General features: G+C 51.9%; 43 protein-coding genes, 1 pseudogene and 1 riboswitch (1 of these 45 running past the window's edge). Of the genes and pseudogenes, 35 read left to right on the plus strand and 9 right to left on the minus strand.

What is annotated here, in order from left to right:
• Positions 1-331, minus strand: a pseudogene (locus QW71_RS14550) (glycosyltransferase); the annotation flags it as partial.
• An 89-nt stretch (positions 332-420) separates the two neighbouring features.
• Positions 421-1,239: a hypothetical protein gene (locus QW71_RS14555; protein ID WP_047013782.1), complete on the minus strand. Its 819-nt coding sequence runs from the start codon at positions 1,237-1,239 to the stop codon at positions 421-423.
• Between the two features lie 303 nt (positions 1,240-1,542).
• Here QW71_RS14555 and QW71_RS14560 point away from each other — a divergent pair, with 303 nt between their 5' ends.
• The 3 genes from QW71_RS14560 to pulA all read left to right on the plus strand — a co-directional run bounded on the left by QW71_RS14560 (position 1,543) and on the right by pulA (position 7,875).
• On the plus strand, positions 1,543-5,097 hold the full coding sequence (locus QW71_RS14560; RefSeq protein WP_039299353.1) for a PAS domain-containing hybrid sensor histidine kinase/response regulator: 3,555 nt from the start codon (positions 1,543-1,545) through the stop codon (positions 5,095-5,097).
• Entirely contained in the window at positions 5,094-5,720 is a 627-nt protein-coding gene (locus QW71_RS14565) for a C39 family peptidase (RefSeq protein ID WP_052770037.1), read from the plus strand. The genes QW71_RS14560 and QW71_RS14565 overlap by 4 nt, the downstream gene beginning before the upstream one ends.
• A gap of 199 nt (positions 5,721-5,919) precedes the next feature.
• Positions 5,920-7,875 (plus strand): type I pullulanase, encoded by a 1,956-nt coding sequence (gene pulA, locus QW71_RS14570; protein ID WP_039299355.1) that lies wholly within the window; start codon positions 5,920-5,922, stop codon positions 7,873-7,875.
• A 106-nt stretch (positions 7,876-7,981) separates the two neighbouring features.
• Here pulA and QW71_RS14575 read toward each other — a convergent pair whose 3' ends face one another.
• Together QW71_RS14575 and QW71_RS14580 are read right to left on the minus strand one after the other, a co-directional pair.
• Entirely contained in the window at positions 7,982-8,206 is a 225-nt protein-coding gene (locus QW71_RS14575) for a helix-turn-helix domain-containing protein (RefSeq protein ID WP_235441466.1), read from the minus strand.
• Positions 8,207-8,235: 29 nt separating this feature from the next.
• Positions 8,236-8,838 (minus strand): sigma-70 family RNA polymerase sigma factor, encoded by a 603-nt coding sequence (locus QW71_RS14580; RefSeq protein WP_039299360.1) that lies wholly within the window; start codon positions 8,836-8,838, stop codon positions 8,236-8,238.
• Positions 8,839-9,188: 350 nt separating this feature from the next.
• Between QW71_RS14580 and QW71_RS14585 the strand changes: the two genes are divergently transcribed.
• The 28 genes from QW71_RS14585 to QW71_RS14720 all read left to right on the plus strand — a co-directional run bounded on the left by QW71_RS14585 (position 9,189) and on the right by QW71_RS14720 (position 44,721).
• On the plus strand, positions 9,189-9,941 hold the full coding sequence (locus QW71_RS14585; RefSeq protein ID WP_052770038.1) for a peptidoglycan-binding protein: 753 nt from the start codon (positions 9,189-9,191) through the stop codon (positions 9,939-9,941).
• 110 nt (positions 9,942-10,051) lie between these two features.
• Positions 10,052-10,735 (plus strand): hypothetical protein, encoded by a 684-nt coding sequence (locus QW71_RS14590; RefSeq protein ID WP_039299363.1) that lies wholly within the window; start codon positions 10,052-10,054, stop codon positions 10,733-10,735.
• A 175-nt stretch (positions 10,736-10,910) separates the two neighbouring features.
• Positions 10,911-11,237: a PadR family transcriptional regulator gene (locus tag QW71_RS14595; protein ID WP_039299366.1), complete on the plus strand. Its 327-nt coding sequence runs from the start codon at positions 10,911-10,913 to the stop codon at positions 11,235-11,237.
• Between the two features lie 5 nt (positions 11,238-11,242).
• Positions 11,243-12,217, plus strand: coding sequence for a permease prefix domain 1-containing protein (locus QW71_RS14600; protein ID WP_039299603.1), 975 nt, complete (start codon positions 11,243-11,245; stop codon positions 12,215-12,217).
• Between the two features lie 282 nt (positions 12,218-12,499).
• Positions 12,500-13,984 carry a glutamate synthase subunit beta gene (locus QW71_RS14605; RefSeq protein ID WP_039299369.1) on the plus strand — a complete coding sequence of 495 codons (1,485 nt, stop codon included), beginning with the start codon at positions 12,500-12,502 and terminating at the stop codon, positions 13,982-13,984.
• Positions 13,985-14,605: 621 nt separating this feature from the next.
• Positions 14,606-15,148: a phosphodiesterase gene (gene yfcE, locus QW71_RS14610; protein ID WP_039299370.1), complete on the plus strand. Its 543-nt coding sequence runs from the start codon at positions 14,606-14,608 to the stop codon at positions 15,146-15,148.
• A gap of 147 nt (positions 15,149-15,295) precedes the next feature.
• Entirely contained in the window at positions 15,296-16,330 is a 1,035-nt protein-coding gene (locus QW71_RS14615) for an agmatine/peptidylarginine deiminase (RefSeq protein ID WP_039299372.1), read from the plus strand.
• A gap of 22 nt (positions 16,331-16,352) precedes the next feature.
• Positions 16,353-17,228, plus strand: coding sequence for an N-carbamoylputrescine amidase (gene aguB, locus QW71_RS14620; RefSeq protein ID WP_039299374.1), 876 nt, complete (start codon positions 16,353-16,355; stop codon positions 17,226-17,228).
• A gap of 260 nt (positions 17,229-17,488) precedes the next feature.
• Entirely contained in the window at positions 17,489-18,304 is an 816-nt protein-coding gene (locus QW71_RS14625) for a transporter substrate-binding domain-containing protein (RefSeq protein WP_039299376.1), read from the plus strand.
• Positions 18,305-18,414: 110 nt separating this feature from the next.
• On the plus strand, positions 18,415-19,062 hold the full coding sequence (locus tag QW71_RS14630; protein ID WP_039299378.1) for an amino acid ABC transporter permease: 648 nt from the start codon (positions 18,415-18,417) through the stop codon (positions 19,060-19,062).
• A gap of 15 nt (positions 19,063-19,077) precedes the next feature.
• Positions 19,078-19,800, plus strand: a complete 723-nt coding sequence (locus tag QW71_RS14635; protein WP_039299605.1) for an amino acid ABC transporter ATP-binding protein — start codon at positions 19,078-19,080, stop codon at positions 19,798-19,800.
• Between the two features lie 256 nt (positions 19,801-20,056).
• A complete protein-coding gene (locus QW71_RS14640; RefSeq protein ID WP_039299380.1) occupies positions 20,057-20,503 on the plus strand; it encodes a tellurite resistance TerB family protein in 447 nt (148 codons plus the stop codon).
• Positions 20,504-20,626: 123 nt separating this feature from the next.
• The gene (locus QW71_RS14645) at positions 20,627-21,223 is read left to right on the plus strand and encodes a TerD family protein (protein ID WP_039299381.1); all 597 of its coding nucleotides are present in this window, start codon (positions 20,627-20,629) and stop codon (positions 21,221-21,223) included.
• A 38-nt stretch (positions 21,224-21,261) separates the two neighbouring features.
• Positions 21,262-21,837 carry a TerD family protein gene (locus QW71_RS14650; protein WP_039299383.1) on the plus strand — a complete coding sequence of 192 codons (576 nt, stop codon included), beginning with the start codon at positions 21,262-21,264 and terminating at the stop codon, positions 21,835-21,837.
• A gap of 52 nt (positions 21,838-21,889) precedes the next feature.
• A complete protein-coding gene (locus tag QW71_RS14655) occupies positions 21,890-22,471 on the plus strand; it encodes a TerD family protein (RefSeq protein ID WP_039299385.1) in 582 nt (193 codons plus the stop codon).
• A gap of 93 nt (positions 22,472-22,564) precedes the next feature.
• The gene (locus QW71_RS14660) at positions 22,565-23,887 is read left to right on the plus strand and encodes a TerD family protein (protein WP_039299388.1); all 1,323 of its coding nucleotides are present in this window, start codon (positions 22,565-22,567) and stop codon (positions 23,885-23,887) included.
• 27 nt (positions 23,888-23,914) lie between these two features.
• Positions 23,915-24,658 carry a TerC family protein gene (locus tag QW71_RS14665; protein ID WP_039299391.1) on the plus strand — a complete coding sequence of 248 codons (744 nt, stop codon included), beginning with the start codon at positions 23,915-23,917 and terminating at the stop codon, positions 24,656-24,658.
• A 238-nt stretch (positions 24,659-24,896) separates the two neighbouring features.
• Positions 24,897-26,105, plus strand: coding sequence for an HpcH/HpaI aldolase/citrate lyase family protein (locus QW71_RS14670; protein ID WP_047013783.1), 1,209 nt, complete (start codon positions 24,897-24,899; stop codon positions 26,103-26,105).
• Between the two features lie 76 nt (positions 26,106-26,181).
• Entirely contained in the window at positions 26,182-27,474 is a 1,293-nt protein-coding gene (locus tag QW71_RS14675) for a phosphoribosyltransferase family protein (protein WP_039299611.1), read from the plus strand.
• Positions 27,471-28,625, plus strand: coding sequence for a cysteine protease StiP family protein (locus QW71_RS14680; RefSeq protein ID WP_039299393.1), 1,155 nt, complete (start codon positions 27,471-27,473; stop codon positions 28,623-28,625). Before QW71_RS14675 ends, QW71_RS14680 begins: the two co-directional genes overlap by 4 nt.
• On the plus strand, positions 28,622-29,455 hold the full coding sequence (locus QW71_RS14685) for an HAD family hydrolase (protein WP_039299396.1): 834 nt from the start codon (positions 28,622-28,624) through the stop codon (positions 29,453-29,455). Before QW71_RS14680 ends, QW71_RS14685 begins: the two co-directional genes overlap by 4 nt.
• A complete protein-coding gene (locus tag QW71_RS14690) occupies positions 29,452-30,507 on the plus strand; it encodes an ATP-grasp domain-containing protein (protein WP_039299399.1) in 1,056 nt (351 codons plus the stop codon). The genes QW71_RS14685 and QW71_RS14690 overlap by 4 nt, the downstream gene beginning before the upstream one ends.
• A gap of 36 nt (positions 30,508-30,543) precedes the next feature.
• Entirely contained in the window at positions 30,544-31,269 is a 726-nt protein-coding gene (locus QW71_RS14695) for a hypothetical protein (RefSeq protein WP_039299401.1), read from the plus strand.
• 13 nt (positions 31,270-31,282) lie between these two features.
• Positions 31,283-32,377, plus strand: coding sequence for a toxic anion resistance protein (locus QW71_RS14700; RefSeq protein WP_039299403.1), 1,095 nt, complete (start codon positions 31,283-31,285; stop codon positions 32,375-32,377).
• A 407-nt stretch (positions 32,378-32,784) separates the two neighbouring features.
• Positions 32,785-33,573 carry a formate/nitrite transporter family protein gene (locus tag QW71_RS14705; RefSeq protein WP_039299406.1) on the plus strand — a complete coding sequence of 263 codons (789 nt, stop codon included), beginning with the start codon at positions 32,785-32,787 and terminating at the stop codon, positions 33,571-33,573.
• Between the two features lie 408 nt (positions 33,574-33,981).
• Entirely contained in the window at positions 33,982-37,626 is a 3,645-nt protein-coding gene (locus QW71_RS38025; RefSeq protein ID WP_235441464.1) for a PA14 domain-containing protein, read from the plus strand.
• A gap of 23 nt (positions 37,627-37,649) precedes the next feature.
• Positions 37,650-39,356 carry an S-layer homology domain-containing protein gene (locus tag QW71_RS14715; RefSeq protein ID WP_039299412.1) on the plus strand — a complete coding sequence of 569 codons (1,707 nt, stop codon included), beginning with the start codon at positions 37,650-37,652 and terminating at the stop codon, positions 39,354-39,356.
• A 25-nt stretch (positions 39,357-39,381) separates the two neighbouring features.
• Positions 39,382-44,721, plus strand: coding sequence for a glycoside hydrolase domain-containing protein (locus tag QW71_RS14720; RefSeq protein WP_039299418.1), 5,340 nt, complete (start codon positions 39,382-39,384; stop codon positions 44,719-44,721).
• A 134-nt stretch (positions 44,722-44,855) separates the two neighbouring features.
• Here QW71_RS14720 and QW71_RS14725 read toward each other — a convergent pair whose 3' ends face one another.
• Positions 44,856-45,308, minus strand: coding sequence for a rhodanese-like domain-containing protein (locus QW71_RS14725; RefSeq protein WP_039299421.1), 453 nt, complete (start codon positions 45,306-45,308; stop codon positions 44,856-44,858).
• A 118-nt stretch (positions 45,309-45,426) separates the two neighbouring features.
• On the opposite strand from QW71_RS14725, the gene QW71_RS14730 reads away from it, so the two are divergent.
• Positions 45,427-46,308: a LysR family transcriptional regulator gene (locus tag QW71_RS14730; RefSeq protein ID WP_039299426.1), complete on the plus strand. Its 882-nt coding sequence runs from the start codon at positions 45,427-45,429 to the stop codon at positions 46,306-46,308.
• A 131-nt stretch (positions 46,309-46,439) separates the two neighbouring features.
• Here QW71_RS14730 and QW71_RS14735 read toward each other — a convergent pair whose 3' ends face one another.
• Positions 46,440-48,752 (minus strand): TPM domain-containing protein, encoded by a 2,313-nt coding sequence (locus QW71_RS14735; RefSeq protein ID WP_039299428.1) that lies wholly within the window; start codon positions 48,750-48,752, stop codon positions 46,440-46,442.
• A 228-nt stretch (positions 48,753-48,980) separates the two neighbouring features.
• Entirely contained in the window at positions 48,981-49,124 is a 144-nt protein-coding gene (locus tag QW71_RS40940; RefSeq protein ID WP_171720322.1) for a hypothetical protein, read from the minus strand.
• A gap of 294 nt (positions 49,125-49,418) precedes the next feature.
• Between QW71_RS40940 and QW71_RS38030 the strand changes: the two genes are divergently transcribed.
• Positions 49,419-52,559, plus strand: coding sequence for an EAL domain-containing protein (locus tag QW71_RS38030; RefSeq protein ID WP_052770040.1), 3,141 nt, complete (start codon positions 49,419-49,421; stop codon positions 52,557-52,559).
• Between the two features lie 127 nt (positions 52,560-52,686).
• Here QW71_RS38030 and QW71_RS14745 read toward each other — a convergent pair whose 3' ends face one another.
• Entirely contained in the window at positions 52,687-53,781 is a 1,095-nt protein-coding gene (locus QW71_RS14745; protein WP_039299430.1) for a GGDEF domain-containing protein, read from the minus strand.
• A gap of 215 nt (positions 53,782-53,996) precedes the next feature.
• Positions 53,997-54,096, plus strand: a riboswitch (purine riboswitch).
• 123 nt (positions 54,097-54,219) lie between these two features.
• On the opposite strand from QW71_RS14745, the gene QW71_RS14750 reads away from it, so the two are divergent.
• Positions 54,220-55,683: an NAD(P)/FAD-dependent oxidoreductase gene (locus tag QW71_RS14750; protein WP_039299432.1), complete on the plus strand. Its 1,464-nt coding sequence runs from the start codon at positions 54,220-54,222 to the stop codon at positions 55,681-55,683.
• A gap of 512 nt (positions 55,684-56,195) precedes the next feature.
• Here the strand turns inward: QW71_RS14750 and QW71_RS14755 are convergent.
• Positions 56,196-56,774 (minus strand): nucleotidyltransferase family protein, encoded by a 579-nt coding sequence (locus tag QW71_RS14755; protein ID WP_039299434.1) that lies wholly within the window; start codon positions 56,772-56,774, stop codon positions 56,196-56,198.
• A 206-nt stretch (positions 56,775-56,980) separates the two neighbouring features.
• Between QW71_RS14755 and QW71_RS14760 the strand changes: the two genes are divergently transcribed.
• On the plus strand, positions 56,981-57,671 hold the 5' end (the start) of the coding sequence (locus QW71_RS14760; RefSeq protein WP_200905925.1) for a sensor histidine kinase. The gene runs 914 nt beyond the window's last position; only the first 691 of its 1,605 coding nucleotides appear in the window; the start codon lies at positions 56,981-56,983; the stop codon falls past the right edge of the window.

Consider the following 57,671-nt stretch of genomic DNA (forward strand, 5'->3'; position numbering starts at 1 on the left):
GCAGGAACAGCAACACCGGAGTGCCGGGGTGCCGCCGTTTGACGGCGGCCAGCAGCAGCGGCCGGTTATCAATCTGAATCAGTTCAAAGGGTTCTGCCGCCTCCAGATATCCGAGAACCGCGCTGCGGTACCGGGCAGGGGTGCCGGAAGGAAGGCGGATGAACCTGACCTGCTCTATTTCGTCAGTGTCCGGGAGTCCCGGCGATCTCCGGCTCACTATAGTTACCTTGTGCCTTCGGGCAAGCCGCCGTGCAATATTCCAGATGCAGATCTCTACAGAGCCATCCCCTGGAACCGGGAACTGTTCGGGTGCAATGATGCAGATACGCATAGTGAATGCCTCCTCCCGCCGCATGATGATGGTCTTCTTTAACTACCATATGCGCCCGTACGGGTGGAAGATACAGGACAGGCAGGAGTTCAAGTGCCGATTTGCTTATGGGTAGCGGTAATAATCGCTGCAATCTTCTGCTCCAGCTCAATAATCTTCAGCTTGCTGGCTGCAATTTGCCGGTAGCCGGAGACCATTGAGGATAGGGATTGGCCGGCCAGGACGGAGTTCTGCTTCCGGACCGCAGATTTGAAATCGCTCCAGTCTGCGGTAAGCCGTTTGTTTAATGCGGAGGCTGCACTTTTTTGGGTTTTCATTGAAATTTGCGCATAGTCCATTCCGGCCAGAATCTTGCGGGCGGCGGCAACCCGCTTGGTGCGTGTATCCTTGGCAGCCTTGAGCAGGGCCTCCTTGTCGCGTATCTCCTGGCGGGCCAGCTGTACAAGGAGCTTCATTGCCTCGGACTGGGCCTTCAGTACGGAATTCAGCGTCTTGTCCTTCAGCCCTTTGAGCAGGGAAATCCGTTTGTTGAGTGTGCTGTATTGATCGAACAGCGGCTGGTAGCGTTCCTTGGCGCTGCTGACAGCTGCGGTAAGACGGGCTACGGAAGCCTGGTCTATATTCTTGATGGCCTCCCGGACAACAATCAGCGCCTCTGCATTCTGATCATGAAGCGCTCTAATCTGTACCTCCCGGCTGTCATATTGGGCTGACAGGAGGGATAACTCGCTGTACTGGCTCTTCAGCCGGACGCGGACAGTACTATCTGCCGCTGCCGCTGTAAGATCAAAAGACGCCTGAACCGATGCGGTTATTACCGTCGGAGATGCAGAAGCAGACCCGGCCAGAGTGGCCAGGGCAATCAGCAGGGAGAGCAGCGTTAAGGCGTTCCTGCACAGATTCCTCATTAATATTCCTCCTCTTGTTTCCGTGTCCCGATAATGCACGCAAAAAAGCACCCGCAGTAAAGGCCAATAGGCCTCTATTACGGGTGCTTCCAGCGTAATGAGTCACGGTTATATAATTACCTTTTAATATAGGGCGCACTTCTGGAATAGTCAATATTTACAATTTGAATTTTCCTGATCCAATGGGGGCTTCACGTTTCATTCCCTGCTACTCTTATCGTATACTGTGAAATATAGAAGGACAAGCGAAGACAACAGAGAGTCTGCAGAAGCGCCGGCTCGAGATGAAGGAGGCCTTGTTTAATGGATAACTTGGCAGAGAATAGAACCATTCTGGATCAAGCGTTCCTGATGTCTCCAGTGGGGATGGCCGTGCTGTCTTCTGAAGGAGGCCGCTGGGTCATGGTTAACCCTGCTTTTTGCACGATGCTTGGCTGCAGTGAACCGGAGTTTCTCGCGGGCGCTTTATCGGGGACAGGCCGGGTCCGGCCGGAAGAGCAGCGGGGATTCTCTTTACCCGAAATCATGAAGGAGCTATCGCAGACAAACGGGCAGCCCCTTGTGAAAGAGCTGCGTTTCCCGGGCAGCGGCGGGCGGCCGTTCTGGCTCTCCCTTACGTTTGTTCCGGCAGAAGCAGGACGGATAGACCGGAATATTATTGTATATGCACAGGATGTTACGGACCGCAAGATTGCTGACCAGCTGACAGTAGACAGCCGCGATCTGTACAACTTATTTATAAAAGATGATCAGAGCATGATTTCCTTCTCGCTGCCGGACGGGACGTTAAGCTTTATTTCCCCCTCCTCCTTCCCGCAGATCGGGTATCTGCCGGAGGAGATGATCGGAAGAAACCGGACAGAATTCTATCATCCGGATGATATTGACGGGATCAGCAGCTCCAACGGCCTGTTGAAGAATGATACTTACAGCCGCCGGTTACGTCACAAGGACGGGCATTATTTGTGGTTTGAGATGTCTTTTCATGAAATCCGGGGTGAGAACGGCGAAATTACACGAATTATGGGAATCGGGCGTAATGTGACCCGGCGTAAGCAGAGCGAGGAAGCGCTCGCCATCGCCCAGAGGGTAGCCAGAATTGGTTCGTGGGGCTGGGATTTGACCAAGGGGAAGCTGTCATTCTCGGAAGAGGTGCGGCGTATTCTGCAGAATGCTGTCGGGAATGAGAATGTGGATTATGAAGCTTTCATGGCTCTGGTTCATCCGGAGGATTTCTCTCTCCTGCAAGCTGCTGTAGAGCGTGCTGTAATCAAGGGGGAGTCCGGTGACACGTCTTACCGGCTGATTCTGCCGAATGGAGATATCCTGGCTGTACACATCCAGTGGGATGTAACCTTCGGACCGGGCGGCCAGCCGGTTCAGCTGATCGGCATGATGCAGGATATTACCGAGCGGATGCAGATGGAGCGGCTGCTGCGGGAGAGCGAACGCAATTTCCGCCTGATGTCGGAGAATTCGCTCGATCTGATTTCCCGCCACGCCATCAAGGACAGCATCTTCCTGTACTGCTCACCGGCCATTCGATCGCTGCTCGGTTATGAGCCTGAAGAGATGATCGGTACCAGCGCCTATCATTATTTGCATCCGGATGATCTGGAGATGATGAGAGCGATTATGGCTGAAAGCGAGATCTCCGGGTTTATCCGGCCGGTCTCCTACCGCTATCGCCATAAGAACGGCAGCTACATCTGGTTTGAGACGAACAGCCGTTATATTTTTGATGAGCAGGGTCAAGCGGTGGAGATTATTGCTGTCGGCCGGAATATTACAGAACGCAAAGAGTTCGACTCGAAGCTGCAGGAGAGCGAGCAGCGCTACAAATCGTTGTTCGAGTATAATCCTTCCGCGGTATATTCCATGAATCTGCAGGGTGAATATCTCACGGCCAATCCCTATTTGGAGGAGCTTAGCGGGTACTCGCTGGACGAATTGCTGGGTAATTACTTCGGACCGTTCGTGGCGGATAAGGATATCGGGAAGACGATGCATCATTTCACTCTGGCTACCCAAGGCATTCCCCAGAGCTATGACCTTACGCTGATTCATAAGGATGGCCATCTGGTGGAGATTAACACGACCAATATTCCTATTATTGTGGACAAACAGGTTGTAGGTGTATATGGAATATCCCGCGACATTACGGACCGTATCCGTTACACCGAGCAGATTGAGAAGCTGGGCAATGACTACACTTTGATCCTGAATGCGGTCTCCGAAGGGATATTCGGTCTGGATACCGAGGGGAAAGTAACCTTTATTAATCCCGCCGGGGCACAGATGCTGGGCTTTGAATATGGAGAGATCACAGGCCATCCTTACCTGGACCACCTTCAACAGACGGCGCTGGACGGCATTCATTACCGGCCGGAGGAATCGCCGCTGATGCGGGCGGTGCGGGCAGGGGAATCTCATCAGAGCAAAGATGCGGTGTTGTGGCGCAAGGACGGCTCCAGCTTTCTGGCCGAATATCAGGTTACCCCTCTGTTTGACAAGGGCGAGCGCAAGGGAGCGGTAGTTGTCTTCCGTGACATTACCGATGAGAAGGAGATTATTAGAGCGAAGGAGCTGGCAGAGAAAGCAGACCAGGCCAAATCGGAATTCCTCGCCATCATGAGCCATGAACTGCGGACGCCGATGAACGGAATTATGGGGATGACAGATCTGCTCACAGAGACGGAGCTTAATGAGGAGCAGCGGGGATATGCTGAGATCATTAGCGACAGCAGCGCGTCCCTGTTATATATTCTTAATGAAATTCTGGATTTCAGCAAAATAGAAGCCGGTAAAATGACGCTTACTTATGAGCCGGTCAGCCTGGAAGGACTGCTTGAAAGCGTAACGGAGCTGTTCACGCCCAAAGCCCGGGAGAAGGGCATTGAACTCTCCTGCCATAGGGCTCATGATGTGCCGGAGCTGATTATGGGCGATGCCGCCCGCCTGCGCCAGGTGCTGGTGAACCTCGTCAGCAATGCGGTCAAATTCACGGAGAAGGGCCAAGTCTCTATCCATCTCGGTACGGAATACTGCCGGGACCGCAGGAAGCTGATATTGAAATTCAGTGTGCTGGATACAGGAATCGGAATTTCGCCGGAGAAACAGCCGCTGTTGTTCCAGTCCTTCTCCCAGCTTCATCCGTCCATCAACCGCAAATATGGGGGAACCGGACTGGGCCTCGCGATCTGCAAACGGCTGGTTGAGCTGATGGGCGGAGCGATCACAGTGGAGAGCGTTGAAGGAGAAGGCTCGGATTTCTATTTCACACTGCCTATAGATATTGACATCGATCCTGATGGAGGGGGGGCGGAATCAAACGATTCTGCTGACTCCGATCAGCATGTATCTGTACCGGTTACCCCGGCAGATCAAGGGGGATCAGCCGGAAGCAGCCTTGAGCCTGAGGCTGCCGGCAAGGAACTGCTGCTTCCTGCGCAAGGGGGGCTGCCTGCTGCCAAATTCGGACCTGTGCGCATTCTGATCGCGGAGGATCATCCGGTTAATCAGAAGCTGCTGCTGACCATGCTCCGTACAAGAGGATATACTGCTGACCTCGTAGACAACGGCAGCGGGGCGCTGCAGGCTGTGCTCCGCAAGCCGTATGATCTTGTATTTATGGATGTGCAAATGCCGGTGATGAGCGGCCTGACGGCTACGGCCAGAATCCGCCAGCAGGCTCCTCCGGATCATCAGCCTTATATCACGGCAGTGACAGCCTATGCCAGGGATGAGGACAGGGAACGCTGTTACGCGGTCGGTATGGATGACTTTGTCAGCAAGCCGTTCCTGACCACGGATATTGAACGTGTATTGCAGCAATGCCGGAATAGGGTATCCCTATGAGCGGACAGCCGTCCAGGCGGCAGTTGAAGGCGGAACCGTATACGCAGTGGGAAGCGGGAGTAGCCTCCCCCGCCTCAGCCTGCGGTCCGGCAACTATGGCCGCGCTTATGGAATATTGGCACACGCGTATGGGCAGGCTGTTTATTCCGGGGGCCGGTCATTTTGATTCCAAAGCAGCACATATCAATTACATATACACTCATCATGGCGGAACACCTTGGGGGATGAGTGTGCGCAGCTTCGCCAAAGGTCTCCGGGCCTACATCAGCCATGCTGCTCCGCGCGGGAAAGATAGCTCCAGACTGCTTACGGTATCCGTATTTAATGATATTGCAAAATACAAAGCCGAGATCGATGCCTCGCGGCCTGTAGCGCTTAAATTTGATAAATGGTTCAGCCTCCGCTGGCGGGGAAGTTATGTCTATGATTATCATTGGGTGCTTGGAATCGGTTATGAGGATAACGCTGATGGCACATGTACGCTGGTTGTCCATGACAATGGGGTACGGCATCCGGGCCGCGGGCATATTCCCGGCCGGGAGCGGCGCATTTCATATACAGCGAATCAGGCAATCCTTACAATGGTGGCGCTTAACATAGCGGAATCCTCAGAGGCACCTTAACCGCATAAGGAAGGGCTAACCTGCCGGCTGGGGTGCATGACGGGACAGCTGAGAGGTCTGACCTTCCGGTACTGCATAATACAAACGTTTGCACAAAACGTAAGACTAGGATAAAATTCCATTTATGAAGAATGGATTTAGTGTAACTCCCAGTATAAGCAGACGTATATTTTAATAAAGGGTAAAGGAGGCGGGGGCCTTGTCCGTACAAAAGGAAATGAAGGAACCAATCTATTATGGCGATCCGGCGGCTACCAGCGGTATATCCGTGTTTGACCGGGAATTTGATGAACTGTTCAGCTACGACGGGAGCGATCTTGGCTTGAGCTATTCAGTGACCGGCTCGGCGTTCTGTTTATGGGCGCCTACCGCCCAGGAAGCAGAGCTTGTGCTCTATGAAACATGGCAGGAGGCAGCCGGACAGCATATTCCTATGATCCGGGATGTCCGGGGAACCTGGAGAATCACCGTTCCCGGTGATCTGAACGGGAAATTCTACACCTACCGTGTGCGGCTGGGCGATTTGTGGAATGAAGCAGCAGATCCCTACGCCCGTGCTGTCGGCGTGAATGGTGACAGAGGTGCGGTTCTTGATATGCGCAAGACAGATCCTGAGCATTGGACGCAGGATCAGCCGCCGCTGGATGATCCTGTTGATGCGGTGATCTATGAGCTTCATCTGCGAGACCTGTCAATGCATCCCGCCAGCGGGATTACGCATAAAGGACAATATTTAGGCCTGGCAGAAGCCGGGACGCGCGGCCCTGAAGGGATTCCGACCGGCCTTGACCATATTGCCGCCCTTGGGGTGACTCATGTGCAGCTGCTCCCTGTCTACGATTATGCTACGGAGAGCGTAGATGAGACCCGGCTGGATCAGCCGCATTATAACTGGGGATATGATCCCAAGAACTATAATGTGCCTGAAGGCTCCTATGCTACAGACCCGTATCTGCCGGGCCTGCGCATCAAGGAGCTGAAGACTATGATACAGGCGCTGCATGACCGCGGCCTTCGTGTCATAATGGATGTTGTTTACAATCATGTCTATGACGGGTTCCGCGTGAATTTTACCAAGCTGGTTCCCGGCTATTATCTGCGCTATAAAGCGGACGGCCGGCTGTCCAACGGCTCCGGCTGCGGTAACGACACCGCTTCTGAACGGAAGATGATGTCACGTTTCATCGTGGAGTCGGTAGTCTACTGGGCTGAAGAATATCATATCGACGGCTTCCGCTTCGATCTGATGGGCTTGCTTGATATTAGCACCATGACAGAAATCCGCCGCCGGCTCGATGAGCTTGATCCTTCCCTGATGACTATAGGGGAGGGCTGGGTGATGGATACGGAGCTGGCAGAGGATCTCCGCGCCAACCAGCGCCATGCCAATGAGCTGCCGGGCATCGGACATTTCAACGACGGTTACCGCGATGCGGTCAAAGGTAATATTTTTCTGCATGACCAGAAAGGCTTCATTAGCGGCGGTAGCGGCTTTGAACGGAATGTGAAGGCCGGGATTGCCGGAGGGATCTACTACGGGCCGGGCCTCGGGCAATACGCCCAGGAGCCGCAGCAAAGTGTTAACTATGTGGAGTGCCATGACAACCACACGTTATGGGATAAGCTTCTGCTGTCTACCGGAGGGATAACGGATGAACAGCGCCGCGCCATGCACCGCTTGGCCTCAGCGATGATCCTGACCAGCCAGGGGATTCCCTTCATCCATGCCGGGCAGGAGTTCTTGCGGACCAAGGACGAGATCGAGAACAGCTATAAATCGCCAGTGGAGTACAACTGGCTGGACTGGGAACGCTGCGCCGCTCATGCGGAATCTGTAGATTACATGAAGCGGCTGATTGCGCTGCGCGCGGCACGTCCGGCCTTCCGGCTGCGGACCGCCGATGAAATCCGTGACCATCTGGTCTTCGAGGAGTCTCCGGCGCATTCGGTTGCCTTCTCGCTAAGAGATCATGCCGGGGGAGATTCCGCACAGCATCTCTACGTCCTGTACAATGCCAATCCGGATGGAGCCGTTCTTGAGCTGCCCATGCTGGGGGAATGGACGGTTCTGTTCGGCGAGGAGCATGCGGGGCAGCTGGACAACGGAATTTTAGCGGCTAGAGGCATTGGAATGGTTGTACTGGCTGTGCTGTAAGTGAATTGTTCTACAAATAAACCGGATAAGGCGCAGGCGCTTCCCTTGGGATGCCCTGGCCTTATTTGAGTTTAACTTTATAGAAATGAATGACAATAATACTAAGTTAGTTCGCAGCCTCATATAACCTATTGCAGAAAGAGGAATAATCTGGAGCGGAATTTAGCGGGTAATTCATAATTTTTTTAATTAACATTTCAGTGAGGTCCTGCTCTAAATCATCTTGTTCATTAATAGAAGCCGTAAGGCTAACCTTCTGAATAACCGGTTTGAATCGGATAATAATCTGATGCAGTGCCTCCAGATCTCCTGCTTGTGCCTGTGCAACCATGTTCAACAGCGGGTCTTCTCTGTTTGATTTCATTGGACTTGTAAACCGAGCCGGAGAGTATTCAATGCCTTATTGCGGGTGCTGCCGACAGCTTGGGGGCTGATTCCAAGAATTTTAGCGATCTCGTTGTCCTGATAACCCATAACATAACGAAGTGTTGTTATACTTTGCTGATTACTAGTGAGCATTGAATATAACTCTGCTAATTTCTCGTTGTTAATGGAATCTTGGAAGCCTAATGACTTATTTATGGAGTGTTCTGAGGGAAGGGTATGCTGTTTGCTCATTAACAAATCCCCCAAAGTTTGTTCTCCTTCATCAGAAACTACTTGGTCAAAGATTAACAGATTGCGTCTCCTATATTTTTGATTCCTGCGCATCTGGTCTATAGCATGGAATTTTATAATAGAGTTCATAAATTTAGCAAAGCGGAATTCGAAATAATGTCCTCTGAAAGCTGCCTCGAGCTGTTTCCCGGACCGTTCGTTACCTTTGAGTTGTCTCACAAGTAGAATTCGGTGGAATTCTGACTCAAAAAAAGACTGAATGACCTTGTCCTTAAATAAAATGGGATTTTTTTGTCTATATTCTTGAAAAAATAGTAGTATGTCTTCCCTTTCAATTGGATTCATGGCTGTCCCTCCTAAAATATTGGTTTTATTACATAAGCTAAACTGAAGAGTGGTAGATTGTGGAATGAATTGCAAAGCTTTTGAGTTCAGCTCATAGGTTATAGAATGTGAAACATTAATATAGTGACAACTTTATACGCCCAGTTCCCAGATTTTTTGGGTAGAATCCTCCGTGAAACTAGTGAACCCTGGTTTTCGGGCGGGAGCCATGTGATTATGAAAAAATTCACAAGTGGTTGTTTTTTGAGCTTTTCCTTTCACTTTGTATGATGTAACGATAATTAAGACATGGGATCCGGGAACCCATGATCTTAATCCCGGCGTTAACAATGAGGAAGGAATGATCCGATATGGCGGCAGGACACAATAATGTTGCAGCTGTAGGCACGGCAAACTCAAATTCGATATATGGAACTAATTTTTTAGGGGTGTACAGTCAGGGAAGTACGCATGCTCAGGTAGCTGTTCTCAAAGCAAACCTGAGGCAGTACCGGAGCATTACCCCATCTTATTTATGGACAAGTACCCCCTCTCTTGAAGGAAATACCAGCAATACATTCGATGCAGCGACAACTGCAAATCTTAAGGTATTCCAGAGTAACTCTGGCTTGACGGCAGATGGGAGCTACGGTGCAGGTTCCCGCAATGCGATGCATGCATCTATCGGAGTTTCACCAAGGGGGTGGGTCCGGATTTTTAAGTCAACGTCTGGCTATATAAACTATAATGACACGGTAGTTGGATTGGCCAATGATGCAACGTATAAGCTGGACCACGCATGGTGCACGAGCAGCTGCCGGGATACCTTATACAGTATCGGCTATGCCTTTTATTCCACTTATAGTAAATTAATAGAAGTGAATGACGGAAGTCTGATGGACGGAGCGGATACACCTGAGCACAGTACCCATCAAACCGGGCGGGAAGTTGATATAAGAAATGCAGGTTTGACTGCTGCCGAGGCTAAAAAGTTTTTGGAAATTTGCGTAGCTAATGCTAATGTCAGCAGAGTTATTTACTATACCAACCATGGTTTGACCTCTAGTAAAATCTATATCCGTGCTGATCATGCTGATCATTTCCATGTAGACACGGTTAATTAATTCAGACAAGACCCAGGTTGTTATGCCTGGGTTTTTCTTGTAAATTGTTTACAATAAAAGGCAAAGTGATGGTATTATTGAACTAGATAAAGGCCAAAGGAGGTAACTCTATGCGTATACTCTTCAGAATATGCAGCATGCTGTCACTCGCCGCCCTGATCAGTTGTTCCAGCTCCGGACAGCCCGCCCGGAGCGAAACATTAGCTTCTTCCGCACCTATTGCTACCACTGAACAAACCCCTCCGGCAGAAGTCTCTGAGGCAACCGGGCAGCAGGTGGGAATCGTACAGCCCCTGGTAACAACGATTCCCAAGACCAAGCTGATTAAGAACTTAACCTATACCGGTGGTGAGAAGAAACTTACTATTCAGGGACAAGAATATCCGTCGGCATTTGTGGAAATTGACTTGCATCCTTACGGATTCTATATACCGGATACTATGCAGGAATTCGTTTATGAAGATGGCTCTGAGATTGGACTTAACAAGTCGGAGTTCATTGCCATGAGTGAGGTGGATCGTCTGGTACACCCTGACAATCCACATGAATCGCTTAAATTTGGCGGGGAGATCCTTTTTCAAGACAAGGACCTAATGCAGTATGAGGAATACATTGGCAGCGCAGGTGATGGCGGAGGAGGTACGCGGGTAGACGGTTTTGTATTAAAGCATGACAATACACCAGACATGCTGCTGTACTTTCTGTATTTCAATAGAAATAAGGAGAAGGTGCTTCCGGTTTTTCTGGAAGTGGCAAGAAACATTAAATACATTGAACAGAAGCCGGGATCTTAACTTCGTATTCATGTTAAGCGAATCTTTCGGGAGCAAAGGAACATGCTGTAAGGAAGCGTGTTCCTTTGCTTTTTAATTTAAAATTTTCTCGGGATAAAAACTACTTCATCTGTCGTAGTAATTATGCTACAATGAACATAATTACTACGACAGATGAAGTATGGGAGGCAGGCAATTGATCAGCAGTGACGTTATCCGGGGATACAACGATACTATGATCCTCTACATGCTTCTGGACGGGGAGTCTTATGGCTATGAGATTTCCAAGAATATACGGAGGCTTTCGGAAGAGAAATACATTATGAAGGAAACCACGCTCTATTCCGCATTCACCCGGCTGGAGAAGAACGGATATATCGATTCATTTTATCTGGATGAGACTTTTGGGAAAAGACGTACTTATTACCGTATCACCCCGCAGGGCCTGGCCTATTACCGCGCCAAATGCGAGGAATGGCAAGTCACGCAAGAAGTCATCAACAAATTCATAAAGGAGCTGTGATGAACTTGGATACAATCATAGGTTATCTGAACAATATGTTCGCTTCTCTGCCCAGAACGGAACAGATGCATAAGCTGAAGCAGGAGCTGCTTGGCAACATGGAGGAGAAATATCACGAGCTGAAGGATGACGGGAAGTCGGAGAATGAGGCGGTGGGCATCGTCATTTCCGAATTCGGGAACATTGATGAGCTGGTCAGCGAGCTGGGGATCGGGGAGCACCCTAAGGAAGAGCTGCTTCCAATGCTTACTGAAATGGAGACGGAGGAATTCATCGCTGCCAAAAGGAGATCAGGGCTGCTTATAGGGCTGGGCACAGGGCTGATTATGGTGGGCGCCGGCCTGCTCATTCTGATTGCGAGTCTTGGGGAGAACGGGTTTATGAGATCTGTCTTTTCGGAGGATGCGATGAGCATGATCGGGGTAGGCTTTCTGTTAGTTCTGCTGGTTCCGGCTATTGCGATGTTTATTTACAGCGGCATGCGAATGGAAAAGTATAAATATTTGGAGTCCGGATTCAGTTTGCCTTACCATCTGCAGGCTGAGGTTGAGCGGAAACAGTCCGGTTTTGCTGCAACCTATATGCTGTCGCTCATCATGGGAGTCAGCTTGTGCGTATTATCGCCAATTGCTATTTTTGTAGCTTCAGCCTTTGGGGATGATGCCTCCTCGTATGGGGTTGTGGTGCTGCTGGCCGTTGTGGCTGTAGCTGTATTCCTCTTTGTCTATTACGGAAATATCCGGGGAGCGTATCAGATGCTGCTGAAGACCGGGGATTTCAGTAAAGAAAAGAAGGAAGAGGACCGGGTCATCGGTGCAGTAGCCTCCATCGTCTGGCCGCTGGTTACCTGCGTCTTTCTGGTCAGCGGGTTTGTGTACGATCAGTGGCACATCAACTGGATCGTGTTTCCTGTAACAGGGATTCTGTTCGGGGTATTCAGCTCTGCTTACAATATTCTCAAGGGAAAAGATACAGCCTGAGTTCCGGGTCTGTGCCGTTTGCTGTAAAAGGTGACATTGCTCATGTTCCCGCCTGGCGGATAGATGATAATATGAAGGCATTTATTCCCCGTATTACAACCGTGCAAGAGCCTGTACCGGGGTGATTCCATACCCCTGTGCAGCCTCATGCTTCGCTGCTTTACAGTGACAGAATAACGGCCGGCGACAGAAGAGTAGGTTTCTTTTTGGAGCCGAATGTGGGCATGAATGCCGCTTTTTATAGTTTCGGCGGCCAATCAGAGAGACTCGGAGGAGACAGGAATGGGTAAAGCAACCGGATTTTTAGAATATCAGCGGCGTACGCCTGCTGAGTGCGAGCCTTTGGAACGGATTAAGAATTGGAATGAGTTTTCGGTGCCGCTGGAGGAAGATCAGCTGCGGGAGCAAGGTGCCCGCTGCATGGATTGCGGAACACCATTCTGTCATGTAGGACGTCTGCTGAGCGGAATGGCCAGCGGCTGCCCGCTGCATAACCTGATTCCGGAATGGAATGACATGGTATACCGCGGCAACTGGCAGGTTGCGCTGAAACGGCTGCATAAGACTAATAATTTCCCTGAATTTACAGGACGCGTCTGCCCTTCGCCTTGTGAAGGTGCTTGTACTGTCGGGAAGAACGGCGATCCGGTAACGATTAAATCCATTGAGAAGTCGATTGTAGATAGAGGTTTTGCCGAAGGCTGGATTGTACCTGAGCCGCCGCTTACCCGTACGGGTAAAAAGGTTGCGGTCGTCGGCTCCGGACCTGCGGGGCTTGCCTGTGCAGCGCAGCTTAACAAGGCGGGACACACGGTGACGGTATATGAGCGGGCGGACCGGATTGGCGGTCTGTTGACCTACGGCATTCCGAACATGAAGCTGGATAAGAAGAAGGTTCAGCGCCGGGTGGATCTGCTGACAGCGGAGGGAATTACCTTCATAACCCGGACCGAGATCGGCAGGGATATCCCCGCAGCTCAGCTGCAGGAGGAGCATGATGCCGTAGTTCTCTGCGGCGGATCTACCAAGGCGCGGGAGCTTCCGCTGGAAGGCCGGGAGCTACGGGGCATCCATCAGGCGATGGAGTTCCTCACCCTGAACACGAAGAGCCTGCTGGATTCCGGGCTGGCTGACGGTGAATATCTGTCGGCGGCGGGCAAGGATGTTGTTGTTATCGGCGGAGGCGATACAGGTACGGACTGTGTAGCTACCTCTATCCGCCATGGTTGTCGAAGCGTTATCCAGCTCGAGATTATGCCACAGTCACCGCTAACCCGCCAGCCGGGCAATCCTTGGCCGGAGTGGCCGAAGGTGCTGAAGGTGGACTACGGGCAGCAGGAGGCCGCTTCCCTATATGAAGAAGATCCGCGCCGCTATCTTGTGAACACCAAGCGCTTTGCCGGCGACGAGAATGGACATGTGCAGGAGCTGCACACCGTGCGCATTGAATGGAAGCGTACTGAGGACGGCCGGATGATACCGGTTGAAGTACCGGGCAGTGAAGAGGTTATCCAGGCGCAGCTGGTGCTGCTGGCGCTGGGCTTCACCGGACCGGAGGAAACGGTACTTGGACAGCTTGGTGTAGAGCGCGATGAGCGTTCCAATGTTAAGGCTGAATTTGGCGCGCAGGCCACGAGTGTGGCGGGTGTCTTCACGGCCGGCGACATGCGGCGCGGCCAGAGCCTAGTGGTCTGGGCAATTAACGAGGGGCGGCAGGCTGCCCGTGAAGTGGACCGCTTCCTGACGGGCTCGTCCAACCTGCCATGAGAAGCTTTTAGATATACGGAGTAAGCGGAGTTAACAGCAGGGCGCCCGCCGGGGCGTCTTGCTTTGCGTTAACAGGACGGTGGCGTTTACAATGGATGCATGGAATTACCCCACCCCTCCTGTTTGATTCGTTGCTGGCAGAACCAGAACCGGAGAACTTTAAGTTCACATTGCACAGGCGTAATTGTTGTACGTATTGCAACTTTGATTGGGCGATACCGGGGTGTTTGGGAGGATTGTTGTATGAAATACAGCAATTATCCCGCAAAGCCGCCTGGAGAAGGAGAGTTGCTGTATTTCGTACAACAATTATGGATTAGAGCCGGGAATATGAGGAGAATGTTGTATTTCGTGCAGGATTATATAAAGCTATAGTAAAAAGAAAGAATCGTAGGAACTGTAACAGCGGTAACGTATGCCTGAAGGCTCGTTATGTACAGTATAAATAGTTACCGAATCCACCACCAACAGTGGGTAGTCCAAAAATTCCTGTGGCAGCAGAGGCTGGGATTTCAAAAAATTCACCATATCACCATAGAAGAGACTGAAGCTCAGAGTGGAACTGAGGATGTACCCGGAAATTATTAAGCTCAAGCTATATAACGGAGAGGAAGAACAAAGATGAAACTGATGTTTATTTCCGATATTCACGGGTCGCTGTACTGGCTGGAGCAGGCATTGGCCAAGGCGGAGGAGGAGCAGCCGCACACGCTGGTTATTCTGGGAGACTTCCTGTATCACGGGCCGAGAAATCCGCTGCCGGAGGGTTATAATCCACAGGGGGTCGCCGACAAGCTGAATGCTTACCGTAAATCGCTGGTTGCCGTGAGAGGTAACTGTGATGCTGAAGTAGACCAGATGCTGCTGCAGTTCCCGATGATGGGCGACTACGTAATGATTCTCCATGAGGGCCGGAAGATTTATGCTACGCACGGGCATGGATTCAGCATTGATAACTTGCCGGCGCTGTCCCCGCAGGATGTGTTCATCCAGGGACATACGCATCTGCCGGTGGCGGATGTGAAGGAGGGTATTGTTGTGCTTAACCCCGGATCGATCTCCCTGCCCAAAGAGAACAATCCCAATTCTTACGGAATCCTGGACAATGGTGAATTCAGCATCAAGGATTTCGCCGGCAATGTCATTAAGCATATTACACTGTAAAATAGCAGCATAACGCTGATCCCTCTGGATATTTCCAGGGGGATTATTGCGGTCCGGCAATTGAGCACACAGGCATATTATTGTATGATGGGTGAGGAGCTTGCGGCTAACAGGGCAGCTTCAAATATAAACGGCAGAGGTAACTAAATGACGTATCCCAAAGATTTAAACTATACAATGCCGGCGGAATGGGCCAAGCATGAACGGACCTTCATCTCCTGGCCGGTGCAGGACTCTATGGTATATCCGGACAACCATGCGGCGGTAAGCGCTGGTTATGCTGAGATTATTAAGGCGATTGCCGAATTCGAGCCGGTGACCGTGGTGGTCAATCCGGGTGATATGGAGACTGTAGAACAGCTCGCACTGGGAGCTAATGTGACGCTGCTGCCTATCCGGCATAACGATGCCTGGCTGCGCGATAACGGGCCGACCTTTGTGGTGAATGCTGAAGGCGGGCTTGCCGGCGTGAACTGGAAGTTCAATGCCTGGGGCGGCAAATATTCGCCATGGGATCTTGACGATAAGGTAGCTCCGCAAATTCTGGAGCAGCTGGAGATCAGCAGCTTCGATGCACCGCTTGTAATGGAGGGCGGTTCGATTCATACCGACGGAGAAGGCACACTGCTGACTACCGAAGAATGCCTGCTGAACACGAACCGCAATCCTGAGCTGGAGCGGGAAGAGATTGCCGGCTTAGTGAAGCAATATACGGGAACTGAGTCGATCATCTGGCTGAAGCGCGGCCTCAGCGGGGACGAGACGGACGGTCATGTTGATAATATCGCTTGCTTCGCTGCGCCGGGCAAGGTGATCATCCAGGTCTGCGGGGACCCGCAGGATGAGAACTATGCCATTTCGGAGGAGAACCTGCGTATTCTGGAGCAGGCTACCGATGCCAAGGGACGGAAGCTGGAGATCATCCGCATTCAGCAGCCGCCCCGTGTAGATTATGAAGGCAGCCGGTTGACCCTGAGCTATCTGAATTTCTATTTCGTGAACGGCGGGATTATCCTGCCGGTATTCGGCGGTACGGCGGCAGAGACAGACAGGCTTGCCGAAGAGACGCTTGCCGGGCTGTTCCCGGACCGCAGAATCCGCACAGTGAACGGAATGGCTGTAATCGGTGAAGGCGGGAACGTGCACTGTACCACCCAGCAGATGCCTGCTGTGAAATCGTAGCTTCAAATAAGGAGGAACAACCGTGAGAAAAGTAAAAGTAGCCGCAACACAAATGAGCTGTTCCGGCGACATTGATGAGAATATCCGCAAGGCCGAGACGCTGGTCAGAGAAGCGGCAGCACAGGGCGCGCAGATTATTCTGCTGCAGGAGCTGTTTGAGACACCGTATTTCTGCCAGAAGGAGAAATCCGATTATTACGCCTATGCCACCGAGCTTGAGCACAACAAGGCTGTGAACCATTTCAAGGCGATAGCCAAAGAACTCGAAGTGGTGCTGCCGATCAGCTTTTATGAGAAAAAGAACTACGCGCGTTATAACTCGCTGGCCGTGATTGATGCCGACGGAACGGTGATGGGCAAGTACCGCAAGAGTCATATTCCTGACGGCCCCGGCTATGAAGAGAAGTTCTACTTCAACCCGGGCGATACCGGCTTCAAGGTATGGAATACCCGCTATGCCAAAATCGGCGTAGGCGTCTGCTGGGATCAATGGTATCCGGAAGCAGCACGGGTAATGAGTCTGATGGGTGCGGAGATTCTGTTCTACCCTACCGCTATCGGCTCGGAGCCGCAAGACGGCTCGATCGACTCCAAGGATCACTGGCAGACCTGCATGCTGGGCCATGCAGCCGCTAACCTGATTCCTGTCGTGGCCTCCAACCGGATCGGTGAGGAGGTTGACGAGGATTCGAGCATTAACTTCTACGGCTCTTCGTTCATTGCCGGCCCTCAGGGCAATAAGATTGCCGAAGCCGGGCGCGATGAGCAGGGTGTACTGGTCAGTGAATTTGATCTTGACGCGCTTGAGGTAGGCCGGATCGAATGGGGAATCTTCCGCGACCGCCGTCCGGAGCTGTACCGGCTGATTGCTTCATATGACGGGGATCTGACGTTCTAATTGGAAATGAATGAATTGAATAACAGATTATAATAGTAAGCAGCCAGGAAGCTGCCGGGGATATCACTCTCCGGACAGCCTCCTGGCTGCTTTTATATGAAGATAGACCTGAATTCTAAGATTAGGCGGCTGTAAATGTTACAATACATCGATATTATGTCATGTTATATAACATATGGAGGAAAAGTTAATTGTCATCATCGCTTTAATCTGATAAAATCTCTTTAAGTTATTTTATAAATATGTAGGGGGATTGGAGCATGGGAATCAGAAAAAAATGGGCAATGTCAGGTATGGTGGCATTCCTGGTCCTGGCAATGGCCGGCTGTGGTTCGGATAATAACGCAGGCAGCGGCAATGCGGCCGGAGAGAGCATCAAGTTCGCCAGCGATGCCAGTTATGCACCTATGGAGTATATGGATACAGACACTATCAAGGGCTTTGACATTGATTTCATTAAGGCGGTTATGGAGGAAGCGGGTATTGATTACACCGTGACCAACACAGGCTGGGATACGATGCTGACCAGTGTTCAGCAAGGCACTGAATATCAGGCGGGCCTATCTTCGGTATCCATTACAGATGAGCGCAAGGAAACCTATGACTACTCCATTCCTTATTTCGAATCCACGAACATGATCATGGTCAAGGAAGGCAGCGATATCAAGTCTGCTCTTGATTTGAAGGACAAGAAAGTTGCCGTACAGGCAGCAACTACCGCGGATGATCTGATGAGCGGCATCATGGGGATCGATAACGGCAATCTGAAGCGTTATGACAGCAATGCGGTAGCCCTGATGGAGCTGAACGGCGGCGGAGCGGATGCGGTGGTTGCGGATATCGCCATCGTGAACGAATACATCAAGAACAATCCGAATGAGAAGCTGACCGGTATCATCGACAAGGAGAACTTCGGTTCCGAATATTACGGTATCCTCTATCCTAAGGGCAGTGAATGGAAAGCCAAGCTGGACCCGGCGATCAAGACGATCATCGAGAACGGCAAATATGCGGAAATCTACAAAGAATGGTTCGGCGATGAGCCGGATACGGCCACACTTTTGAGCGCAGAGTAAGCGGAGTAACAATTAAGCATGCGTAATGATTGCTATTGCGCATGCTTCTTTTTTTGAAACACAAGAGAAACATAGAGAAAGCTATAAGCAGAAGAGAAGGGAAGAGTTCTATGGATTTCAGATTTGACATCATCGTTCATTATTTACCGGTTTTACTTAAGGGGACCCTGTTCACCATAGGTGTATCGCTGGTTTCGATCCTGTGCGGGTCCATTCTGGGACTGGTTATCGGGTTCGGCAAAATGGCGCCCAGATGGTATTTCCGCTGGCCGTTTCATGCGTATATCAACATCTTCCGGGGAACACCGCTGTACGTCCAGATTCTGATCGTCCATTTCGGACTCATTCCGTTGTTCTATGGTAAAACCTATGCGCTGATGAGCGCATTTGTGGCGCTCTCGCTCAATTCCGCCGCGTATTCCGCCGAAATTTTCCGTGCCGGCATCCAGTCGATTGACCCCGGACAACGGGAAGCCGCCCTGTCACTCGGGATGACCAAACTACAGGCGATGCGCTTCATTATACTGCCTCAGGCCATCAAACGGATGGTTCCGGCGTTCGGGAATGAATTCATCGTCCTCGTCAAGGATTCCTCGCTGCTGGCGCTGATTGCCGCACCGGAGATTATGTACTGGAGCAACACCATGAAAGGCCAATATCTGCGGATCTGGGAGCCTTATCTGACCGCTGCACTGATCTATTTCATTCTGACCTACTCCCTCAGCAAGCTGCTTAATTATATCGAACGGAAGGTGTAACCCTATATGGAGCCTATTATCTCAGTTAAGCATCTGCATAAATCCTTCGGTGCCCATAAGGTACTGACCGATATCAGCGTCGACATTCACAGCCGGGAGGTTGTGGTGGTGATCGGACCCTCGGGTTCGGGCAAATCGACCTTTCTGCGCTGCCTCAATCTGCTGGAGCAGCCGCAGGAAGGCGATATTATGATTGAAGGTACTTCCTTGATGGCCAAAAGCACAAGGATTAACGATATCCGTACAGAAGTAGGCATGGTCTTTCAGCAGTTCAATCTGTTCCCGCACAAAAAAGTGATCGAGAACATCATGCTGGCCCCGATGCAGGTCCGCAAATGGCCAGAGGACAAAGCCCGTCAAAAAGCGGTGGAGCTGCTGAAAAAGGTGGGGCTGAGCGAGAAGGCGGAGATGTATCCTTCCTCGCTCTCGGGCGGTCAAGCCCAGCGTGTGGCGATTGCGCGCGCACTGGCGATGGAGCCGAAGATCATGCTTTTTGATGAACCGACTTCTGCACTGGACCCCGAAATGGTAGGCGAGGTGCTGGCGGTAATGAAGGATTTGGCCCGCGAAGGAATGACTATGGTCGTAGTAACGCATGAGATGGGCTTTGCCCGTGAAGTGGGAGACCGTGTCCTATTTATGGAGCAGGGAATTGTAGTGGAGCAGGGGGTACCCGAGCAGTTGTTCGGAAATCCGTCACATGAGCGCACCAAGGAATTCCTGTCCAAGGTACTGTGAGAATCTGTCAAAGTAGAATATTGTTATTTAATCGGTTATATTAGAAGAGTAAGAATTAGGCAATGGGACCATCGGTTGAATATCTGCCCGGAATGGCGGGGAGGAGGCTCGGGGATATCTTTTTTTAAAGTATAAGGATTTATGGGCTACGCATAATAATTTATCCTTATATTTCCGGCAGAAGCGGATATGGTGCTTATAGTACGGCACAGCCCGTTCTACTGGTCATAATTCAGAATGATAGAAGGAGAATACGATGAGCACATTTAAAAATTGGCTGAATACGACAAAAAGCGGACTGACAGAACAAGTTAAGAAGTTTAAAAATAAAGACTTTATGAACGCGGTAGTTGCAGGCTGCGCACTGGTTGCTGCGGCTGACGGCAAGATTGAGGAATCCGAGAAGAACAAAATGGCCGGATATATGAACCTCAGCAATGAATTGAAGGTATTTGACATGAGAGATGTCATCAACCAGTTCAACTTCTATGTGAGCAACTTCGAGTTCTCGCCGGAAATCGGCAAGCAGGAAGCGCTCAAATCAATCGCGAAATTCAGCGGCAAACCGGAGATCGGACGTGTCATTGTGGGCGTATGCTCCGCGATCGGTGCGGCTGACGGCGACTTCGATGAGCATGAGAAAGCGGTTGTCCGGAATATCTGCAGTGTGCTTGGACTTAGCCCAAGCGAATTCAGCCTGTAATACAGGCCGGAAGGTATCCGCAATTGGATGAAACTTAGGCGTTTCTCCATCGTATCACTGATATAACACCCGCAAGAAGGACTTACAGGCAGTGATTACTACTGGAAACGGAGGTACGTAAAGTTGGCTGGAATCAATCTGGTAAAAGGTCAGAAGATCGATTTAACTAAAGGGAATGCCGGACTGTCTAACGTTATCGTAGGACTGGGCTGGGACCCTGCCGAACCGGCAAGAGGCTTCTTTGGTGTCAAGAAACAGGCGAATGTGGACTGCGATGCTTCCGCTCTGCTGCTGAATGAGAATGGCAAGCTGACCAATAAGCTGAACCTCGTCTGCTTTCACAACAAACAGAATACGAACAGCTCTGTAGTTCACTCGGGAGATAACCTGACGGGTGAAGGAGACGGGGACGACGAGCAGATCATGGTGAATCTGAAGTCGATTCCTGCCGATGTCCATAAGGTTCTGGTTGTGGTCAACATCTACGATGCGGTGAACCGCAAGCAGGATTTCGGGATGATCAAATCGGCGTATATCCGGATTATCAACGCGGCCGGGAACGGCGAGCTGATCAAGTTTAATCTGACGGACAATTACACAGGCTTCACGGCACTGATCTGCGGGGAGCTATACCGCCATGGCGAAGAGTGGAAATTCGCAGCCATCGGTGAAGGCGCCCACGCGGCACATATCAATCAGCTAGCTGAACAGTACATCTAAGGCCAATAATTCCAATTTGAGAAAAGAGGGTTCTATTCATGGCTATTAACTTATCCAAGGGACAAAAAATCGATTTGACCAAAACTAATCCGGGCTTGTCCAAAATTACAGTCGGCCTCGGATGGGATACGAATAAATACGATGGCGGTAAGGACTTCGACCTCGACGTGTCTGTGTTCCTGACCAATGCTAACGGCAAAGTGGATAAAGAAACGAACTTCATCTTCTTCAACAACAAGCAGAACGAGAACGCTTCCGTTGTTCACACTGGCGATAACCGCACAGGTGAAGGGGATGGAGACGATGAGCAGATTCAAGTAGATTTGCTCAATGTCCCTGCGGATGTTGACAAAATTGCGTTCACCATTACCATCTATGAAGCAGAATCCAGAAGCCAGAACTTCGGACAGGTCTCCCGTTCCTATGTGCGTATCCTCAATGATGCGAACAGTGAAGAACTGATCCGCTTTGACCTGGGTGAAGATTTCTCCGTTGAAACCGGCGTTGTTGTCGGCGAATTGTACCGTAATGGCGCAGAATGGAAATTCAATGCTATCGGCAGCGGCTACAAAGACGGCCTCTCCGGACTGACCCGTGATTACGGTCTGCAATAAGACCCGGGTGACTCCGGGGAATTAAATCTTTGAGGAAAGAAGGTTTTTGCCAGTGACGATTAGTCTTTCCAAAGGACAGCGGATTGATCTTACCAAGACCAATCCGGGCCTGACGAAGGTAGTTGTAGGACTTGGCTGGGATACGAACAAGTATAGCGGCGGCAAGGATTTTGACCTGGATGCTTCAGCATTTCTGCTGCATGAGGACGGCAAAGCCAAAGGCGAAGACGACTTTGTATTCTATAACAACCCTAGCGGCGGGACAGGCTCTGTAACCCATACAGGCGATAACCGTACCGGGGAGGGTGACGGAGACGACGAGCAGATTCTCGTAGATTTTAGCCTGATACCTGCGAATATTCAGCGCATTGGGATTACAGTGACGATCTATGATTATGAGACTCGGGTGCAGAACTTCGGACAGGTATCGAACGCATTTGTTCGTGTTGTAGATGCTTCCAGCGACCGCGAGATTCTGCGGTTTGACCTGGGTGAGGATTTCTCCACCGAGACAGCCGTTGTCTTCTGTGAATTCTACCGCCATGGGGCGGATTGGAAGTTCCAGGCGATCGGCAGCGGGTTTGCCGGCGGACTCAGCGCTCTATGCAAGAATTATGGATTGGATGCACAATAAAGCTTCAAAGGCGGGATCATCATCGATCCTGCCCTTTTTATAGACAAAAGTGTATAAGTTGCACTCTTATCCATTTATAAAGGTGGCGTAAGAATGAGTACTGAAGTAGTTAAAGGGCAGAAAGCAGACCTGACCAAAGGAAACCCGGGAATCCGCAATATCATTGTAGAGATCGGGTGGAAAGCTCCATCTTCCATGGATATTGATGCCTCTGCGTTCCTGCTCGGGGCGCAAGGCAAAGTGAATAGTGACGACGATCTGATCTTTTATAATAACCCTTCTACGCCTTATATCAGATATAAGGATGTGCCGGGTGCAGCTTCGGGAGGACTTAAGCAGTTCGAGGTGGGACTGGACAAGATTCCTGCAGGTATCGCGAAGATAGCCTTTACCCTTACCCTGTATGATGGCGAGAACCGCAAGCAAATGTTCGGACAGATGAGCGAGGCCCAGTGCCGGATCCTGGATCAGGCGACAGGGGCGGAAATTCTGCGGTGTAACCTGGGAAATCATTTCTCTGTGGAAACAGCTGTTGTGGTAGGAGAATTATATAGATACGGCGAAGAATGGAAATTCAGTGCGATCGTTGCAGGCTTCTCCGGCGGACTCAAAGCGCTGTGCGGCAACTATGGCATAGAAGTGGAGGATGAGCCTGCTCCGGCGGCTGCACCGCAGCCTGTGAAGACGGAGGCACCGCCGGAGCGCACGAAGCTTCCGGTGCCGCCGCCTCGGGTAGAGCAAGCCAGACCTGCTATAGTAATTCCTCCTCCGCCTGCGCCGAAGCAGACGGAAGCTCCTGCTCCGCCGCTGAACCTCAATCTGAAGAAGATTGAGCTGAAGAAGAAGGGCGATTCCATCAACCTGAAGAAATCAGCCTCCGGTCTCGGTGAGCTCGTAATCAACCTGAACTGGAATCAGAAGCAGGGTGGTGGACTGTTCAGCCGTAACAAGGGTGGCGTGGATCTCGATCTTGCCTGCCTGTATGAACTCAAGAACGGCAGCAAGGGAGTTGTGCAGGCACTGGGCAATGCGTTCGGCAACCTGCAGCAGCCGCCTTACATCATGCTGGATGGGGATGACCGGACCGGCTCCGTAACATCCGGCGAGAATCTGCGTATAAACGGGAGTAAGGTTGCACAAATCGAAAGAATTTTAGTTTTTTCTTTTATTTACAAGGGAGTTACCAATTGGTCTGAGGCGGATGGGGTGGTTACCCTGAAGCAGGATGGAGGACCGGATATTGTCGTTAATCTGGACGAGCATAACAACCGTAAGGGCATGTGCGCCATCGCGCTGATCCGGAATGTAGGCAACGAGACCTTCAGTATTGAACGGCTTGTGCAATATTTCAGCGGTCATAAGGAGATGGATGAGGCCTATGGCTGGGGGCTTCGCTGGGTAGCGGGCAGCAAATAATTTTATTTTACCGGAGGCGCAAGTGGAATGGACTGGTTCAGTGATTTTTTTAGGAGTATCAGTGAGAATTATGGGCATTTCTTCTCCTGGAGTGATGTTGTAGCGACGCTCTCCGATCCTGTCAGCTGGGGGATTATCGGGAGTCTGGTTCTGCTGGAGGGCCTGCTCTCCGCAGATAACGCGCTCGTGCTGGCGGTAATGGTTAAGCATTTACCGAAAGAGCAGCAGCGTAAGGCACTGTTTTACGGGATACTTGGCGCTTATTTATTCAGATTCCTGGCGATTGGTCTGGGTACCTTCCTGATTGGATTCTGGGAGGTTAAGGCTCTTGGTGCTCTGTACCTCTTCTACATTGCCTATAAAGGTCTGTTTAAGGGTGGCGGAGAAGAAGGGGAGACGAAGAACAAAGGCACCTCTTTCTGGAGGACGGTGCTCCTGGTTGAATTAATGGATATTGCCTTCAGTATTGACAGTGTAGTTGCTGCATTCGGTCTTAGTAATCAAGTCTGGGTGCTATTCCTGGGGGGTATCCTCGGCGTGCTCATGATGCGCGGAGTGGCACAGGTATTCCTTAAGCTGATTGCCAGATTTCCTGAACTGGAACAGTCAGCCTTCCTGCTCATTGCACTTATTGCCGGTAAAATGCTTGCTGGTGCGTTCGGGTATGAGATGCCGCATGTGATCTTCTTCACGGTTCTGATTGCAGTGTTTGTGGGCACAATCCTGTATAGCTCCGCTAAACGCAAAAAAGAAGAAAATCGTAAAGCCTGATTTACCTGATTTATATGTTCATCTCTTCATAGCTGTACAGGAAGCCGGAGAGTTCACGGGAAGGGTGGACTCCGGCGTGCTTCCGGGTAATCGTTATATGTTATAGCATGGCCTTTGCTTGTATTTGAGAAAGCCGGATGCCGTCCCCGAGAGGACGGCATAGCCGGTTCTGCTGCTCTCTATCTATAAGGAGAGGCTATTCGTTTTGTGCTTGGCACAACATTAAGGGGGAAAGGCCTTGAGATATTTCGATTACCTTACGCCAGAACAGGAAACTTCATTATTTCATGTTCCGCCGGTTTCATTTGATCATACTACCAGCAAGGATTTACTGGCTTATGCCGTCGGAGCTGCTCTTTATATGCCTGCTACCCGTTCCAGCGTTGCCGAAGATATTATTAAGCTGAGAGCTTCGGGGCTCGTTACGGTAATTATAGATCTGGAGGATGCCATAGGGGATGGTGAGGTTGATTATGCCGAAGAATCTGTGGTGCGGCATCTCGCCTTCCTGTCCGCTTACGCCGAGAATGATCCCGAGCGGGGTGGCATTCTGCCGCTGCTGTTCATCCGTGTACGCAATCCGGAGCAGCTGCGGGATCTGATTTTCCGGCTGGGATCTTTAATAACGATGCTGACCGGTTTTGTGTTTCCCAAGTTTTCTGTCCTGAACGGTGTGGAATTTTTTGAGGCCATTGCCGACTACAATAATACGCGCGCTTATTCAGCCCCTGTGCTGTACGGAATGCCGATTCTGGAGAATGCTCCAATTATCTACCGGGAGAGCCGGCTGGACAGCCTGCTGGCCATCCGTGATCTGCTGGGGCAATACCGCGAATATGTGCTTAATGTCAGAATTGGAGCAACGGATTTCTCCAGCCTGTTCGGACTGCGGCGCAGTCCCGATATCAGCATCTATGATCTGACGCCGATCCGCGACTGCATGTCGGATATTATTAATATATTTGGCCGTGTGGAAGAAGGGTATGTCATCTCGGGACCCGTGTGGGAATACTTCGCCAACAAAGGACACCGGGTTCTGCGTCCGCAGCTTCGCGAGACTCCTTTTGAAGATACCTATGGCAAACATGGCCGTGAGATGCGGAATAAATACATTTCCAGCTCGATGGATGGCCTGATTCGTGAAGTGATTTTGGACAAGGAAAACGGGATTGTGGGCAAAACGATCATTCATCCTTCCCATCTCAGACCCGTGCAGGCGATGTATACAGTAATGCATGAAGAATATGTGGACGCCTTAAGTATTGTGAACAGCAATGATGGCAGCCGCGGAGTGTTCAAGAGCGAATATTACAACAAGATGAATGAAATTAAGCCGCATTTGAACTGGGCTAGACGTATTTTACTACGATCTCAAATATACGGGGTGTTACATGAACAACAGCATTTTGTCGGATTACTACCCGAGAACGAATATACACACGTTTAATATCGTCGAGAATCTGCAGGTTACGGTAACGGAAACCTCCAACCCCTTTCATATGCCCGTGGAATCCTTATTCTCCATGGCCGCGCGTATCAACAAGAAACGCTCTTTTCTATTCGTCAGCAAAGTGCTTGGCAAACATATTCCTGTAGGTCCCTATACACCTCTGCTGAGCGGAGCGGCACTTGCTCTCCTCCTGTACTTAGAGATGAGTGCGGATAGCGCTGAACGGGAGATCATGGACAAGCTGATGAGCCAGGCGGTTCATGGCCTGATTTATCCTGAATTCGCGGAAGAGGCCTATCATGATCTGCTTGCTGCACGTCTGGTTCTGCCTCAGCCTGCCTTATTTATCGGCTTTGCCGAGACCGCTACCGCCTTGGGCCACAGCATGTACAACATGTTTGCCGGCGGGGCCTCATATATTCATACGACCCGTGAGAATATTCCTGAACTGGAATCCGTAGTCACCTTCGAAGAGGAGCATTCCCATGCTGTAGATCATCTCTGTTATTCCTTGAATCCTAAGCTGTTATCGGGAACAGAGCCGATTGTGCTGGTAGATGATGAGATTACGACCGGCAATACGGCGATCAATACCATTCGTGATATCCAGTCCAAATTCCCGCGCCGGGAGTATGTAGTGGCTTCGCTTCTGGATTGGCGGAGCACCGCGAATATTCAGACTTACCGTGATCTGGAGCAGGAGCTGGGAATTAGGATTACCGCCTTATCTTTGCTTCAGGGCAGCATTGAGGTGACTGGAACCCCTCTGCTGAAGCCGCAAGCCGGAAGCGGAGAACCACCCGCAGCAGTTGCAGAGCTAGTGACCACGTATATACAGGACGGGTTAGAGCGGCTGCAGGTGTCCTCTGCGGATGCGCAAGGTATTGTGAATCTCTCCCCCTATTTGAAATACAGCGGCCGTTTTGGTCTGGATTCTGCAGATAACCGGCAGATTGACGAAGGCGTCAGCCGGGTGGCCGGGAAGCTCCGTGACTTACGGGAAGGCTCCCGGACCCTGGTGATGGGCGTAGGCGAGTTCATGTATCTGCCGATGCGGATTGCCGCGGAGATGGGTGAGGGCGTGTCCTATCAATCCTCTACCCGCAGTCCGATCCATCCGCAGCGCCGTGCGGATTACGGTGTGCACAGTGCAGCAGCGTATCCGTCCGCAGGCGACACAGAGATCACCAATTTCATCTATAATGTGGATCCCGGCCAGTATGACGATATCTTTGTGCTGCTTGAACGCGATGTGCCGCGGCAGCGGATTGAACCGATGACGGATATTTTGCAGAGGCTGGCAGGCAATAAGGTGCATCTTATTATACTGGCCTCTGAACCTGAAACTGGAGGCTCGCGGATATGAAGGGAATCGAAATGGAAGAGATAATGAACAGAAGAATATCCCCTCCGGTTCCGCTGGGCAGCTACCCTGCCTCCGATGTTACGTTTCTGCTCAAGGACCTCAGCGATGTATCCCTGGAGCGGGGAACAGCCGAACGGGAGGAAGCAATCCAGTCCGGCGTGCATTACTCAGAGATGCTCCCTGTAGAATACCAGCCGACGGAGCAGTATATCGAATTGTTCCATGAGACATTGCAGCATACCGCGAGGAAGGTGGCGCTTGCTGTAGCTGTTGTATCTGAGATGATTGTGGCTCAGCGGGGAACGGCGAATACGGTACTGGTCTCACTGGCCAGAGCAGGTACCCCGATAGGCGTGCTGATCAAACGGTATATTCTGGAGCGGTATACAGCGGATCTGCCGCATTACAGCATTTCGATTATCCGGGGCAAAGGTATCGATGAGAATGCTGTGCTATATATGCTGCAGCAGCATGGAAGTGATGCGGAGCTGCAGTTCATTGACGGCTGGACCGGCAAAGGGGCTATCCGCCAGGTGCTGATCGAGGCCTGCGAGAGCATGTACAGCAAATATGGGATTACCCTGAATGATGATCTGGCTGTGCTCGCCGATCCCGGATACTGTTCGGGAACCTTCGGCACCAGAGAAGATTATCTGATCCCAAGCGCCTGTCTGAACTCTACGGTATCCGGATTGATGAGCCGTACGGTGCTCCGCGACGACCTGATCGGACCGGAGGAGTTCCACGGGGCCAAGTTCTACAAGGAATGGCTGGATAGTGATCTGTCGGGTGTATTCGTGGAAGCTGTGACTCCTTATTTCCGTGAGGTGGCTGCGGAGGGGCTGAAGCTTGCTGAAGAGATGCAGGCGGATCCTCCGGAGATTACCTGGCAGGGGCTGGCTGATATCCGCAGTATTCAGGAGACCTTCGGCATTGATAATATCAATCTGGTGAAGCCGGGAGTTGGCGAGACCACCCGTGTGCTGCTGCGCAGAGTGCCCTGGAAAATCCTCGTTGATCGGCTGGACAATCCCAACCTGCGGCATATTCTGCTGCTGGCCGGAGACCGCGGTGTACCTGTAGAGGTATTCCCCGGACTGACGTATTCCTGCTGCGGGATTATTAAGCCGCTGAAAGGGGAGAGTGAATGATCTACGCCAGTGATCTGGACCGTACGCTGATCTACTCTCTGAATGCCATCGGAGTTCCCGGGGATGCCCCCGGTCTGGTGCCGGCCGAAGTGATTGACGGCAGAACGGTCTCGTATATTTCGCAGCAGGCTCTGGATATGCTGAAAGAGCTTGCGGCGAAGATTGTCTTCATGCCGGTGACTACGCGCACCATCGCACAGTACCGGCGGATCAACCTGTTCCAGGAGACCGTTATTCCGGATTATGCCGTTACCAGTAATGGAGGCAACATTCTCGTGAACGGGGTAGTGGACCAGGAATGGCGGGCGGCCGTCGGGCGGCTGGTGGAACGCGGGTCCGTGCCGGCTGAGGAAGCCGGCAGGATTGTCCGCTCTGTAGTGCGGGCAGAATGGATTACCAGCGAGCGGTATTGTGACGAGCTGTTCTACACCTTCGTAGTGCACCGTGATTCTCTGCCGCTGGATGAGATTACCCGCATGGCTGAGCGGCTGGATGGACTGGGCTGGAAGGTATCGCTGCAGGGGCGCAAGCTCTACATTGTGCCGGAGGCCGTGAACAAAAGTGACGCGATCCTTCATGTCCGCCGTACCGTCCGGTCGGAGCCGATGGTCGCTTCAGGCGATTCCTTGCTGGACAAGAGCCTGCTGGCGGCTGCGGACTATGCCATTGCCCCCTGTCACGGAGAAATATTTGCCGAGCAGCAGGCGGGTCTAGTAAACTTACAGTATCCTTTCACGAAGCAATCGGGTGTATTTGCCGGGGATGAGATTATGCAGTATGTTCAAACGATTTATAATAATTTGACAGCATTGGGAGTTGGGCCACAATGAAAAAGGTAAATATTTATTTCAATCGCTGGTTTTCCGTGGCTTTTCATTACATGAATCTCATCCGGAACAATGAAGACGGCATCCCGGTTCAAATATTCGCCACCCACCCGGATATCCGCCATATGTCGCTGCAGGGCGCTGATGTTGCGGGGGCCGAGCCTGAGCTTACGGGAATCGAATACGTGCAGTTCTGCGTTGATTTCTGCCGCCGCAATGAGATTGATATTTTCATTCCGCGGCTGCATATGCTGGATATCGCCCGGCATGTGTCCTTGTTCGATGCCATCGGGACGAAGGTGCTGGTCTGCCGCGATCAGGACCTGCTGGAAATGATTATGGATAAAGGCAAGTTCTATGAGAGTGTGAAGTCTAACGGAATCATGACGATTCCAGATTATCATGTCGTAAGTAATGCAGAGCAGTTCAAGGAAGCCTATGAAGAACTCGTATCCAAGGGACATAAGGTCTGCTTCAAGCCGACCGAAACAGAGGGCGGTCTCGGATTCCGGATTATAGATAATAACCGCAGCCCGCTGGAAGAGCTGTTTGGACATGTAACGCCGTTGATTTCCTTCGAGGATGCTTATCGTATTCTTTCCGGAGCGGAGAGTTTTCCTAATCTGATGGTTATGGAGCTGCTGGAGGGATATGAATACAGTATTGATTGTCTGGCAGATGCGCATGGCAATCTGCTTGCCGCTGTCCCGCGCCGTAAGGCGGGCGGACGGCTGCGGCTGATGGAGCATATTCCGGAGCTGGAAGAGGTTGCCCGCAGGGTGGCCGAGACCTACCGGATTCCTTATAATTTCAATGTCCAGATGAAATACAGCGGCGATGTACCCAAGCTGCTTGAGATTAATCCGCGGATGTCCGGGGGCCTGCATATCTCGTGTCTGTCCGGGATTAACTTCCCTTATCTGGCGGTCAAAAGTGCTCTGGGCGGCGAAGTTCAGCCTGTAGAATTCGCGCACAATGTCTTGGCAAGCCATGTTGAACAGCCGCTGATCATGAAAATAAACGGAGAATCCGTGGTTACGGATTCCGTGAATTGAGTGTGGAGCATTCACGCTCATAAGAGGTGAGAAGGAATGCAAGCTAAATTCAAAGTACTGGTATACGCCGGAGCCGGCTATGTTGTGGCTGTATTGACCAGCGGGTTCCTGCCCGAGCTGATCTCGCTGCTGCTTCCGGTTGCCGGGGCCGCCCTTGCGGTGCCGGGCTTCAGGCGCACAAGAGTGAATCTCCCGGTGGAGGTTATTCCCGCCGGGCAAGAGCCGGCAGCGGCCCCTGCAGCTTCAGCAGGGGCGCTTCAGTCCTCGGCTGGCAGCGCCGCAGCCGCAGGCCAACTCCCGGCGCCGGGACAGGCTCCTGCGGTCAAAGCGGGGGCTGAGACCAGAGTGGAGATTACCATCGGAGCAGAATTCGCTCCGGTTGTGGAGTATCTTAGCATTCTGGAGGATATGATTATATCTGAAGGGCAGAAGGATACGCTGGACAATGAGATCGTCGAGAAGTCACTGGCGCTGTTCGCCAGACTGCAGCGTGTGATTCCTCTGCTGCAGGAACTCGGCAACGGCGAGATCAACCACACCGTCCGCAGACTGGTGCTGAAGGATCTCAACGGTGTGATCAACCCGTTCCTGAGGCTGGGCGGCGAAGCCAAGACGAGAAACCGGAGAATGCTGCTGAACGGTCTGCGTGATGTTGATACCAAAATATCCGATATTGCGTCTACGATCGAACATAAAGACCTGATGGAACTTCAGACCAAGGCGGAACTGATTCATCAGCGTTACAGCAGTTCCGAACTATAGGAGGAGGAAAACCATGTCCACGCAGTTGATCGAGCTGAGAAAAGAAGATGAACAGAAGGTAGTGGAGGAAGCTTCCCAGTTAATTGAGAAGGTGTCCAAGACCGATACTGTAGCCCTGGATTCCCTGATGGATGATATCGGCAAGCTTGGCGTGAAAACGCAGGAAAAAGCGGGACAAACCCTTAAGCTGCTGGATCGTCCTGTCAATGACCTGATGAGCGGCAAGCGGGTGGAAGTGCCGAATATGATTATGAAGCTGCGTAATGAGTGCGAGACGCTGCAGCAGAGCAAGAATGTCAGCTTTTTCGGCAAAATGCTGCGCAAGAGTCCGCTCAAAAATTATGTCTATAAATATCAGTCCGTCCGCACCAATATTGATGCTATCATTACCGGTCTGCGCGACGGCCGCGATACGCTGGAAGAGAGCATCGTCAACATGCGCCAGCTGAAGCGCACCTCGATGGAGGAGATTTATAACCTGCAGACCAAAATTGCCTTCGGCAACAAGCTGAAGGAGCTGTTCGAGGTAGAAATCGCCAAGCCGGAGAATGAATTCCGCAAGGCGTATCTGGAACGGGGACTGCGCAAGGTAATGGTACGGATTCAGTCCATGACCGAAATGATTCTGCTCTACAATCAGGCGATTGCGGCAACGGATATCATCAATGACAACAATGATAAGCTGATTGATTCCGTAAACAACGCGATTGATAAGACTTCTAACCTGATCACCGTGTCGGCGATGATTGCCATGTCCCTGGCTGATCAGGAGAATGTCATTAACGCTGTGGAAGCCACCAACAAGACGATCGAGGATCAGTTCAAGGAGAACGCACGGTTGCTGCGTACAACTACCGAGAAGACAACGGAGCTGCTCTCCAAGCCGTCCATGTCACTCGAAGCTGTGAATCAGGCAATAGGCGATCTGCTCAGTGCCCTGGATACCTCGGAGCAGTCTAACCGGCGGATTATCGAGAGCTGCCAGGATTATACGTCCAAAATGACGACCATCAACACCCAGCTGAACAACCGGCTCGGGCTTAATGAGGGCTCGCAGCCGCAGGCATTGAAGCAGGCGGAGAATGGGCTGAGCAGCTTTTTGAACTGATGATTTGATCTGCGGCCTGTAAGCACATCGATGCGAAGGAATGCAATAAGCCTGCTGATAGGGATCAGCGGGCTTTTTTGTCATGATAATCAGCATTCATAATGCTCCGCACTCCCACATAAGTTGTCACTAAGGCGACCTGTGGAGAAAGAGGGGATAAGCGGATGATTCTGGGATGTTTGATAGTTGTGCTTATCGTCGTAGCCAGCAGTGAGAAAGCGGAAGCTATTGCCAGGCTGAATGACCCGAATGATGGAGGCCTGTAAAGCAGGTCCGGATGGTGTGCAGGCTCCATAAATATTGACGCTCTGTGGTTCAAGCAATTTCCAGCGGTTTATTGGGTATAATAACCCGGAGGCTAGCAGCCTCTACAATCACTGAAAATACGAAGCTAATACGGAGGTCAAATGGAGAACGAGGCACTGCTGCAGGTTGAGAAGCTGGCACTGAAGAAACAGAAGATCTTCCGGCAAAGCATATTGCGGTATATTGCCAGAGCCATGCTCGCCAGCATGTTTATCGGATTCGGCGTTATCGTAGCATTTAAGACCGGCAACTTCTTCTATATGGAACAATCGCCGATGACCTATCCGATGGCTGCGATTACGTTCGGCGCAGCCATCATCCTCATTTCCTACGGTGGGGGAGATTTATTTACCGGAGATACCTTCTATTACACCTACGCGGCCTTGAGACGCAAGATGGCATGGACTGAGGTAGTGCGGATGTGGGTAGTGAGCTACATCGGTAATATCCTTGGGGCTACGGCGTTCGCCCTGCTGATTTTTTTGACCGGATTATTCTATGATTCCTCTGTGAACGGGTTTCTGCTGAATGTGGTGGCTCACAAGATGGAAGCCCCGGCGCTGCAGCTGTTCTTCCGGGCTATTCTCTGTAACTGGCTCGTCTGTCTGGCCTTCTTCGTCCCGATGTCGATGAAAAGCGACGGAGCCAAAATGTTCGCCATGGTTCTATTCGTGTTCTGTTTCTTCATCTCCGGGTATGAGCACAGTATTGCCAACATGTGTACCTTCGCGATTGCGCTCGTCCTGGATCACCCCGGCACCATATCATGGGGAGGCGTTGTGCATAATCTCGTACCGGTCACGCTGGGGAATCTCATCGGCGGCGGGGTGCTGATGGGCGTGATGTATTACTATGTGAATAAGCCGTTCCTGGATGAGGAGTCTCATTAAAACGGCTGCCAAATAAACCGAACAGCGTTTCTCCGGTTATGGAGGAACGCTTTTCTGCTTTTTGTTGAGATAAATATACATAAAAGCTGTTTGTTCCTGCTGGAATTCATAGTAAATTTCATAGCTGTTTTAACCTCCCGATTACATTTCCTTTTAGAATGCCGGAATTACAACTGACCCTGCTTCGTCGGCTACTTATAAGGGACACAGATTATTTTGTAGTAGCGGGTAAGGGAGATGATTTGGAAGACAATGAATAATTATAGATCGTAATGAATTAATTACCAGATATATTTCTTAAAATTTTACATAAAATTCATCCCGGTTTTACCAAGCATGCATTGAACAGTTCGCCCGGTAAACGTATCATTTCCAAATGATCATAACTTTCATTTGGGGGGAAAAGAAGTGAAGAAGAGGTTTAAGCTGCTAAGCCGAATGCTTGCAGCTGCATTGCTGACGGCTTCATTGTTCACCGCTGGTTATTTGCCGTTACTTCCGGCCAGTGCAGAGCCTGCAGACACAGGTGCTAATCCTGCTGAGGGAATGGATAACTCAGGATCCGCGTCGGCTGCAGAGCCTGCCGCCAGCGGTGCTGACGGAGAAACATCTCCTGTTGCCGGTGAGGATGCTCCCATGTCAGCAGCTGCTGCAGAGGGACCATTGGTCGCCAAGGACAGTGCATGGGTGTATCTGGATGACGGTTCTGATCAGGCTACGGTCTGGCATGATGTTTATTTCGATGACAGCAGCTGGAAGCAGGGACAAGCCCCGCTTGGCTATGCCGGCAGCGGCAAAGGGCTGGATCTGAACACCTGGATCGGTTACGGCCCGGATTCAAGCCAAAAATATACAACTTCGTATTACCGCAAGGAATTTCAGATTGACGACCCGGCGGCTGTCCTTAAGCTCGCGGCTACGCTGGTCCGGGATGACGGCGCGGTTGTTTATCTGAACGGTCAGGAAGTCTACCGCACGAACCTGCCGCAGGGTACGATTCTCTATAATACTTATGCTTCTTCGGCCATCGGCGACGAACGGCTCGATAATAACTTCAATATCGATCCGGCTCTGTTACTGAAGGGCACAAATGTAATTGCCGCCGAGGTACATCAGGACAGGGGCGGCAGTTCCGATACGTTTTTCTCCCTCGAACTCAACGCTTCTGCAGGGGTATCCGCCTCGAAAGACCACGGATTACTTGGTCAATATTACACCGGCACCGAAACTTTTGATTTCGGTGATTATAAGTCCACACGAATTGATTCCCAGATTAACTTCAGCAATCTGGACCCCGTTCTCCAGACATGGACCGGACGTTCGGATGATGCAAATATCCGCTGGACAGGTCAGATTATGGCGCCGGAATCCGGCGATTATACCTTCTATATGACCGGGGACAACGGCTTCCGGGTATGGATTGATGACCAGCTTGTGATCGATCACTGGACTAACGACTGGGATGTCGAGCAGACCAGCATGTCCATTCCCCTGCAAGCCGGAGTGAAGCACAGCTTCAAGGTGGAGTATTTCGAAGACTTCGGCGGATCGAATCTCTACCTGCGCTGGTCGGGTCCTGGAAATGTGAAGCAGATTGTACCTGCTTCTGCCTTCTACCTTCCGGCTGATTACAATGGACCTGTCTACGGCAGCGTGGATTCCGGCGGTACCAGTGTAGCGCTGCAGCTCACGGGTGATCTGCAGCCGCTTTCGTCCGAGTTGGCCAGCCATCTGACAGTCAAGACGGACACAGCTGTGATTCCGCTCCTGAATGCGGTTCAAGGCAGTGCTCCTGATCAGCTTACACTGACACTTGGCTCCATCGTGAAACCTGGGCAAATTGTGAATATCTCCTATGACGGGCAGGCAGGACTGAAGTTTACAGACGGTACATCTGCGGGCAGTTTCGTTTATAGTCCTGATAATATGTCAGAGGCCGTGGATTACTCACCGATCGCGATTGCAATGTCCTTCCAGAATGAAGCGAAGACCAACCGGTCCTTCGCCTGGTATACAAGCTATGAAAGACCCGACAGCGCACCAGCGGGGATTATGGACAGCATTGTAGAGATCGTGCCGGCAGATCAGGACTTTGACTCCCCAGCGAAGCAGCGCTTTGTTGGCGAACCTGCTGACACCCGGGCGCTTAATCTGAAAATTACAAGCTCGACAACAGGCGCTTTTATCAGCCATAAAGCGATTGCAACCGGGCTTGTTCCCGGAACTGCTTATAAATACCGTGTGGGCAGTGACGGAAACTGGAGTGCTGCAGGCAGCTTCACGACTGAGGGGGAGAACGAAAAGGCATACAATTTCCTCTATATGACTGACTCCCAAGGTGCAAATACCAACGACTATGAGGTATGGGCCAAAACACTGAAGAACGGGCTGGATGATTATCCGGATGCCAAGTTCCTGGTAATGACCGGGGATCAGGTCGATGCCGGATCGCTGGAGTCACAGTGGCTGGACTATTTCGGCAAGCCGCAGAACATGCTGATGAAGCTTCCGCTTATGGCGGCTGTCGGCAATCATGAAGGGCCGTATAACGATAACTATTATTATCATTTCAACTATCCGAATGATTCAATCGATGATCCGCTTCCTCCAGGCAGTGTCTATTCCTACGACTACGGCGATGCCCATATCATGGTACTGAACACGATGGACATGGGCTGGGACGAGCGGCAGCGTAATTCCTTCGAACAGCAAGTTGATTGGCTGAAGCGTGAGGTAGCTGTAACGGACAAGAAATGGAAAGTGGTTGCTTTCCATAAGGCGATCTATTCGCTGGGTAACCATGCACTGGACAGTGATATTCTTGCGCTTAGAGAGAAAATGGTTCCGGTGTTTGATGAGCTGGGTATCGATGTGGTACTGCAGGGTCATGACCATACCTTCATGCGCTCGTACCAGATGTATGAGGACAAAGCGGTGACGGATATACAAAAAAACGGCGACGGCAATCCGCTGAACCCTGACGGTACGCTGTACATGATCAATAATTCCGCCGGTACGAAATATTACGATATCCAAAAAGGTGTAAATCCATATTATGCCAATGTATATCAGCAGCCTAAAGTACCGATCTACTCCGGCATCACGATGACGGAAGACAGCTTCACTATCAATTCGTACAAATCGGGCGATGCAGCTCCATTCGATACGTACACAATTGTCCGCGATGACAGCAAGCCCGAACCGGTGAAGGAGCTGGCAGCCGGCAGGACAGAGGACAAGGCGGCCGTACTTACCTGGGTAAGACCAGCCGACAAGAGTGACGCTGATGCCGTCAGAGGCTTCCGGATTTATGAGAAGAACGGTAAACTCGGGACGAACTGGAGTGTTTATGTACCCGTGGAAGAAGCGCGCAGCCAGTATGAATATAAAGTGACGGGAACTAATCCGGCAGTGGACTATGAGTTTGTAGTCAAAGCCGTAGACAAGCGGGACAATTCCTCGGAAGCTACCGTGTTATCCGGCGGTGAGCATCCGGCGGCTCCGACCGCTCCGGTCATTGACGATGCCCGCAACACCTTCGGCTGGACACTCGTACCTGGCTACCCTGAAGCAGGTGACTATGAATATAGCTTGGATGGAGGCGAAACCTGGCAGCCGGTCACGGTGAACCCGCAGCCTATCCATGACGGCAGTTACGCAGCAGGCATGGTGCAGGTGCGCATCAAAGGTGATATGGCAGCCGGTACGCCAGCAGGAACAGCGCTGCTCTCGGACAAGCCGTTCACGCCAAATGATCATACCGATACGTACGAGATAAAAGGTGTGCTTAAGCGCGATAACCAGCTTCAGGTGGAGGTCTCACTGGATCGTCTCGCGGAATATACCGGCAGCGCTTATGTTGTCTTCGAACTGATGGACGGCGATACTCCACTGCTGATTAACGCTATCCCGCTTACGAGCAGCCATCTGACGATGTCCCAGTACTACAATGTGAAAGGTGAAAACTACCGGATCAAGGTATTCGTATTTGACCAGTTCAACAACAACCTGGAAGTGCCTGGGCAGCTTGCGAAGCCGGTAGAACTTCAGTGATCAGGAAAGAGAGGAATCCGAAGGTGAAAAAAGTGGTAGCGGCCATTATGGTCTTATTGTTCCTGTATTCTCCTGCTGCAGTCTTCGCTGCAGACTCCTTCACGCTCCATTTGAGCGGAAAGGCGGCTGAGCGCGGTGGCAGCATCACACTGTCTGGAATGACACCGGGGCCAGCTGACCAGGTTGTAGTCAAAATCATCAGCCCGGCCGGCACAGTATTCTATATTGATGTCTTGAAAGCTGTAGACGGAGTGTATACACAGCGGGTATCAATTCCGGAAAGCCAGCTATTGGCTCCATCCGGAAGCTATAACGTGGTTGCCGGTTCCGGCGGAGCTGCATTGACGCAAGAATTCACCATTCAGGGGGAGGATAATCCGGGTCCCGGAACACCGACCGCAGCTCCAACAGCAACCCCAAGCGCGGTGCCGACTGCAACACCGACACCGACACCGACACCGGCGCCGGATTCTGGAACTCCGAGTAATCCGGGTACGTCACAGCCCGTTAGAACAGGCAGCCCTACTTCATCAGCGGCCAGCCCAATACCAGCCGGAGCCGGAGAAGCCTCTAATGCCCGGATCAAGCCAGAGCTGATTAACGGAAGTTATCTGATTGGTGCAGATACGCTGGCGCAGGCTATGCAGCAAGCTGCTGGCCAGATCACAATTGAGCTTATGGCCACGGCAGGAGAAGCTGGAGTGGCACTGGAGCTCCCGCAACAATCGCTTAATCTGCTTAATGCAGGGAATACAGGCCTTGTACTGACAGATGGAGTAAGGACGATTTCTTTTCCCGCAGGTGCAATGAAGACCTCTGGTGATAATCAGACCCGGTTGCGGATTGTCCTGAATGCCAGCTGGAACAAGGAAGCCCAGTCACTGGTTGGCGGGTCTGTCCGCAGTGATGCCGCTTATGCTTCGACTGGTGTATTACTGTCGCTGGTCATTCAGATGGTAAACGGCAGCAATGTTACTGAGATCCATCAGCTGGATCAGCCGGCAGAGGTTAGCCTCAAGCTGACGCCAGCGCAGATTACCTCGATGAAGACGGAACTAGCGGGCATTTATTACGTGGACGGCAACAGTGCTGAATATGTACCTGGCACGTTGACGGCTGGAACGGTAGCCTTCAAGGCGACCCATTTCTCTGCATATGCACTGCTTGTCTATGACAAGAATTTCGCGGATATGACCGGACACTGGGCTGAAGCAGCCGTGAAATCTCTTGCCGCCAAACATCTGGTAAACGGTGTGGACGCTGCACATTATGAACCGGCCCGCGGCATTACCCGCGCTGAGTTCGCCGCCCTGCTGATGCGGGCTACAGAGCGTACGGGAAACGTACCGGCTGAAGTTGCTGCAGCACCGTTCGCTGATGTGCCTTCAAATGCTTATTACGCTAAGCAGGCGGCGGAGGCCGCAGCGACGGGTATAATGAACGGCTACGACGGGTCCTTCCGGCCCAATGACCGGATCACCCGCGAGGAAGCGGCGGTAGCGCTGGTCAATGCTTCGAAGCTTTTCCGGCTTGGTGCGGGCAGCCGGGAAGGTATGGCTTATACGGATGCACAAGAGATTTCCTCCTGGGCAGCGGCTAGTGTGGCCGAGGCGGGAGTGGCCGGGCTGATGCAGGGAGACGGCACCAAATTCCAGCCGAAGAAGCAGGTCACCCGCGCTGAGGTGGCAGTAATGGTAGGCCGTCTGGTTGAGATCGGCTCTTCACTATAAGATGAAAGCGAGGGATTGAAATCTCATGCGTAAACAACTGTTCTCCATTCTGATGTCGGTTCTGATGCTGCTTGGCTTGCTGGATTCAGTGACTGCCTTTACGGTTACGGTATCCGCCGCGGAAGCTGGTATAGAAGTAGTTCCGGCGAAGAATGTTGCACTGAATGCACAAGTTACAGCATCAGGTCAATGCAATGTGAATGAACGGCCGCAATTTGCTGTAGACGGCAAGAACGACACGAAGTGGTGCGATAATACAACAGCCAAGATCAAATGGATGAAGCTCGACCTTGGTAAGGAATATACGATAAACCAATGGACGGTTTACAACGCAGGGATCAATGAGAGCTCGAACAGCCCGTTCTGGAACACACAGAATTTCCGGCTGCAGAAGAGTGATGATGGCCAGAGCTGGAGCGATGTGGATGTTGTGCAGGGTAACGTGCAGACGGTCGTTGACCGGTATTTGCCTGAACCAGTGACAGCCCGCTATCTCCGGTTCTATGTAAGCAAAGCTGCAGCGAGCGGCGATACTGTCCGGCTGTATGAGCTGCAGGTATATGGAGTGGATGCCGGGAAGTATCCGGCATATCCTGCAGTAAATCTGGAGCCAGTGGATTATGTCGATCCGCTTATCAACACCCTGGGTGATAACGGTCAGACGAATCCGGGACCGTCGACGCCGTTCGGACTCGTCTCCCTGGGACCTGACAGCGACGGCGGGGCGTTCAGCGGCTATTATTATCAGGACAAATACCTGAAGGGCTTCTCCCAGGTGCGGTTCAGCGGTGTAGGCTGCAGCGGGGCAGGCGGTAACATTCTGATGATGCCTGAGACCCGCTCCTTCACCAAGAACGTGAATGAATACAAGCAGCTATACGATAAGAGCAGCGAGCAGGCTTCCGCAGGATACTACGGGGTTATGCTGGCCTCGGGAATCGGCGTGGAGCTCACGGCATCGGATAATGTCGGCTTCCAGCGCTATACATTCCCGGCGTCCGCGAAGACGGGTTCTGTACTCGTGGATCTCTCCAATTCCTATGCCGGAATGCTTGATGCCAACCTGAAGGTGGAAGGCAGCAATGAAATTACGGGCATGATCCAATCCAAGAACGTATGCGGCAACGGGTATTATAAGCTTTATTATTCCATCCAGTTTGACCATGATTTCGATTCCTACACCTCCTGGCAGGGCGATACAACCGGAACGGAAGCAGTCCGTAACGGGGCGAACAGCGGAGTCTGGGTCAACTTCGACACGAATGACGGCAAAGTGATCCAGGCTAAGGTCGGTCTGTCGGCGGTAAGTGTGGAACAGGCCAGAGCCGAGGTGAAGCAGGATATTGCAGACTGGGATTTCGACGCCCAGCATGCCAAGATCCGCAGCACCTGGAGCGATGTTCTGGGCAAAGTGGAAATCAAGGATGAAGATGAAGAGAATAAGAAAGTATTTTATACGCAAATGTACCATACGTACCTGCATCCGAAGAACGTAACCAGCTCAGCCGGAACGTTCAAGGCGGGCAGGGATGAGAATACGGTGCGCCAAGCGTCCGGGCTTGGTGAGGATTTTGAATACTATAACGGCTGGACGACCTGGGATGATTTCCGCAAATACTCCCTGTTCTCTGTGCTGGAGCCGCAGAAGTATAACAACATGGTGAAGTCGCTGGTTGACCTTTACAAGACCAGAGGGACCTACACGCAATGGGGGGACGGTTATTGGCCAAGCCCGACGGTGCGCAATGAATTCAACGGTGCCGTCATTCTCGATGCCTATGCGAAAGGCTTCACGGACTATGACGTGTACACGGCGCTAAAAGGAATGGCAGTCGATGCTGACAACTTCTCGATCTCGGACAGCGAAATTTCCGGCAAGCTGGAGAAGGCGAAGAGTGCCTATTTCCCGATGAAGCTTGCTGCACTGCTGGGCGATAAGAGCACATATGAGAAATATAAGAAACTCGCACTCTCCTATCAGAAGCTGTGGAATGCGAATCAGGTCGATGAGAACGGCGTCAAGACCGGGTTCTTTACCCCGAACGGTACGACAGTGGCTAAAGGGGATGTAACCGCAGTGGACAAGTATGCCTATCAGGGCAATCTTTGGACATACCGCTGGTCCGCTACACAGGATATCAATGGTCTGGCCAAGCTGATGGGCGGCAAGACAGAAATGGCGAAGCAGCTGCAGGATTTCTTTGCCCGGAATGAGTACATGGCTATCAACGAGCCGGACATCGATGTACCCTATCTGTTCAACTATCTGGGTTATCCTTATCTGACCCAATATTATGCCAGAGAATATACTACCGAGGTGGTTACTCAGAAATACCACAACCACGGGCCGTATGCTTTCCCGATTCAATCGCGGGTCTACCGCGCTGATCCTGAAGGTTATCTGCCTTCTATGGACGACGATGCAGGGGGGATGTCCTCCTGGTATGTGTACAGCGCAATGGGCCTCTTCCCCGGAAATCCGGGGGACGCCAATTTCCTGATCGGCTCACCCGTTTTCTCGGAGCTGACCCTGCATCTGGATAATGGCAAGACCTTTACTATTAAAGCGGACAATGTCTCCTCCGCCAACCGGTTCATTCAATCCGCCGCCCTGAACGGTCAATCGTTTGATCAGGCCTGGATCGGCTATGATGATCTGATGAACGGAGGCACGCTGGAATTTGATATGGGAGACACGCCCAATTATGCTTGGGGGGCTTCGGCCAAATCGGTACCTCCTACAGCAGATTATGACGCTGACATTGAGAACACACTCTCCCGGACTTCATTGATCAGCGAAGGTTCAGAGTGGAAATATTATGATAAGGGCACAGCCCCGGCGGATGGCTGGACAGGGGCAGGCTTCAATGACAGCAGCTGGTCCTCCGGGCAGGCACCGCTCGGCTATGACAACAAGGGATATGCCAAAACTGTGATAGGCTACGGCCCGGATGCAAGCAAGAAATATACGACTGCCTATTTCCGCACAACGTTCGAAGCGTCCGAGCTGAAGGATATTCTGGAGCTGAACGCCAGTCTGATCCGTGACGATGGTGCCGTGCTCTACCTGAACGGTCATGAGATTATCCGGACGAACATGCCGGACGGGGCTGTGGCTTATGATACCAATGCCAATGCTACAGTCGGCGACGAACGTGACTGGAACCGTTATGAGATCAATCCGGATTATCTGCAGGAAGGCATTAATGTGCTCGCCGCAGAAGTGCATCAGGTAAACTTCAGCAGCTCGGATATTGCATTTGATCTCAGTCTGGAGACGGTCAAGCAAATGATGAAGCCGGACGCACCGACAGCTCCCCTGGTGGATGATTCAGCCAACACCTTTGGCTGGACAAGGGTACCGGGCTTCGAAAGCCCGGCGGATTATGAATACAGCACCGACGGCGGCGTGAGCTGGAAGACGGCCACGGCGAATCCGCAGATGGTCGGACCGCAAGCTTTTGTGGCGGGTGCTGTACAAGTACGCATCCAAGCAAATGAAGAACGGAATGTCATGACAGGCGAAGCCTTGGTTTCTAATGCCCCGTACACCTCGGACATCCTATGGGATGTGTACGATCTGAAGGCAGACGTGAAGCGCACAGGCAATATGACCGTAGAGGTATCAGGAACTCTCAAAGGAGATTATGTAGACTCGGCGGTTGCTATAATTCAGCTGATGGACGGCGGAGAGCAGGCGCTGCTGTCCAGTGCCGTACCGGTCCAGTCCGGCGGCTTCGAGCTGACGCAGAACTTCAGTGTGAACGCCGGCAAGTATCAGGTGAATGTCTACCTGGTGGACAGCTATAACGGCAACATCTACGACTCATTATGGCTGGCTGATCCTATTGAATCGCAGCCGGAGCCAGCACCGCAGAACCCTGGTGAACCAAGTGAACCTGGCGAACCTGGAGGAGAGCAGCCGGGCGGGGAAGATCCGTTGCCTGAACCGCTGCCGGTACCGGTGAAGACTCCGGTTGTACCTGACCCGGCGGAGGAACCGCAGCCACCGGTAGTGGATATGGGGACGATAGAATTTGAGAACCGCTCGGCCTGGTCGGATGCGGTCAATACGTTCAACAACAATAAGCTGAAAACTGAAGACGGCAATAACGGTACGGTGGTCGCCAATACCTTTACCGGCGCGTGGCTATCCTTTGCGGATATCGATTTCGGAACCAAAGGGACAAACCGGATTACGGTCGAGTATAATGCAAACTCTGACCGTACACCGTCGGATGCGGTGCTTGAGCTGCGGCTTGGGGCTGTAGACGGCGAGCTTCTCGGCAATGTGGAGCTTAAGAATACCGGTGCAGGGTGGACGCAATACAAGGCGGCGGCAGCAATACTCAATCGTACATTGACCGGTAAGCAGAGCCTGTTCTTCGTGCTGAAGGGCAGTACAGACGGCAATCGTCCGTATATCGCCAATCTGGACAAGTTCATCTGGGACTACCAGGCGATCCGGACAGACTACACTAAGCTGGAGCTGGAGAGCTATGATGCCTGGTCCACGGATAATAATCCGGCCAACGGCGGTCCGCTGAAGACCGAGAACGGTACCAGCGGCAAGCAGGTTGCCAATACCTTTAGCGGGGCCTGGCTGGCGTACAAGGGAATGAACTTCGGCAGCACGGGCGTGAATCAGTGGTCGCTGGAGTATACAGGCAATTCAACGAATACGGCTGCAGATTCATCTGTTGAAGTCCGTCTGGGCGGAGTGGACGGTGAGCTTGCAGGCACTCTGTCAGCACCGCCGACTGCAAATGCCTGGGGGACGTACAAGACTGTGTCCGGCGCGCTGAGCAAGAATCTTTCCGGCATGCAGGACATCTACCTGGTGTTTAGGGGCACAACGGATTCAACCTTCAAGTATATCGGTAATTTTGACAATGCGTCCTTCTCTCTGGCCGCAGCTGAACCGGATGTTCTTGTGGAATTTGAGAACAAGACTGTTTGGTCTGATGCGAAAAACACCTTCAACAGCAATCCGCTCAAAACTGAGGGCAACAACGGCGGAACTGTAGTGGCCAATACATTTACCGGAGCCTGGTTCTCCTTTGAGAATGTTGATTTCGGCGTACAGGGCAAGAACTACGTATCCATCCAGTACGATGCGCCGACCAATCGTGCCCCGGCTGACATCACAGCTGAGATCCGGCTGGGCGGCAAAGACGGTACCGTGATCGGTACGGTCAGTCTGCCCAATACAGGCGGAGCCTGGGGGAACTACAAGACTGCAGGCGCTCTGCTCAGTCAGACACTGACCGGCAAGCAGCATCTGTATGTCTCACTGAAGGGCTCGACTACTTCGAGTCTGAACTATGTGGGCAACCTCGATAAACTAATCTTCACGAAGAAATGATGGAGTGATTGCTGCAGAAGGCCCATAGGAGACTTGTCTCCTATGGGGGCCTTCTTTGTTGCTAATTTCTTAATTTCATAAAATGATAAAAAGCTGCGTCTCTCATGGAAATATCCTTAGGGAAAGGCTCCGCACTATTGTGATCCGGCAGGCATGCTATAGTACAGCGGCGCTTCCTCCTGCAGGGTGCCCTCCAGTCTGCCCCCTTCCTTGCGCCAATACTCAATACCGCCAAGCATCTCCTTGACAAGGTAGCCCTGTGCAGCCAGTCTGGCTGCGGCTTTACTGGCTCCATTGCAGGCGGGTCCCCAGCAATACAGAATGAGTACATCATCTTTGGGCAGCTCCGGAGAAGTATGGTTTATCCGCCCGGAGGGCAGGGAGAGGGCTCCCGGCAGGTGAGCCTCTTCATATGAACGGGCATCGCGGACATCGACCAGCTGAAAGCCGGTGATCCCTTCACGCAGATCGTAAGCCACATCGGCCACATCGGTCTCGAATGCTGCTTTTGCCGTGAAATAGCGTACCGCATCTGCGGAGGCCGCTGCCGGAGCAGCCAGTACTTGAGATTTCGCCTGTAGTTTCATTGCAGAGTCCTCCTTGGTTAAATGGGTTGGATTTATTATATAAGAGAACTATAATTGGAGTTATCTATAGTCTGTGATACTAAATATCGAAAATATTGATAATTCAGGAGAACTGTGTATGGAATTAACCTATTTGCGGACCTTTTGTACAGTGGCGGACCACGGAAGTTATACCCGGGCGGCAGAAGTGCTGGGTTACGCACAATCGAGTGTGACGGCGCAGATTGCCAAGCTGGAGGAGCTGTACGGAGCCATTCTGCTGGAGCGTTCGGGCAGGGGGATGATTCCAACCTTCGCCGGCAGCAATCTGCTCCCGTATGCCCGGCAAATGCTGGTGCTGAGTGCGGAAGCTAAAGGGATAATCTCCGGCGGTGATCAGGGAGTGCTGAATATTGGAGCCATTGAGACGCTGGCCGCTTATTATCTGCCTCACCGGCTGCACCGGTACCGGGAGCAGCATCCCGGAATGCAGCTGCGGGTACAGCCCGGCTCTGAAGAAGATATCATCGCCGCAGTCAAAGATAAAACGGCCCATTTCGGTCTGATCTTCGATTTTCCGTATGCGTCGGGGGAACTGGTTACTCTGCCGCTGCGAGAGGAGCAGCTGTATGTGATCACCCATCCGGAGCATCCTATGGCAGCCGAAAAGGCGGTTACCCCGGAGCGTCTGGAGGGGGAACCGCTGGTGCTGACAGAGAGTACCTGTACTTACCGGAAGCAACTGCAGCATGTGCTCAGGGAATCCGGTATAACTGCGCGTGTAGATATGGAGTTTGGGAATCTCGAGGGGATCAAGCAGGCGGTGAAGCGCAGCTGGGGGACGGCCTTTCTGCCGCGGTATGCGGTGGAGGAGGAGCTGCGCACCGGTGCCTTAACCGGAATTCCCCTGGCCGGGCAGCTGGAGCCGTTCTATATTCAGCTTATCTACCGCAAGGAGCAGCGGCTATCCCCTGTATTCATGGAGTTCATTGCCCATATGCAGCTGCAGGAGCCTGTATAACACATCTTACATTCTCAGCATCAGCCACCCCCGAGACTTATACAGGTTCTTCAGAAAAAGACGGCTTCAGCCATAAACCCTGGCTGAAGCCCGTCTTAAATATGTCTATGCCGCTTCCGGCAATCCGCCGTCTACCACTTGGAGCCGCCGGAAGAATTCCTGCCGGACTTGCCGCCGCCCCAGGAAGAGCCGCCCGACGACCGGCCTCCGCCGCCCCAGGAGGAGCCGCCGGAGGAACGTCCGCCGCCGAATCCGCCTGAGGAGGGCGGCCCGGAGGACATCCGCTTGCGGGCCTGTTCTCTCCGCTGCTGTTCCCGCATCATTGCCAGGCGGGCCGCCCGCTCTGCCTCTTCCTTCTGGCGGACAAGCCGGTTCGCTTCCTCCACGAAGCTGGAAATCTGCGAAGCATAAGAACGTCCTGTACTCTCCAGTTCATCCAGATTGTATGGACGGGCGGACAGGCGCTGCTCCAGCTCGGCATATTCCGGCAGCAGGGACAGCTGGAAGCGGCTCTGTGCAGCAATACCTCTGCTATGCAGCAGACTCTGTGCCGCATCGACCCGGCTCTGTCCTTCCGTGAACAGCCTTCTCAGGCTGTCCAGACGTTCGTACAGAGAGCTCAGACTGCTGTCGATACTGCTGAATTTGCCCTCAGTCTCGTCCTGCAGCGTTAGCAGCCGGTCAAGTCCGCTGCGCGCATTCTCATATTCACCGCGTGCATCGCTGGTCCAGGTCTCAATCTGCGGCACTTCGCCTGCGCCTTGCCGCAGTGCGGCACCTGTCTCCTCAAGCGTCTTCTCCAGACTGTCCAGATGCTGGCGGGCGAACTGGTTCCCCGCCTCGGTGAGCTTGCCCTGCAGCTCATTGCGCCGCTGGGTCAAGCTGCCCCACTTGCTGCGCACCGTCTCCAGATCTGCGCGGTTGCTCTGCCGGATCATGGCCTGGCGCTCCGTCATGGCGACGGCTTCAGCCAGCAGCGCGTCCAGCGCGGCACCGATCCGCCGCACCTCATCCATGTCACCGCTGCGCAGCGGCGCCTCCAGGGACCCGGCGGCAGCCGAAGCCTGCTCCAGACTGTCATAGGGCTTAACCTTCATATTGTGCAGGGAGTTCTGCTCAATCAGTCCGGCAATGCGGCTGCGGGCAGCGGCCAGAACCCCGGGGAATGCCTTCAGCTTATCGTCAAAAGCATCTACATCCTGCAGGTCCCGCTCAATTTGCTCCTGGCGCTCCTGCGCCTCTTCTGTAATATCCTGTGCGGCAATCGGGTCAAACAGCTCCAGCTGGTCAGCTTTGGCGGTTTCTGCGGCCAGCTCCTCCAGGTCCTCGGCGATTTCCTGCAGCGGATAGCCGGTCGCTTGGGCCGCTTGCTGCAATTGTCCGTCAAGCTCTGGCGCATCCTGCTTCAATTCAGTGATCTGCTGCTTGACGTTCCGGTCGGCATCGCTGATGACAGCAATATTCTTCTCTTCCTCTTCAAGCGAGGTGCGGAAATTACTTTCCGTCTGCTGAAGCTGTTCTGTTGCAGCTTTGAGGGCGGACAGGCGGTAGAAGGGCGGCAGGGCGCCTTGCCCGCTTGTCTGCAGCGCTGAGATCTCGACCAGCTGCGAGGTCAGGCGCTTCGATATGCCCTCGACCAGTTCTCCGGTCTTGCCCTGCACGATTCCCTGGAAGGGCTGAAGGGATTCGAGAGCGCGATTCGCCCGTACCAGCAGGTCAGACAATAGTTCCTGCTGATTGGCAAGCCCGCTGCGGCGGCGCATTCCTGTAATCAGCACGTACAGCAGGAGCACCAGTAAGGCGGCCACGGCTACAATAGCGGCGAGCGATAAGAAGGAGAGTCCGCCCCTGCCGGTTTCGGCCGCCCCCGATCCGCTGCTTCCGGCTGTTCCGCCGCTGCCGCCTGATCCGCTACCCGCAGTACCACCTCCAGCAGTTCCTCCGGCAGCACTGCCCGGTCCGCTGCCGACGGCTTGCAGCTCCTTAATGACAGAGCTGATTCCTAAGGCGAAATCACCGTCTCTGGCATAAGGATTGAAGTAAGTCTCCAGCAGCTTAGTGATTGCCGCGCTTCCTGAAGCTCCGCCAAGGTTCTGCGACCAGGCATTGAGCGAGTTCTGCAGCTCCGGATTATCGAAGTTAATCTCCGTCTGCTGGTCTCCGTAAGCAATCAGAAGCAGGATATCCCGGGTCTTCAGCTTCCAGGTATCGTATACCTCCTCTGCATAACTGGCTGGATCCGCGCCGTCAAGAGAGTCTATTGTCAGGATATGGAGAGTATAGCGGTCCGTTGCGGCCATCCGGGTGATAGCTTCCGCTTCCTGGGCAGTAAGTAAGCCGGCTTCATCAGTAACAACTCCCTGCTGTACAGGAATATCCGCAGCATAGACGCCGGGGATCTGGAGCAAGGATAATAGTAAGACCAAGGCGAGGATTTTTCTCAAGTCTGCACACTCCGATCTATGGGCTGTTGTTCGTTATATTATGCTAATCATTATATCATTAAACATTCCGGAGACCTCAGATGCAGCCGTCCCGGAATTAGTCCCCGTATACCACAAAAAAAGCCGCATTCCCGTTAAGGAAATGCGGCCGTATACATTCTTCTATAACTAATAGCAATGGCGTCCTTGCCATAGACAGGGAGGCTTAGCTGTTGTGTGCGGAATAATCTACCGGGTTTGCAGACAGAGGATATACTGCAATCTGGACTTGATCTCTTTTTGCCATTTCATATCTCCGACTTTTACAGCAAGATTGAGCAGATCCAGGTAATCGTCAACCTGTAATGCGGTCCGGGTGGTGGCTGCGTTCATGGGTGTTCAGTCTCCTTTTAACTCAGATATAGTCAAGTAATGAATACTAGATATTCAATAATGATAATCATTATCAACCGTTATTGCTATTATCCACATTTTGCTCCCAAAAAGCAATACAAATATAAAGTTTCTTATTTTAAAATATAAGAATTTATAAATAAACGATTCTGCAGAATTTGCACATTTTATCAGAACTGAAGCATAACTAGCAGGAACCTTACCATTTTTTGTCGAATACAGCTTCATAATAAATGCGTTTAGCCGATTTTTATGGGACAAAGGAGAATTGCGATGAAGCGGTGTAAACTCTTGCTTCTAATTGGCATCGTGCTCATGATTACACCCCCCGCTGCCGCTCACGCCGAAAGACAGGATATTAAGTACCAGGCAGAACTGGAATATCCCCCTTACAAGTACATACAGAACGGATATCTGACAGGCTTTGATATTGATCTGACGAGTATGATTTTTGAGAAAAAGGATTATCTTATTCTATACAGCACCGGGGAATGGGAGAGTACATACAGCCTGCTGACTGAGGGCAAGATTGACACGACCGGCCTCATGGCCGTAACCGAGGAGAGAAAGCAGGATACCTTGTTCTCCAGACCTGTGCTAAGGAGCTACATTTCCGTCTATTCCCGCCAGGAGCTTAGTGAAGAAGTGAAGCTGAGCACGTTGAAAAATTACAAAATCGGTGTAGGCAAGGGACAGTATTCGGAAACTGTTCTGCAGAATAAGGTGGGAATCTCATCCACACAATACATAGAATATGCAACCGTACCTGAAGCAGTGGAGGCTCTGCGCAAGGGCGAGATTGATCTGCTGTTCGAGAATCAGGGGGTTGTGGATTATCTGATTGTTGAACAGGGGCTGACCGGAACGATTGTCCGCAAAATGAACAATCTTTATCCTCAGGATGTCGCTTATGGCATCAGCAAGACCAAGCCGGAGCTGGTGTCTTATGTGAATGCCAGACTTGAGCGGCTGGAACGCTCCGGGGCATTCGAAGAGCTGTATCAGCAATATTTTTTCGCTCACTCAGATTATCATCAGTCGATGATCCGTAACAGAATCATATCAGGAGTGGCCATAGGGGCTATCCTGCTGGTATTCGGCGCTGTGCTGCTCCGGATCTATATCCGGCGTCTGCGCCGGACAATTCACTCTGAACAGGAATTCTTCGAGGATGTGATCGAGAATACCGGGATGATCATATGGGCGGTTCATGGAGACAAGCGGAGCGTGCGCTTCAATCAATATGCCGAGAAAATGACCGGGCTTTCAGAGAAGGATGTGCTCGGCGTGAGTATCGATGACCTGCCTGGTCTTGAGGGCGGAGCGGCAGTGCTGCGGGATCTCCTTACCAAAGCGGTTTATCTCGATTATGTGACTAATGTGGAGCTGAAGCTTCCGGAGCATTCTCCGGCTGCGCATTATTTCTCCATCCGCACTACCCTGATCAAGGGGATGGATGATCAGGCGGAGGATATATTCGTCCTGGTCGGGCTTGATATCGATGAACGCAAACAGAACGAACTTAAGCTGCAGATGAGTTACGAGGAACTGGAATCTACCTATGAGGAGCTTGCGGCAACTGAAGTTGAGCTGCAGGACCAGTTCAACCGGCTGGGCGTCAGTGAACGGCGTTTCCGTCTGGCCTCCGAAGGCTCAGGTGCCTATATGTGGGAGCTCGACTGGGATAGCGGCTTCTACAAGCTCTCGGACCGCTGGTATGAGGTCATGGGCTACACCGAGGAAGAGATCAACGCCTTCGAAGGCGGCGTGCTCAGCATCATTCATCCGGATGATCAGGAATCTGCACGCAAAGCCAGACAGGAGCATCTTACCGGGCTGACTCCGATCTACGAAACCGAGTACCGGATGAAGACCAAAGATGACGTCTACGTCTGGTTTGAGGTTAGAGGGAAGGCGATTGTGGACCCGAGAGACCAAATCGTACTGTTCCTTGGCTCGCTGATTGATATCAGCAAGCGGAAGCAGGCGGAGTTCAATCTGAATAACAGCTATCAGGAGCTTGAAGCGACCTATGAGCAGCTTACGGCTACGCAGCAGGAGCTTGTAGGGCAATATGAGATGCTGCTGGAGAATCAGAAGAACATGCACCGCCTGGCTTATGTGGATTCGCTCAGCAATCTGCCGAACCGGATCTGTCTGCTGGAGACGATGGAGAATTATTTCCGCCGGCCGGGGGGGAGAGCAGCGCTGCTGTTCGTAGACACAGACAACTTCAAGTATATTAATGATACGCTAGGACATAAATCCGGCGACATTCTGATCCGCAAGGCCAGCGAGCGCCTGCAGTCGGTAGTCCGGGAAGGGGACATGCTCTCCCGGCTCGGCGGCGACGAATTTGTAGTGTTTCTCAAAGACATAGAGAGCCGCGTGGATGTGCTGAATCTGGCCGAGGACATTATGCGCTCCTTCCGCAAATCCTTCCTCATCGGCGAGAGCAACCTGTACGTCTCCTGCAGCATCGGGATCTCCTTCTACCCGGAAGACGGGGAGACAACAGAGGAGATTCTGAAGAATGCTGACGTAGCGATGTACCGGGCCAAAGAAGAAGGGAAAAGCACCTATATAGTTTATGATAAATCGATGCATACGGCATTTAATGAACGGATGAACATTGAGAAGCATCTGCGGAGTGCCATGAACAATAATGAATTTGAGCTGCATTATCAGCCGCAGGTGCAGATTGAGACCGGACTGATCTCGGGATTCGAGGCTTTGATCCGCTGGAACAGTCCGGTGCTCGGTTTTGTCTCCCCGCTCTCCTTCATCAAGATTGCCGAGGATTCCAGGCTGATTATTTATATCGGGGAATGGGTGCTGCGGGAAGCCTGCAAATTCATGAACAGCATCCACCAGCTTACCGGAATCTCTTATAAAATATCAGTGAATATATCCATTATTCAGCTGCTGCAGGATGATTTCGTGGAGATTGTGCTGGATAGTCTGGAAGAGAGCGGTCTTGAGCCGAGCAGTCTGGAGCTGGAGATTACGGAATCCATATTCATGGAATCGTTCGAGAGCACCGTCAGCAAGCTGGAATTCCTGAAGTCGCGCGGCATCCGGATTGCGCTGGATGATTTCGGGACGGGGTACTCCTCCTTAAGCTATCTTCAGCAGCTGCCGATCTCCACACTCAAAATGGACAAAATTTTCATTGATTCCCTTGCGGATAAAGCCTTTAGTGAGTCCTTCGTTCAGACGATCATTATTCTGGGCCATAAGATGGGCCTGGATGTTGTAGCCGAGGGTGTGGAGGATGCCAGCCAGCTGGCCTTTCTCAAGGAATCGAATTGTGACAAGGTTCAGGGCTACCTGATCAGCCGGCCGGTGCCGCAGCGCAAAGTAATTGAACTGCTCGTGCCGCAGAAGCGTTATGAAGTAGATCATCTGAATTAGAGCTATAGATTACATAGTAAAAGCGGGTCCCGGGCATGGATAATATGCCTGTGGACCCGCGGTCCCGGGCATGGATAATATGCCTGTGGACCCGCTTTTTTTGAAATATTAGAATGTATATTCGTAGCTAGAAGATGACGATTTTGTTCTTGCCTGTTTTTTTGGCTTCATACAGGGCATCGTCTGCCTGCTGAAAAGTGGAGCTCTTCGAATCGGTTCCATCATAATCATGCATGCCGATGCTAACAGTAACCGATTTATTCTCCATTTCACTAATGGGCAGGCCGGCAATTCCGGTTAGGATCTTGTCCATAATCCGCACGGAGTCCTCCAGCGGCTTGGCCGTCAGAATGATAACGAACTCTTCACCGCCGTACCGGGCTGCGAAGTCATCCGATCCGATATGCTGCAGCATGACTGCAGCTACCTGCTTCAGTACAATATCGCCAACCCAGTGGCCATACTGGTCATTTACTTTTTTGAAATTGTCGATATCCAGAACCGCCAGCTGCAGGGGAAAAGGATTGTTCTGCTGATGCTCAATCAGCCAGCCCAGATATTCATGAAAGGTCTTGTGATTGTACAAGTCGGTCAAGGGGTCAATCTTGGACAGCCTGTCCATAATAATATTCTGAATGCGCAGATCCTGCTCCGATTTCACCGAATTCTCCAGTGACTGCATTAGATCCCGTCCCCGTGCAATGACGCCGAACCCGGCCAGTGAAGTTCCTGCGAAGATAAGGGTGATAATAATGTTCTGGATGCGCAGGGTATAGTCATAGGTGGCTGTGTTGAGGAACAGCATAATGATATAGATCAGGCAAATAACCGAGGAAGCCTTCAGATAATTGTCCTTCAGATAGATCATGGATACCAGCAGCGGAAGCAGCATAATGAGCGGCTTCACATGAAACTCCGTGCTCAGATTCATGATCATCAGAACGCCGTATAGATGGCTTGCGACAATAATTGAGAACTCGGACATCAGCGGTTTCCATTTATGTACAACCTCAAGAATCAGAAGCAAGACGAGCAGTATGGAGTCGGGGATCGCTATGTGGTTAATGAAATATTGCCTGCCGGAGAGCTCAGGCCGGTGGCCCCACATGGATAAGGCAACAAATAGCTGGCTTGCCAGATAAACAAACAGGACCATCCAAAAAGTATTGAGGAGGACGCGGTTCCAGTACATTTGGCGAGGAGTTGGCGGTGGGATGTGCATAAGATGTTCCTCTTTTCCAGTGGCAATATACTTATATATTCGACAATTATCCCGATTTTCCTCCCTAATCCGATACTGTGATCATTGTTCGTGTTTTGGTGATTAACACTAGGTATTTATAGCTACTCATGCTGTTATAATGATGCAAACACGAATTATTAATGCGATATATCCTTGACACATTCGCATAATTTCTGTAGAATTCCAATTGGCTCACAATAATGAGCTAAGCTGTTCGTATATCCTCAATGATAAGGTTTGGGGGTTTCTACAGGGGACCGTAAATTCCTGGCTACGAATAGGGTGCATTTTGCATACCTATGAAGAGGGCGGGATTTTTGTGCTGTTTGCGTAAGTGAATTTATATTTATCGCAGAAACAGAGCAGCCCTTATCCACTGCGGGGCAGCCGTTTCATCCTGGGAGGAACAGAGAACCTATGAGTAAATATGATGTGATTGTTGTTGGAGCCGGTCCGGCCGGAATATTCGCCTGCTATGAACTGACACTTAAAGCACCGGAGCTGAAGATCCTGCTGGTGGACAAGGGCCATGATATCTACCGCCGGAATTGCCCGATTCTGGAGGAGAAAATCAAGCTCTGCCCTCCGGCTTCGGGCCGTAAGGAATTCGCCGGATGTCTGCCGGCCTGTTCGATTACTGCAGGCTTTGGCGGTGCAGGTGCGTACAGTGACGGCAAATTCAACATCACGACCGAGTTCGGCGGCTGGATGACCGATTATCTGCCTCCTTCCAGGGTGATGGAGCTGATTGAGTATGTTGACGGCATCAACCTGGAGCACGGGGCCACGCCGGTTATTACCGATCCGACTACCGAGAGCATCCGCGGGATTGAGCAGCGGGGGTATGCGGCAGGGCTTAAGCTGCTGCGTGCGCAGGTCCGCCACCTGGGAACAGAACAGAACCTGGAAATCCTGAAATCCATATACGAATATTTGAAGACGCGCATTGATATGCTGTACAAGACTGAGGTAGAAGATATTGTTACCGTCAAGGAGAACGGTGCACATCGCATTACGGGCATTACCTTGAAGAACGGTGAGAGCCATGAGGCGGATCAGATAATGATTGCTCCGGGACGTGACGGATCTGCCTGGCTGACTGCGGTGCTGAAGAAACGCCGGCTCAAAATGTATAATAACCAGGTGGATGTAGGGGTGCGCGTGGAAACCTCTGATGTGGTGATGCGTGAGATTAACGAGCATCTCTATGAGGGGAAATTCATCTTCAATACATCTGTGGGGACACGGGTCCGCACCTTCTGCAGCAACCCTTCAGGACATGTTGTCGTGGAGAATCACAGCGGAGTGATGGCAGCGAACGGACACTCCTACAAGGACCCGGCGCTTGGCTCCAAGAATACCAACTTTGCCCTCCTGGTCTCCCATACCTTCACCGAGCCGTTCGATAAGCCGAATGAATATGCCCGGGAAATCTGTAAGCGGGCCAATGATCTGTCCAGCGGCGGTGTGATCGTGCAGAAGTACGGCGATATCCTGCGCGGCCGCCGCTCCACGGAGACACGGATCAAGGAAGGGTTCCTTGAGCCCACGCTGAAGGAAGCGGTGCCTGGCGATCTGGGTCTGGTCCTGCCGTACATCACGATGAAGAGCCTGATTGAAATGATCGAGGCGCTGGAGAAGGTTACACCGGGTATTGCCTCCGAGCATACGCTGTTCTACGGAGTTGAGGCGAAGTTCTATTCTGCCCGGCCTAAGCTGACAGAGCAATTCGAGACCGAGATCTCCGGGCTCTACTGCGGCGGCGACGGTGCAGGCATTACCCGCGGCCTTGCACAGGCCGGAGCGGCCGGAGTATGGATCGCCCGGGGAATGATGGCTAAGATTAAACAAGCGGGCAACATGCAACCGGCAGTTCTGTAGAACCGCCCAGGTGGATGCCGGAAGGACAGCCTTACACGCAGAAGCTGCGGTGTACACGGGCTGTCCTTTTTTTGGAGGTTATATGTTGGGGTCTTAACCTCCCCGGCCTCTATATCCTTCCTAGCCTCTACCCATCTTACCCCTACCCTCCCGCAGCCAATGCTCCTTGTTTTCAATTGTTTTACCGGTTTGCCGAGTCTGGAGGATATGCGGGAGTGGGAAAAGTTGGAGCTAGTCCGCTTGAAAGGTAGGGGGAGCAGAAATAGATGGATTACCTCCACTTTCTTCCGTTCATTCGTAAGAAACGGTCAACTTAAGATACGTTTATCCACTTGTTGTGGCAGGCGTGGTGGGGATAGATCTGGCGGTGTAAACTAGAGTGTTTCGGCGGAAGAGCAGAGGAAGAATAATTGTACGAAGCAGGTAACATTGTCCTGTAAAAAAGAGCAGCAGGCTGCCCGGTCAGGGAGTACCTGCTGCTCTTTGCGGGTTGTACCGGGTCTCGGCCCGGACTAGGTAACGTCAGCGGGGAGGCTGCGCAGCCCGCTCCAGATGCTCTGCCAGTTCTTGCCTGCAATCCGCTTCTCATAAATAGGCAGCAGATGCGGATGGGCGGCGAAGTAAGGCGAGGGCCGCAATACCAGCTGAATAACATCCGAAATTCCATGAGGGGCGGCCAGAATTACTTCCCCATTCCCGTCCAGGGAGAGTCCAAGCGCCGTTGCCGTCTCGGGGAATTTGGACATGCCGTCTGTGGACGAGTGATAGGGCGGCAGGTTATTGACGGTATGCATCCTGGCCTGGTTCTTGACTGACCAGGGAATTCCGGGATACCGGCTCTTCAGCTGGGCTTCCCAGGATTTCTCCACTTCCTCCCGCAGGTCGCCGGGGTCATAATAGATCACATCAATATCCGCGAGCAGTGTTCTCTCCGTAAAACCATGCTGCACATCCCAGATCTTGGACCGCACAAATCCGGCGCAGACCCACCAGTCCGGCAATTGCAAAGTTCCGGCTGCCTTCAGAATATCCATCATCCAGGCATCTTCCCTCACCCGCCGGAGAATGTCTGCTTCACTGGTTATTATCATTGTATAATCTCTTCTTTCTCTGCTGAAATGAAGACAATAATCCATTATAGCCCGGATGGAGCGGAAAGTGAACGCTTCGCAGAAGGCCTTTTTTTCTGAAAAATAAGGCTTTATAATGAACCGATAGATTATCCAATGGGGGCGTGAATGTGCAACATAACCTGAGTATTCTGCTGCAATTGTTTGAGCGGGCGGCGCTGCTGCTGATGTGTCTGTTCGTACTGACCCGGCTGCCGCGCTTTAAAGAGATTTTTGCCAAAGGAGTATATGCGCCGCAGGAGCTGGCGATTGTAACGGTGATCTTCAGCCTGTTCGCCATCTTTGGAACCTACAGCGGGATTAATGTGGAAGGGTCGCTGGTTAATGTGCGGATTATCGCCATTATGGCTGGCGGGATTCTCTTCGGCCCCTGGGTCGGGCTGATTACCGGGATTATCTCGGGGGTGCACCGTTTCCTGATTGATATCGGCGGGGTCACCTCGCTTCCGTGTCTGATTACAAGCATCACAGCAGGGCTTGTATCGGGGATCATCTACCGGCGCACCTCACCGGAACGACGCTGGATTGCCGGTATCGCGGCCGGGATGGCCTGTGAGGCGCTGACGATGGCGCTGATTCTGATTATGGCGGACCCTTATTCGCTGGGTGTGGATATTGTGTCGAAGATTGCTTTTCCGATGATTATCGGTCAGATCAGTGTCGGGCTGATTGTTACGCTCGTGCAGAGTGTCGAAGGGGAGAAGGAACGGATTGCTGCTAAGCAGTCCAAGCTTGCGCTGGATATTGCCAACAAGACGCTTCCGTATTTCCGCAATATTAATCCAGAGTCGCTGCGTACCATCTGCGGGATTATCAAGGAGGATATCGGAGCGGATGCGGTGGCGATTACCGATACAA

Origin of the sequence: Paenibacillus sp. IHB B 3415 (genome assembly GCF_000802655.2) — a bacterium.
GTDB lineage: Bacteria > Bacillota > Bacilli > Paenibacillales > Paenibacillaceae > Paenibacillus_AQ > Paenibacillus_AQ phytohabitans.

Excerpts from the sequence above, each read along its gene's own strand:
- QW71_RS14725 (WP_039299421.1), bottom strand. The coding sequence starts at position 45,308 with ATGAAACTACAGGCGAAATCTCAAGTACTGGCTGCTCCGGCAGCGGCC.
- QW71_RS40940 (WP_171720322.1), bottom strand. The coding sequence starts at position 49,124 with ATGAACGCAGCCACCACCCGGACCGCATTACAGGTTGACGATTACCTG.
- QW71_RS14675 (WP_039299611.1), top strand. The coding sequence starts at position 26,182 with ATGGCCGCGCGTATCAACAAGAAACGCTCTTTTCTATTCGTCAGCAAA.
- QW71_RS14585 (WP_052770038.1), top strand. The coding sequence starts at position 9,189 with ATGGCGGCAGGACACAATAATGTTGCAGCTGTAGGCACGGCAAACTCA.
- QW71_RS14685 (WP_039299396.1), top strand. The coding sequence starts at position 28,622 with ATGATCTACGCCAGTGATCTGGACCGTACGCTGATCTACTCTCTGAAT.
- QW71_RS14590 (WP_039299363.1), top strand. The coding sequence starts at position 10,052 with ATGCGTATACTCTTCAGAATATGCAGCATGCTGTCACTCGCCGCCCTG.
- yfcE (WP_039299370.1), top strand. The coding sequence starts at position 14,606 with ATGAAACTGATGTTTATTTCCGATATTCACGGGTCGCTGTACTGGCTG.
- QW71_RS14630 (WP_039299378.1), top strand. The coding sequence starts at position 18,415 with ATGGATTTCAGATTTGACATCATCGTTCATTATTTACCGGTTTTACTT.
- QW71_RS14555 (WP_047013782.1), bottom strand. The coding sequence starts at position 1,239 with ATGAGGAATCTGTGCAGGAACGCCTTAACGCTGCTCTCCCTGCTGATT.
- QW71_RS14665 (WP_039299391.1), top strand. The coding sequence starts at position 23,915 with ATGGACTGGTTCAGTGATTTTTTTAGGAGTATCAGTGAGAATTATGGG.
- QW71_RS14700 (WP_039299403.1), top strand. The coding sequence starts at position 31,283 with ATGTCCACGCAGTTGATCGAGCTGAGAAAAGAAGATGAACAGAAGGTA.
- QW71_RS14640 (WP_039299380.1), top strand. The coding sequence starts at position 20,057 with ATGAGCACATTTAAAAATTGGCTGAATACGACAAAAAGCGGACTGACA.
- QW71_RS14695 (WP_039299401.1), top strand. The coding sequence starts at position 30,544 with ATGCAAGCTAAATTCAAAGTACTGGTATACGCCGGAGCCGGCTATGTT.
- QW71_RS14705 (WP_039299406.1), top strand. The coding sequence starts at position 32,785 with ATGGAGAACGAGGCACTGCTGCAGGTTGAGAAGCTGGCACTGAAGAAA.
- QW71_RS14560 (WP_039299353.1), top strand. The coding sequence starts at position 1,543 with ATGGATAACTTGGCAGAGAATAGAACCATTCTGGATCAAGCGTTCCTG.
- QW71_RS14605 (WP_039299369.1), top strand. The coding sequence starts at position 12,500 with ATGGGTAAAGCAACCGGATTTTTAGAATATCAGCGGCGTACGCCTGCT.
- QW71_RS14650 (WP_039299383.1), top strand. The coding sequence starts at position 21,262 with ATGGCTATTAACTTATCCAAGGGACAAAAAATCGATTTGACCAAAACT.
- QW71_RS14680 (WP_039299393.1), top strand. The coding sequence starts at position 27,471 with ATGAAGGGAATCGAAATGGAAGAGATAATGAACAGAAGAATATCCCCT.
- QW71_RS38030 (WP_052770040.1), top strand. The coding sequence starts at position 49,419 with ATGAAGCGGTGTAAACTCTTGCTTCTAATTGGCATCGTGCTCATGATT.
- QW71_RS14615 (WP_039299372.1), top strand. The coding sequence starts at position 15,296 with ATGACGTATCCCAAAGATTTAAACTATACAATGCCGGCGGAATGGGCC.
- QW71_RS14660 (WP_039299388.1), top strand. The coding sequence starts at position 22,565 with ATGAGTACTGAAGTAGTTAAAGGGCAGAAAGCAGACCTGACCAAAGGA.
- QW71_RS14720 (WP_039299418.1), top strand. The coding sequence starts at position 39,382 with ATGCGTAAACAACTGTTCTCCATTCTGATGTCGGTTCTGATGCTGCTT.
- QW71_RS14575 (WP_235441466.1), bottom strand. The coding sequence starts at position 8,206 with ATGGTTGCACAGGCACAAGCAGGAGATCTGGAGGCACTGCATCAGATT.
- QW71_RS14750 (WP_039299432.1), top strand. The coding sequence starts at position 54,220 with ATGAGTAAATATGATGTGATTGTTGTTGGAGCCGGTCCGGCCGGAATA.
- QW71_RS14745 (WP_039299430.1), bottom strand. The coding sequence starts at position 53,781 with ATGCACATCCCACCGCCAACTCCTCGCCAAATGTACTGGAACCGCGTC.
- QW71_RS14690 (WP_039299399.1), top strand. The coding sequence starts at position 29,452 with ATGAAAAAGGTAAATATTTATTTCAATCGCTGGTTTTCCGTGGCTTTT.
- QW71_RS14580 (WP_039299360.1), bottom strand. The coding sequence starts at position 8,838 with ATGAATCCAATTGAAAGGGAAGACATACTACTATTTTTTCAAGAATAT.
- QW71_RS14625 (WP_039299376.1), top strand. The coding sequence starts at position 17,489 with ATGGGAATCAGAAAAAAATGGGCAATGTCAGGTATGGTGGCATTCCTG.
- QW71_RS14755 (WP_039299434.1), bottom strand. The coding sequence starts at position 56,774 with ATGATAATAACCAGTGAAGCAGACATTCTCCGGCGGGTGAGGGAAGAT.
- QW71_RS14565 (WP_052770037.1), top strand. The coding sequence starts at position 5,094 with ATGAGCGGACAGCCGTCCAGGCGGCAGTTGAAGGCGGAACCGTATACG.
- QW71_RS14730 (WP_039299426.1), top strand. The coding sequence starts at position 45,427 with ATGGAATTAACCTATTTGCGGACCTTTTGTACAGTGGCGGACCACGGA.